We start from the raw sequence: 56,943 nt of genomic DNA on the forward strand, positions 1-56,943 counted from the left end.
ACCTGGTCAGCACCCGCCTGAAGAGCGCGGCGCAGCATGACGAGACCTTTTACGGCATGCTCGCGCGTCAGGCGCTGGGCATGAAGGAAGCGCCCGTGCGCGCCGAGAAATTCGTCGCCGCCGACTGGAAGGCGCTCGACCGCCGCCCCAATGTCCGCGTCGCTGCCGCACTGGCGGAGATCGGTGAGGATTCGCTGGCGAGCGACGTCATCAAGCATCAGTCGAAGATTGGTGACGCGCGCGAACATGGGTCGCTCACTCGCCTCGCCGGTCGACTCGGCCTGCCCGCCACCCAGCTCTGGCTGACCCACAATTGCCCGGTCGGCGCGCGCCCGGTCGAAGAAGCACGCTACCCCGCGCCCGACTGGACCCCCGATGGCGGCTGGCGCGTCGACAAGGCGCTGGTGTTCGCGCACACGCTGCAGGAATCGCGCTTCGACGCCAAGGTGCAGAGCCCGGCCGGTGCCTATGGCCTGATGCAGATCATGCCCGCCGCCGCCACCGACATCGCCCGCAAGCGCGGCGTCACCATCGGCCGCGCCGACCTTACCCGCCCCTCGACGAATATCGAGGTTGGCCAGTCCTATATCGAACAGCTGCGCGATCAGGCGTTCACCGGTGGCCTGCTGCCCAAGGTCATCGCCGCCTATAATGCCGGACCGACTCCCGTGACGAACTGGAACGTCCAGATCCGCGACAAGGGCGATCCGCTGCTGTACATCGAAAGCATCCCCTATTGGGAAACGCGCGGCTATGTGATGACCGTGCTGCGCAACTATTGGATGTATGAAAAACATGCCGGGCGCGAGAGCAGCAGCCGCGCGGCGATGAGCCAGGGGCTGTGGCCCAAGGTGCCGGGCAGCAACGGGGCGTCGGCAGTGCGGATGACCGCGTCGATCCCGCAGGACGACCGCGTCACCAGTGCCAATTGACGGCAGCATCGCGTTCCGCCCCGTCCGGATCGCAATCCTCACCGTCTCCGATACCCGGACCCACGCGGATGACCGCTCGGGCGATACGCTGGTCGAACGGCTGACCGGGGCGGGCCATGCTCTCGCCGACCGCGCCATCGTTGCCGACGACCCCGACCTGATCGTCGGTAAGCTGCATGCCTGGATCGACGACGAACAGGTCGACTGCATCATCACCACCGGCGGCACCGGCGTCACCGGTCGCGATGTCACGCCCGAAGCGCTGGAGCGGGTCGCCGACAAGATGATCCCCGGCTTTGGCGAACTGTTCCGTTGGCTCAGCTATGCCAAGATCGGCACGTCCACGATCCAGTCGCGCGCCACCGCCTGCGTCGCGCGCGGCACCTACATCTTCGCGCTTCCCGGATCGACCGGCGCGGTCAAGGACGGCTGGGACGGCATCTTGGCGAGCCAGCTCGACATCCGTCACCGCCCCTGCAATTTCGTCGAATTGATGCCGCGCCTGCGCGAGCGCTAGGCGTCGCCCTCAGCTTTTTGCCGTTGGCTTTGGCGGAATATTCTCGTCGAAAAACTTGCCCAGATCACCCAGCACCGCCTCCCACGTCGCCAGCACATCTGAAAAGTTCTTCTTGTTCAGGCCGCCGATCGTGGTCACGTCCCAGTTCACGATCAGTTGCCCCTCGTCGTTCACCCGCATCTGGGAAAAGCGCTTCACCGAATTCCACTTGTTCGCCAATTCGGCCGTGTTTTCCGGTTCCTTCACGAACGTCACACGAAACTGCAGCGAATCGCACGCCTTAGTCTCCGCACAGCCGTAGAACAGCGTGTCGAAATTATACCCTGCTGCGCCGCTCTCGATCAGCGGATCGCCTTGATTGTCGACCTGCAGCTTGGCCTTGTACCCCGCCTCCCGAAACGCCTCGACGACGGACTTCGGATTGCTCGCGCACACCATTTCAGCTGCGCAGGGCTCTTTGTCCTCGGCAGCTGCCGGAGCGGTAAACGCAGCAAGGCAAAACAAGCTGGCAGGCAGGTAAAGGCGGCGCATCGATTCCCCCACTTTAACGACCCGAACAGATCTGGTGCGGGTAAGGTGCACCGGTCAACCAATTTAAATCGGGCGCAAAACAGGTCCAGACACCGATATGTTCTTGTTTTGTTTCCACTGCGGGTGTAGTGCCGGGCGATGTCCGACCCCCGCCCCGCCCGCGGCGCGACGCACAATCGCGCGAGCAGCCGCTTCGCGCTTCCTGCGCGCGAAGCGGACGGCGACTGGCTGGACGCGCGCGACGATATCGACGGAGCAGCGCCCCCGCTGCGCACCACTGTCACCGTCGAGCATCCGCGTACGATTCTGTCGCGCAACCAGTCGCCGGATATCCCGTTCGACCGATCGGTGAACCCCTATCGCGGGTGCGAGCATGGCTGCATCTATTGCTTCGCGCGACCGACCCATGCCTGGCATGACCTGTCCCCGGGGCTGGACTTCGAGACGAAGCTGTTCGCCAAGCCCGATGCCCCCACGCTGCTCCGCGCCGCGCTCGCGAAGCGCGGCTATGTCTGTGAACCGATCGCATTCGGCACCAATACCGATCCTTACCAGCCGATTGAGGCGACCTGGCGGATCACGCGCGAGTGCATTACGGTTCTGGCCGAGTGCAACCACCCGATTACCATCACGACCAAGTCCGACCGGGTAACCCGCGACATCGACTTGCTCGGGCCGATGGCGGCAAGGGGACTCGCGGCGGTGATGCTGTCCGTCACCTCGCTCGATCCCAAGGTTGCGATGACGGTGGAGCCCCGCGCGCCGCACCCCGAACGCCGCCTCGCCGCCGTGGCAAGGCTGCGCGCAGCAGGCATCCCGACCTTCGTTTCGCTTTCCCCCGTCATTCCGGCGATCACCGACCACGAGATCGAACACATCATGGAGCGTGCTGCGGAAGCGGGAGCGCTCGGCTGTTTCTACCTCCCGGTCCGTCTGCCGCACGAAGTCGCACCGCTGTTCCGCGCCTGGCTGGACGAACATTTCCCCGACCGCGCGGCAAAGGTGATGGCAACGATCCAGTCCCTGCGCGGCGGGCGCGACAACGACCCCAATTTCCACACCCGCATGCGCGGTCAGGGACCCTGGGCGGAACTGCTGCGCACCCGGTTCAGAATCGCGGCCAAACGGTTCGGACTCGATCAGCCCTTCCCTCCGCTCCGCCGCGACCTGTTTCGCCCACCCGCCGGGGATCAGGGCGAGTTGTTCTAGGTCAGGATAACGCGAGCGCCGTCGCGGCGGACCGCGACATCATTGGCTTCCAGCAGCTCGGCGATGAACGCCGCCGGGTCGGGCACGCCCCTGTCGAGGAACGTCCGCACCTCCGCTGCGCCCACCCCGCCGACCGCTGTGAATGCGCCGATCCAGTCGTGGGCAGTCACCAGTCCCGCTTTCCGGTTCGGTTCGATCAGGGTTTGCAGCCACGTGAACAGGTCGCTCTTGGGATCACGCTTGCCCGCAGCCCCTTCGGCCGCCATCATCAGAACCGCGCCGCAGTCGTAATTCGCGCGATGTTCGCCGCGCTCCAGCGCACCCGATAGCGGCTTGCTACCATTGACCGTGATGCACCCGTCGATCGAACGCTGCAGCCGTGCGCGAACATCATAGGCCGGGTCGTAATGGGCCAAGGCGCGCACTGCCATCAGGTCGGCGGCGCCCTCGGTCATCCATGATTCGCTGCGCCGTTTGGCGCGCACGGTCTGGCCCATCCAGAAATGAGCGCCCTCATGCCCGATGAACCATCGCGTCTGGGCGATCAGGGCAGGCTTGGGATCGACCATCCCAGTGCCTTTCAGGTTCATCACCACCATGCCGTCGAGCACGCTGCCGCCCTGCGACACCCCTTTGAACGCGGTGCCACCCCATGCAGCAAGCAATGTCGGCCGCGCACCCGCCGGCTTACCCAGACGCTGGGTGTAGAAATCGAACAGACGCGGCGTGAACCGATCCAGTTCGTCACGCGTCCACTGCGGGAGACCGGGATCGATGATCCCGACAAAGGCGGGCGTCGCGACCGCGCGCGCGGACCCGGAATAGATATAGCTTTGCTGCTTTTCGAGCTTCAGCCTCACCTCGTCGCGGTATAGCTTGCCCTCCAATAACAGCGTCTTTCCCGGATCGCGTACGGTCAGTCGCGTCGGCACCTGATCGAACGGAAATCCGTTCAGGTCGAGTGGCAACTCCTTCGCGGCGGCGCTCGATGCCAGCGGCGCAAGCAGGTGATGATCGCTGTAAACCCCGACCCCACCGTCGGAGAAGGCGAGCACCGGTTGATAATCTGCAATGAGAGGGTCGATATAGGGCGTGACGCGAATGCGGACATAGCTCAGCGGGCGTCCGTCTCCGATCAGCACGTCGTAATGCCCGATGCGCTCAAGGCGAATGCCCGGCGTCTCGATCTGAAAGCTTCGCGCGCGCCACGGCTTGCCGTCTAGAGCATTCGACGAGCGGACGAAGAACCATGCCGGTGCCGCGCGAGAGAAGCGGTACTCAAGCAGCCAAGCCCCATTCCTATCGCGGCTGAGCACCGCATCGGTCCGCCCCTTGCCGGCGCGCGCTGCAGCCTCGCCCAACGGGGCCAGCGTCGCGAAGACCAAAGCCAGGAGCAGGAGGACCAATCGAACGTTTCGCATCCGATGTGTATTACATGATCAATACAGCCGCACAAGATGTCGATCGTGAGGTCGCGACGGGGCTGAACACGCTCCCGCTTGCCTTGCTCCGCGCGCGGAGTGATGCTGCACACATGCAGAAGCGACGCTGGCCCGACTTGCACTGGTGGCGACACGCCGCGCTTTACGGCGTGCTGCTCGCACTGGCGGCGGCGCTGTTGCAGTGGCTCGATTATCGTTGGCTGGCCCGGACGCTGTCGTTTGAATTCTATCTGTTGCTCGTCGCGATCGGCTTTCTCGCGGTCGGTCTCTATGTCGGTGCGCGGGTGATCGGGCGCCCGGCACCGGTGCGCGAGCCCGGCAACCCGGACGCACGCAAATCGCTCGGGGTCAGCGAGCGCGAAATGGCGGTGCTGGTCGAGCTGGCTGCGGGCTATTCGAACAAGGAAATCGCCCGGCGGCTCGACGTATCGCCCAACACGGTCAAGACCCATGTCGCGCGTCTGTTCGAAAAGCTGGGCGCGCGGCGACGCACCGACGCCATCGCGCGGGCGCGGGAGATCGGGTTGCTGTCCTGAACGAAATTGGGGTGATCGCCGCCAAATCACCCCTTTGGGCGATTGCTCCAAACGCGCTGCGGACCGCAACTGGCGCGACCTGAAGCAAAAGGAGGGACCACCATGCAACGCATCATCCTGACCTATGGCGTGATAGCCGGTTTCGTCGTCGCCATTCCCCTGTTCCTGATGGGCACGCTGATGGCCGACAATCCGCCGAGCGGCGCGGTCGGCATGGCGATCGGCTATCTCATCATGCTGATCGCCTTCACCGCCATCTTCGTCGCGGTGAAGCGGCATCGCGACGACCATAAGGGCGGCGTCATCCGCTTCCTGCCCGCGCTCGGCATGGGCGTGGCGATCGCGCTCATCGCAAGCCTGTTCTACGTCGTCGCGTGGGAGGCGGTGCTCGCGATCAATGGCGGTGATTTCATCGCGGAGATGAGCGCCAAGATGCTTGAGGAAGAACGCGCGGCGGGTGCCACACCAAGTGAGCTTGCCGCGCTTCAGGCAAAGATGGCGCAGATGCAGGGACTCTATGCCAACCCGCTGTTCCGCGTGCTGATCACACTGACCGAAATTCTCCCGATCGGGTTGCTCGTCGCACTGGTTGCCGCCGCCACGCTCGGGACCTTGCCCCGTCCGTTTCAGAAACGCCGAGCCTGAACCGCTACCGGCGGCGGGTCACTCCGCCGCCGCAAAGCGGAAGTCGCGATATTGCTCGCGCAACGCCGTCTTGAGCAGCTTGCCCGTCGCGGTGTGCGGCAGCGATTCGACGAAACGGATCTCGTCGGGCAGCCACCATTTCGCGACCTGGGTCGCCAGATGCTGCTGCACCTGCATCGCCGTGACATCGCTCCCCGGCTTGCGCACCACCAGCAGCAGCGGACGTTCGTCCCATTTGGGGTGATAGATGCCGATCGCCGCCGCTTCGGCAACGCCGGGACAGCCGACCGCGGCATTTTCCAGCTCGACCGAGCTGATCCACTCGCCGCCCGACTTGATCACATCCTTGGCGCGGTCGGTAATCTGCATGATCCCGTCGGGATGCAGGACCGCGACGTCGCCGGTATCGAACCACCCATCTTCGGTCAGACACGGGCCGTTCGTGTCCTGGAAATATTGCTTGATGATCCACGGCCCCCTGATCTGCAGCCGACCCGAGCTGACGCCATCGCGTGGCAGGATCGTGCCATCCTCATCGACCGTGCGCAGCTCGACACCGAAGGGCGCGCGCCCTTGAAACACCGTCTTTTCGACCTTCTGCTGAAAGCTCAGATCGTCCCAGTCGTGCGTCGGCGCGCCCATCGTCCCGATTGGCGAGGTTTCGGTCATGCCCCAGGCGTGGTTGACCCGTGCCCCCATCTTCATGATCCGCTCGATCATCGCCCGCGGCGCGGCCGATCCGCCGATCGTCACCACCTTCAGATGCTGCGGCGCTTCGCCTGTCGCATCCATGTGCTGGAACATCGCAAACCACACGGTCGGCACCCCCGCGGTATGCGTCACCCGCTCGCGGTTCATCAGATCGCACAGCGTCTTGCCGTCATTCACCGCCGACATGACCAGCTTCACCCCCGCCATCGGCGCGGCGAACGGCAGGCCCCAGCCGACCGCATGGAACATCGGCACCACCGGCAGCACGACCGACTGGGTCGACAGGTCAAAGACGGCTGGCTGCAGCTCCGCCATCGCATGGATCATCGATGAGCGGTGGGTGTAGAGCACGCCCTTGGGGTTACCCGTCGTGCCGCTGGTGTAGCAGAGCATGCACGGCTCGCGCTCGTCACCCTCGACCCAGCTGTAATTGCCGTCCTCCGCGCCGATCACCGCCTCGAAGCTGTCGGGGCCGTCGCCATCGAACACGATATAATGCTCGATCGTCTTCCATTGCGGCTTCAGCTTGTCGACGATCGGCTGGAACATGCGGTCATAGATCAGCACGCGATCCTCGGCATGGTTCCCGATATAGGCGAGCTGATCCTCGAACAGGCGCGGGTTGATCGTGTGGACGATGCCGCCCATGCCGATCGTGCCATGCCATGCGACCAAATGGCGGCTGTGGTTCATCGCCAGCGTCGCGACGCGATCGCCCGGCTTGATGCCGCGCCGCTCCAAAGCCTGCGCCAGCTTGCGCGAATCCCGCGCAATTCCGGCCCAGTTGGTCACGGTCTCGCTGCCATCGGCCCAGCGGCTGATGATTTCGCGCGATCCATATTCGCGCTCGGCATGCTCGATCACCCGAGGTACCCGAAGCTCGAAATCCTGCATCGCGCCCAGCATCACTCTCTCCTTATTTGTACGGCTTTCCGTATTCGTAAGGCCATCCTGTCCGTTCGAGCGCGGGGATGCAAGGGGAAGGCGCGTCAGCTCGCCAGCGCCAGTCTCGGCTGTTCGGTCGGCTTGAGTTCGGCGCGCTCGATCCCCGGCAGTCCCTCGATCCGCGTTGCTAGTTCGCCGTCGAGCCTGAAATTGCGCCCCAGCACCAATTCCGCTTCGCCACCATCGGGAAGCGGCGCGTCGATCACCACCTCGCACCGCCCGCCGCGCGCGTCCTCCAGCAATTTCGCGACCGCCGCCAGAGCGCCGGCCTCACGCACCGCCATCCGCAGCGTCAGCCGCACGTCCTTCGCCATGCCCTCGAACGGCTGGACCTTGCGCACCGTCACGCGCGCGCTGTCCTCGCCCGGCCGCCGGTCGAGCTCGACCGTCAGGATACCGCAGCCGCCAACGCGCGCCGCATCCTCCATCTCCTTGGCGGTAAACTCCTCGAAACAGGTGCACGGCACCGTCCCGCTCGCGTCGGACAGCGTCGCCATCATGTAACGCTTACCCCGCGCGGAGGTGCGCCAGCGCGCATCCTCGATCAGCGCGGCGATCGTCGCCCCGGCACGCCCGCCCTCGGCAATCTCGATCTCGTTGAGGCTGGCAATGCTGCGCGCCGAATGCAGCCGGGCGAGATGCTGGTAGCGATCGAGCGGATGCGCCGAGAAGAAGAAGCCGAACGCCTCTTTCTCCGCCTCGATCCGCTGGCCCAATGTCCAGTGCGCGCTCTTGGGCAGCTGGATTGCCGATCCGACCGGCTCGGCTTCGCCAAACAGGCCGCCCTGCCCGCTGGTGCGGTTCTCGTGCGTGCGCTGCGCCACCGCCATGATCGTCTCGGCGGCGGCATGCACCTTGGCGCGATCCGGCGCGACGCTGTCGAACGCCCCCGCCCCCGCCAGCGCCTCGACCTGACGCTTGTTCAGCAGCCGCGGATCGACCCGCCGCGCGAAATCGTCCAGGCTCTGGAACCGCCCCTTGGCCTGACGCTCCTCGACCACCAGCTCCATCGCCCGCTCACCGACGCCCTTCAGGCCGGCCAGCGCATAGCGCACGGCAAAGCCGTCGCCATGTTCGGCCACCGAAAACTCCGCCTCGCTGGCATTGATGTCGGGCGGCAGGCAGGGGGTGCCGAGCCGCTTCATATCCTCGACGAACACCGCCAATTTCTCGGTCTGGCCAAGTTCGAAGCACATCGACGCGGCATAGAATTCGTGCGGATAATGCGCTTTCAGCCAGGCCGTGTGATAGGCGAGCAGCGCATAGGCCGCCGCGTGCGACTTGTTGAATCCGTACCCGGCGAACTTGTCGATCAAGTCGAACAACTCGTTGGCCTTGGCTTCGGAGATGTTGTTGACCTTGGCACAGCCCTCGACGAACAGCGCGCGCTGCGCGTCCATCTCCGCCTTGATCTTCTTGCCCATCGCGCGGCGCAGCAAGTCCGCGCCGCCGAGCGAATAGCCGGCCAGGATCTGCGCGGCCTGCATCACCTGTTCCTGATAGACGAAGATCCCGTAGGTTTCCTTGAGGATCCCCTCCAGCAGCGGGTGCGGATATTCGATCGGCTCCAGCCCCTGCTTACGCCGCCCGAACATCGGGATATTGTCCATCGGACCCGGGCGGTAGAGCGAGACGAGCGCGATGATGTCGCCGAAATTGGTCGGCCGGACCGCCGTCAGCGTGCGCCGCATCCCTTCGGATTCGAGCTGGAACACGCCGACCGTCTCACCGCGCTGGAGCAGCTCGTACACCGCCGGATCGTCCCAGCCGAGCGCGGCCAGGTCGATGCTGATATTGCGCGCGGCGAGCAGGTCGACCGCCTTTTGCAGCACCGACAGCGTCTTCAGGCCGAGAAAGTCGAACTTCACCAGCCCGGCGCCCTCGACATATTTCATGTCGAACTGGGTCACCGGCATGTCCGAGCGCGGATCGCGGTAGAGCGGCACGAGCTCGGCCAGCGGGCGGTCGCCGATCACCACGCCCGCCGCGTGGGTGGACGAGTGACGCGGCAGCCCTTCCAGCCGCATGGCCAGGTCGATCAGGTGGCGGACGTCGGTCGCGCCGTCATATTCCGCCTTGAACTCGGCGACGCCGTTCAGCGATCGCGACAGCGTCCACGGATCGGTCGGGTGGTTCGGCACCAGCTTCGCGAGGCGATCGACCTGCCCATAGCTCATCTGCAGCACGCGCCCGGTGTCCTTGAGCACCGCGCGCGCCTTCATCGTTCCGAATGTGATGATCTGCGCGACCTGATTGCGCCCGTATTTCGCCTGGACGTAGCGGATCACCTCGCCACGCCGCGTTTCGCAGAAATCGATGTCGAAGTCGGGCATCGACACACGTTCCGGGTTCAGGAAGCGCTCGAACAGCAGCCCCAGCGCCAGCGGATCGAGATCGGTGATGGTCAGCGCCCAGGCGACCACGCTGCCCGCGCCCGAACCGCGCCCCGGCCCCACCGGAATCCCGTTCGCCTTGGCCCATTTGATGAAGTCCGCGACGATCAGGAAGTAACCGGGGAACCCCATCTGCACGATGATGTCGGTCTCGAACGCCAGCCGGTCGAAATATTCCTGGCGCTTGGCCGGCTCGGTGATCCCGGCAACTTCAAGTCGCGCCTCGAGCCCCGCACGCGCATCGGCGCGCAACTGCGCCGCCTCCCCCTCGATATCGCCGGCGAGGCTGGGCAGGATCGGCTTGCGCTTCGGCGCGGCAAAGGCGCAGCGCTGCGCGACGACCAGCGTGTTGTCGATCGCCTCGGGCAGATCGTCGAACAGCCGCTTCATCTCGGTCGCGGGCTTCATCCACGCATCAGGTGAGGAGCGCTGGCGATCGTCGCTCGCGACATAGGCTGAGCCGGCAATGCACAGCATTGCGTCATGCGCCTGATGGAAATCGGGCACGGCATAGCAGGCCGGGTTGGTCGCGACGATCGGAATGCCGCGGTCATAAGCCAGCTCAAGCAACCGCGGCTCGGCACGCGCCTCGATCTCATCCAGCCGCCGAATGATCTCGATATACAGCCGGTCGCCGAACAGCGCCTGCAGCCGGTCGGCATAGGCGAAAGCCGCTTCGTCCTGCTCCTCGGCGAACAGCCGCGTCAGCCCGCCCTCGCGCCCGGCCGTAAGCGCGATCAGCCCGTCGGTCCGCCCCTCCAGCGCTGCGAACGGGACGTGCGCGTCCTTCTCGATCGGCCGGTCGAGATGCGCCATCGACACGAGGTGGCAGAGATTTTCATACCCCGCCGCATCCTGCGCAAACAGCGCCAGCCAGTCGAGCGGCGGGGTCACGCCATCGGGCATGTCGGGCCGCTCGACGCAGAGCAGCGACCCGATGATCGGCTGAACCCCCGCCTTCTTGGCAGCATCGGAATAGGGCATCGCGGCATACAGCCCGTTGCGATCACACAGCCCCGCCGCCGGAAAACCCAGCTCCCGCGCCCGCGAAGCAATCGCCTTCGGCTCGATCGCGCCCTCCAGCATCGTGTAGGCGGAAAAGACGCGAAGGGGCACGAAACCGGAATGAGGCATAAGGGTGGTTATATGGACCCGATCGCGGGAGGGCAAAGCGAGCGAGCTGTTTGTCCACAGCTAATCGCGTTGAAACCCTATCGTCACCCCCGCGAAAGCGGGGGCCCATCTCCTGCGGTTGCCGCGCATCGCACCGGCGCGATTTTGAATGGTCCGGGAGATGGGCCCCCGCTTTCGCGGGGGTGACGCGGTATTCGCGTGAGAGAAGAAGGTGCCAAGAGCGCCTAAAGCAGCTTCTCGATATCCGCCGCGATATCCTCGGGCTTCGTCTGCGGGGCATAGCGCTCGACCACATTCCCCTCGCGGTCGATCAGGAACTTGGTGAAGTTCCACTTGATCCCCTCGGTCCCAAACAGCCCCGGCGCCTGGCTTTTGAGCCAGCGATACAGCGGCGCGGCATCCGCGCCATTGACGTCGACCTTGCCGAACACCGGGAAGGTCACATCATAGGTCAGCGAACAGAAATTCGCGATCTCCGCCGCGTCGCCCGGCTCCTGCGCGCCGAACTGGTTACACGGGAACCCCAGCACCTCGAACCCGCGCTCGCCATAGCGGCGGTGCAGTTCCTCCAACCCAGTATATTGCGGCGTGAACCCGCATTTCGACGCGACGTTGACAATCAGCAACACCTTGCCGGCGAATTCCGACAGGTCGGCCAGCGCGCCGCTTGCGGTCGTGACAGGGATTTCAGTGATCGTCGTCATGCCGTTTCCTCCAGCAATCCCTCATGCAACCGCACTACGCGGTCCATCCTGGCCGCCAGCCGTTCGTTATGCGTCGCGATCAGCGCTGCCGCCCCCTCGCCGCGCACAAGCCGCAGCAGTTCGGCGAACACCACATCGGCGGTCTTCTCGTCCAGATTGCCGGTCGGCTCATCCGCCAGCACCAGCGCCGGGCGGTTGGCGAGCGCGCGGGCGACTGCGACGCGCTGCTGCTCGCCGCCCGACAGCTGGCTCGGGCGATGCGTCAGCCGGTGGCCAAGGCCCAGCGCGGTCAGCAGCCCCTCCGCCCGTGCCCGCGCAGCGGCATGGGTCGCATTCTGGATCAACTGCGGCAGCACGACATTCTCGGTCGCGTCGAAATCGGGCAGCAAATGGTGAAACTGATAGACGAAACCGAGCTTGTCGCGCCGCGTCAGCGTGCGCTCATGGCTTTCGAGCTTCGCCACCTCGATCCCGGCAATCCGGATCGAACCCTCGAACCCGCCTTCAAGCAGGCCGACCGCCTGCAACAGCGTCGACTTGCCCGAGCCTGACGGCCCCAACAGCGCGACGATCTCGCCCGGTGCGACGGTCAGGTCGATGCCGCGCAGCACCTCGATCGTGGCCTCGCCCTGCACGAACGACCGGCGCAGGCCCTGCGTCTGGAGAACGAACTCACTCATAGCGCAATACCTGGACCGGATCGGTGCTCGCCGCCTTGAACGCGGGATAGAGCGTGGCGAGGAAGCTGAACCCCAGCGCCATCAGCGCGATGCTGGCGACCTCCACAGGATCGGTCTTGGCGGGCAATTCGGTGAGGTAACGCATTGAAGGATCCCAGATTTCCTGCCCGGTGATGAAGCCAACGAAGCTCAGCACCCCCTGCCGGAAATAAAGCAGGATAAACCCGAGGATCAGCCCGGCAACGATCCCCAAGCCGCCGATGGCGGTCCCCACCGTCACGAAAATCTTGATCAGCCCGCTCCGCGTCGCGCCCATCGTTCGCAGGATCGCGATGTCGCGGGTCTTGGCGCGCACCAGCATGATCAGCGACGACAGGATGTTGAACACCGCGACCAGGATGAGGATCGACAGCACTGTGAAGGTCACCAGCCGGTCGACCGCCAGCGCCTCGAACAACGTCGCGTTGAGCGTGCGCCAGTCGGACAGCTGCGCGCTCTGCACCACCTTCTGTTGCAGTGGCGCAAGGATTTCGCCGACGCGGTCGGGGTCCTCAGTGTCGATCTCGACCATGCTGACCGAATCGCCCATCAGCAGCAGTGTCTGCGCGGTCTCCATCGGCATGACAACGAACGCCTTGTCGTAATCATAGACCCCGACCTCAAAGATCGCGGCAACCCGGTACGACACGATTCGCGGGATGGTGCCGAACGGGGTCGATGGCCCCTGCGGGCTGATCAGCTGCACGCTACTGCCCAGCGACGCGCCGAGCGTCATGGCGAGGCGCGATCCGATCGCGACACATTCACAGTCGGGCGTCAGATCCGCCATGCGGCCCATCACCACATTGCGGTTGAGCGTCGGGTTCGCGCGCAGGTCGCTTACCGTCATGCCGCGAATCAGCACGCCTTCGACCCGGCCCTGGAAGCTCGCCATCAACGGCTGTTCGATCAGCGGTGTGGCTGTCGTCACGCCCGGCGTCTTGCGCGCCTCGGCCACCACTTCACGCCAATCGCGCAGCTGGCCGCCATAGCCCTGCACCACCGCATGACCGTTCAGGCCGGTGATCTTGTCGAACAGCTCAGCGCGAAAGCCGTTCATCACGCTCATCACGATGACCAAAGCGGCGACGCCCAGCATCACCGCGACCAGGCTGATCGACGCAACCAGCGCGATAAAGGCCTCGCCCCGGCCCGGCAGCAGGTACCGGCGCGCGATCATGCGTTCATATCGGGAAAGGAACATGGCGCGGTGTTAGGGGGTGGCGCGGGCGCGCGCAATCACGCTGTTGCCAAATAAACACAGCGTTGCCGCAATCCGCCGTCGTGACGTCAACGCCCCGTGACAACCGCCTGTCGCCATCCTAGCACGCTCCCACGAAGCAATGGCAACGGCCGTGGTTCGGGGAGGCTCTTCAGCCCCGTCTTGCAAAGGACGCGCGGGCAGAAGTGGCCACTTAAGGGGGCTGACGAGGCATCGTCACGCAGGGGCCCGGGTCGGAAACGGCCCGGGCCTTTGGCGTATTTGTGGCTCGGTGCCAGCCCGCTCCCCCACCCGGCCACCCATATCATGCTACCGCGGGGTGGCCGGGTGGGGGAATGGGCTGGCACCGCACCGGCAACGCCGAAGAAGCGAGTCGGGGAGGAAGCCTCAGGAGCCATCCCGGCCTCCCCCCCTGTCCGGTGCCGTCCCGCGCTCGCGTGCAAGAGCGCGGGCCGACGCCCGACATCCGATCAGAAGCTGAAGCTCAACGTCCCGCCCCATGTGCGCGGATCGCCGACATTGCCCGCGATCAGCCCGGTGTTCCCGGGCGTTGTGGCCAGCACGTCGAAATACTCAACGTCGAACGCGTTGCGGACCCAGGCGAAAACGTTGATCCCGTCATCGGTGCGAAAGCCGAGCCGCAAATTGGTCAGCGCATAGCCATCGATATCGGTGTAGATTGAGCGCGACGCATTGGACGAAAATTTGGACCGCGTGCTGGCGTCGACGCCCAGATAGACTTCACCCGTCTTGCCCAAAATCGACACCGGCTGGTTCGCCTCTCCACCGAAAGAAAATGCCCAGTTGGAAATGCCGGGGAGCCACTCGCCCGAAATGTCGCACGCGATGGGGCTGTTGGTCCCCGGCGTGCCCGGCGCGCCGATCACCGCGCCGCTGCCGCCACCCGCCAACTCGGGCGGGCATGGCGCGTTGGTGAACTCGACATATTCATGATCGGTGTAGGCACCATTGGCGTACAGGCTGAACCGCTCGCTCGGCCGGATCGAGAAGTCGACCTCGACGCCGCGTACCCGCACCTCGCCGGCATTGGCGAGATAGCCACGCAAGGTCGCGTTCGCGCCGTCATTCACCAGCGCCTGATAATCCTTGATCGCGGTCCAGAATCCGGTGACGTTGAGCGTCGCCGTGCGATCCCAGAATTGGGTCTTTGCGCCGATCTCGAAATGATCGACCTGCTCTGGCTTCACCTGAGCGAACTGGGTCTGCGCGACTCCGTTGACCACCGGCACGCCGTTCAGATTGAGCCCGCCCGATTTGAACGTATGCGCGTAGGTTGCATAGAGCAGCACGTCCGCGCTCGGCTTGTACGAAGCGGTCACGTCATAGGACACGTTCCACGCGCGATACGCCTCGTCCCGGAACGCCTGGGGAGTGAGTGCAGCGCGCTGCTCCACCTGACGCGGGGTGCCGCCGGTCGCAGGCACCAGATTGCCCTGCCCGTCCCGGACGATCGAAACATAGCTGCCGACCTTGTCGTCATAATTCAGCCGGACGCCAGGCGAGAGCGTGAGCTTGTCGGCCAGCTCCCAGTTCAGCTTGCCGAACAGCGCGCCGCTGAAGTTCTTGAGGCGGATGTCGTTCGACGCGGTCAGCCCGTCGAGCACCGTCGGATCGTTCGACAGCGCATTGCTCGGATTGATCAGCCAGCGACTCGCCGCGCTTCCCTGACGCTGGGTGCCGGTGGTGTGGATGTCCTGATAGAAAGCGAATGCGCCCAGCACATAGTCGAACCCCGCGCCGTCGCCTGCATAGCGGAATTCCTGGGTGAACTGGTCCTGCCGCGTCGGATTCTGCGACAGCGTGGTGATCGGCAGCCCGGTAAAATCACGGTCATTGGCGGGGAGCCAGTCCCAGAAGCGCCACGCGGTGACCGACGTCAACGTGCCGCGGCCAAGATCGAGTTCACCGCGCAGCGACACGCCACCCAGCGTGTTGGTCGCGTTGAGGTCGGCATCGACATCGGTCAGTCGATCGAACGGATTGGTGCTCGGCACGGCATAGCCGAATGCAGCGGTCAGCGCCGGATATTGTCGCGCCGCCGCGCGCTGGGTCGGACCATAGCGGACATAGATTTGCGCGCAGCATTCGGGATCCTGGCGGTTGTAATCGGCGCTCAGCGTCAGATCGAGCGTATCGCTCACCCGCCACAGGATCGCGCCGCGTAATCCGATGTTATCCTGCTCGTTCACATCATTGCCAGTGGCGACGTTATAGATCGTGCCGCGCCGCCCGGTGGCAGCAACACCAAATCGCGCCGCGACGGTTTCTCCAAGCGGTCCTGAGATCGACGCTTTTGCCTGTTTGAAGCCCAGGCTGCCCACGCTGACCTCGGCCCGCCCCTCGAAATTGAAGCTCGGCGCCTTGGACGTGATGCTGATCGCACCGGCTACGGTATTCTTCCCATACAGCGTCCCCTGCGGACCGCGCAGCGTTTCGACCTGTTGGACGTCGAGGAAATCGAGCGTCGCGACCGCGACCCGGCTGAAATAGACCTGGTCGATATAGACGCCCACGCCCTGGTCGATGCCGTCGTTGGTCAGGCCCAGCGGCGCGCCTAGGCCGCGGATATTGACCGACGAGTTGCGTGGATTGGTCGAGTAGAATTGCAGCGTTGGCTGAAGCTGGGCGAGCCGCGCGACGTTGAAGCTGCCTGTATTGTCCAACTCCTTGACCCCGACGACCGAGATCGGGATCGGCACGTCCTGCGCCTGTTCGCTCCTGCGGCGCGCGGTGACGACGATTTCCGACGCGGCCGTGCTCCGCTGCACATCTTCGGCATCGCGCCGCGGCTCTCCCGGCACGGTCGGCGGCGCAGCTTCCTGAACGGTTACGTCCGCCCCTTCCTGCGCAACCAACGGCGCGGTGGATGACAGCAGCAACAGCGATAGCGTGGTCAGGCTCATTAGAAACTCCCCTTGTGGATCTTGCGCCTTAAACTCCACTGATCGACTAGGGTTTAACCAGACAGGATTTCTATTCCTAGTACATTGATAGGCTTTATGCCGCGATATTCTCTCGCTTCGTCGTCTTGAAAGCCGGACCGCAGTTCCCAAATCTCAATCGTTCGGTGCCGTCAGGGCCGGACAGACTTGGCATCGCGGATGAACCGGATGCCGTAAGACGTTGAAATTGCTCATTGGAGGATTACGCCATGCGTCAGATTGATTTGACCCCCTTCCGCCGCTCGACGATCGGCTTCGACCGGCTCTTCGACATGCTCGAAGCGACCGCGCGCCAGTCCAGCAGCGAAAATTACCCGCCCTTCAACCTCGAGCGCGTGTCGGACGACCGCTATCGCATCACGATCGCCGTCGCCGGCTTCAAGGCTGACGAGATCGAGATCGTCGCCCAGCAGAATCTGCTGCAGGTGACCGGCAAGAAGGGCGAGACCCAGGACAACAACCCCGCGCAGATGCTGCATCTCGGAATCGCCAATCGCGGGTTCGAGCGCCGCTTCGAACTGGCCGACTTCGTGCGCGTCGAGAGCGCGGACCTCACCGACGGCCTGCTTGTGATCGAGCTGGTGCGGGAGGTTCCCGAGGCGATGAAGCCGAAGAAAATCGCCATCGGCGGCAGCACGGAAAAGACCGCGATCGAGCATCGCGACGTCGCCTGATGCGACACCCCCCGGCGCTGCGCTGACCCCTTGCGCATCGCCACAGAAGAGGGCGTCCGAACCGCGGTTCGGACGCCCTTTTTCTTGCCGGTATCAGTCGGTTGCGATCAAACCAGGCGCGACTGGCGCACTGCAGCCTCGATAAAGCTGGCGAACAGCGGGTGCGGATCGAACGGCTTGGACTTGAGCTCAGGGTGGAACTGCACACCAACGAACCAGGGATGGTCGGGGCGCTCGACGATTTCGGGCAACATCCCGTCCGGCGACATGCCCGAAAAGACCAGGCCGCCCGCCTCAAGCTGCTCGCGATAGCCGGTATTCACCTCGTACCGGTGGCGATGCCGCTCGCTGATCGCTTCGTCGCCATAAATGGACGCGACCACCGAATTGCCGTCGAGCTTGGCCGGATACGCACCAAGCCGCATCGTGCCGCCCAGGTCGCCGCCCTCTTCGCGCTTTTCGATCCCGTCCTTGCTCATCCATTCGGTGATGATGCCGACGACCGGCTCATCGGTCGCACCGAACTCAGTCGAGGACGCGCCTGCAATCCCGGCAAGGTTCCGCGCACCCTCAACGCATGCCATCTGCATGCCGAAACAGATGCCGAAATAGGGCACTTTGCGCTCACGCGCGAAGCGGACGCTGGCAATCTTGCCCTCCGCACCGCGCGATCCGAACGCGCCGGGCACCAGAATGGCGTGGCACGGCTCGAGATTCGCCGCGACCTCGGCATCGTCGCCCTTTTCGAACAGCTCGGCATCGATCCAGCGGATGTTGACCTTTACCTTGTTCGCGATGCCGCCATGGACCAACGCTTCGTTCAGCGACTTGTAGGCGTCCGGCAGACCGACATATTTGCCGACCACACCGACCGTCACCTCGCCCTCCGGGTTAAACAGCCGGTCGGTAATCTCGGTCCAGCGCGACAGGTCCGGCGCGGCACCCGGCTCAATCCCGAATGCGCGCAACACTTCGCTATCCAGCCCCTCGGCATGATATTGCAGCGGCACGGCATAGATGCTGGGTGCGTCGAGCGCGGGGATGACCGCACTCGCGGGAACGTTGCAGAATTGCGCAATCTTGGCGCGGTCGCTGGCCGGTAGCGGCTTTTCCGCACGGCACACCAGCACGTCGGGCTGCACCCCCAGCGACGCCAGTTCGCGCACGCTATGCTGCGTCGGCTTGGTCTTCAGCTCGCCGGCAGCGGCGATATAGGGCACCAGCGTCACATGGATGCTGATCGAGCGCCCCCGGCCTAGCTCGTTCTTGAGCTGGCGGATCGCTTCGATGAACGGCAGCGATTCGATGTCGCCGACCGTGCCGCCGATCTCGCACAGTACGAAATCGAGATCTTCGGTCTCCGCCTGGGCGAAATCCTTGATCGCGTCGGTGACGTGCGGGATCACCTGGACGGTCGCGCCCAGATAATCGCCGCGCCGCTCGCGTTCGATGATCGTCTTGTAGATCCGGCCCGAGGTGACGTTATCCGACTGGCGGCTCGCGACACCCGTAAACCGCTCATAATGGCCAAGATCCAGGTCCGTCTCGGCCCCGTCGTCGGTCACATAGACTTCGCCATGCTGATAGGGCGACATCGTGCCGGGATCGACGTTCAGATAGGGATCGAACTTGCGGATGCGGACCTTGTACCCGCGCGCTTGCAGCAGCGCGGCAAGGCTCGCGGCCATCAGGCCCTTTCCAAGCGAGGAGACCACGCCGCCGGTGATGAAAATATACCGCGTCATGGGAGTCACCGCTTATCCTTCAAGCACGAGTGGGGGCAAGCGCCCGACTCCGGACGCCGCCAAATAAAGTTTCGAAAATGCCGTTTAGTTGGCGAGCGGGACCGCGCTGTTGTCCGCCGGCGCCGCAGGTGCCGGCTGGGCCGCCGGAGCGGTCTGCGCGGCTGGAGCGGTCGCACGGCTGGTGTCGATCGCACTGTCGCCGCGGGTTGCCGCCAGCACCGCCAGCGTGATGCTCATCACCACGAAGGCGCCTGCCAGAATCGCGGTCGATCGCGTCAGGAAATTGGCCGCACCGCGCGCCGACATCAGGCCCGACGGGCTGCCGCCGGTCGTCAGGCCGCCGCCTTCGGACTTCTGCATCAGGATCACCGTCACCAGCAAAAAGGCGATGACGGCGTGAACGACGAGGAGGAAGGTGAACAGCATGGCGGTCTTTCTCGGGAAAGCGGCCACATAGGCAACCCGGGGGCGCGGATCAACCGCCGATCGTCAACCGGCGGCGCGACGGGATTGTCACCGAAACGGAACATTTCGTCATCGTGCTGAAACCCGTTGGCCATCGGGGCGTTAATATGCCCGAAAGAACGGTTTCTTGCGGGCCTGTAACGATAATGACGAGTAGTGCGATGAACGCCATGACCGACCATTCGCTAGACCAGTGGAAATCGACATTGATCGATTATGTGCGGTCAGGCGAACCTGATCTGACCAACCGCCAAATGGCATTGATGCTGTTGGTCTATCTTGATCCCGGCCCGCATACCGTACGCGGACTGGCGCGCGCGCTCAACGTGTCGAAGCCTGTAGTCACACGCGCCTTGAACAGGCTGGGCGCTCTAAGCTATCTGCGCCGCCAGCGCGACGAAACCGACAAGCGAAACATCTTCGTCGCGCGGACACCTGAAGGGGCGGAGTTTCTTGCAGAATTCGGACAATTCGTTACCGGCGACGCCCTCGGCACCAACGGCAGACAATCCGCCTCGGCGTAACCGATTCGCGCTAACGGGCCGCTCGGTTCAGATCGACCCTCGTCGTGAGGCGGCGCGCCGCGATCTGGCCGATGTGCGCCTCGCCGACCGGGTATTTGCTCCGCATTATGCCGCCCCGATGATGCGGATTGCCGCGCGCCCGACCGCATTGCGCACGACTCGTGACGCCGATGCTGAGGTGCTGGCAACGCTTGCGATCGGCGACCGGTTTGAGGCGCTTGAGCTGTCCGGCGGTCTTGCGTGGGGTAGCGCGCCGGATCACGGCTTGGTCGGTTATGTCGCCGCTGCTGATCTGGGCATCGTGGCATGACGGTCTCGGTCTTCATCGACGGGGCGGCAGGAACGACCGGCCTTGAAATCCGCGAACGCCTGGCCGACCGCAGCGAAATCGCGCTGATCGCCCTCACAGATGCCGATCGCAAGGATGCGACCAAGCGCGCTGAAGCGCTGAACGGCGCGGATTTCGTGATCCTGTGCCTGCCCGACGACGCTGCGCGTGAGGCAGTCGCCCTGATCGACAATCCGCATACCCGCGTGATCGATGCCTCCACCGCCCATCGTGTCGCCAATGGCTGGACCTATGGCTTTGCCGAGCTGGAACCCTCCCAGGCACAGGCAATTGCGGATGCGCCACGCGTATCAAACCCCGGGTGCTGGCCGACCGGCTATCTCGCGCTCGTCCGCCCGTTGGTCCGCGCCGGCCTGATTCCCGCCGATTGGCAGCTCAGCGCCGGCGGTGCTTCGGGATATTCCGGCGGCGGCAAGGCCATGATCGCACAGTTCGAGGATGGATCGGAACCCACCGGCTTTCGCGCCTACGGCCTCGACCTCGACCACAAGCATTTGCCCGAGATGCAGAAGCATGCCCGGATGGAGCATGCACCGATCTTCATGCCGGCGGTCGCCCATGCGTATCGCGGCATGCTGGTTGAAGTCCCGCTGGCGCTCGCTGCCCTGCCCCGCAAGCCCTCGCCCGCCCAGATTCTGCAGACGCTCGCCGACGCCTATCGCGACTCGCCGGTCGTGCGCGTGGTCGACGACGCTGAAACGACACTGGTGCGGCTTGAGGATGACGCCGGGACCGACCGGTTGACCATCCGCGTGTTCGCTAATGCCGAGCGCGGTCAGGCCCGCCTCATCGCGACGCTCGACAATCTGGGCAAGGGGGCGGCTGGTGCGGCGGTTCAGAACCTCAACATCATGGCGGGGTTCGATCCAGGCGCCGGGCTGTTGCTTTAGCGCCGAATAGGTATGCGCGGGTTCGCAATCCGCGCTCGCGCTGCTAGGGCAGCAAAACGATGACATTGGGAGGATCGATGCGACAGCCTTTCGGCAAGCTGCTGCTGTTTGGAGCCACGGGCGACCTGGCTCAGCGCATGCTGATTCCCTCGCTCTACGGCCTCCATGCGGATCATTTGCTGCCCGCCGGGCTGACCATCACGGGTACCGCGCGGTCAACGCTGTCAGACGCCGAATATCGCGACTTCTGTGCTAAGGCGCTGGAGACGTTCCTGCCCGAGGATCGCAAAGACGCCGACGCCATCGCCAGCTTCCTCGACCGCGTCCAGTATCAGCCGCTCGATGCCTCGACGCTGGAGGGCTATGACGACCTCGCAAAGAAGCTGGGCGACATTTCCGGCGGTCTCGCGATCTTCCTGTCGACCGCGCCCAAGCTGTTCGAACCGACGATCAAGGGTCTCGCGTCGGCGGGTTTGGCGGGAGATAATGTCCGCATCGGTCTCGAAAAGCCGCTCGGCACCGACCTGCCGTCGAGCCGCGAGATCAACGACGCGGTCGCATCGGTCTTCCCGGAGGAGCGGACGTTCCGCATCGACCATTATCTGGGCAAGGAAACCGTCCAGAACATCCTCGCGCTACGCTTCGGCAATTCGCTGTTCGAACCGGTGTGGAACGCCGCTGGCATCGACCATGTCCAGATCACGGTCAGCGAGACCGTCGGCCTTGAGGGGCGCGCAGGCTATTATGACGATGTCGGCGCGCTGCGCGACATGGTCCAGAACCATATCCTCCAGCTGCTCGCGCTGATCGCGATGGAACCGCCGGCCCGCTTCAACGGCACCGCCATCCGCGACGAGAAGGTGAAGGTGCTGCGCTCGCTCCGCCCGATCGTGGGGCAGGATGCTGCAAACCTGACCGTCACCGGCCAGTACACTGGTGGCGCATCGACCGGAAAGATCGTCGGCGGCTATGCCGAGGAGCTCGAAAAGCCGTCGAAGACCGAGACGTTCGTCGCGATCAAGGCGCATGTCGACAACTGGCGCTGGCAGGGTGTGCCCTTCTACCTGCGCACCGGCAAGCGGATGACCGAGCGGCGCAGCGAGATCGTCGTCCAGTTCAAGCCGGTCCCGCATTCGATCTTCGCCGAGCGCGGTGGCGTGCTGCAGTCGAACACGCTGATCATCCGCATCCAGCCGGAGGAATATGTCCGCCTGCTGGTGATGGCGAAGGAACCCGGCCTCGACCGCGACGGCGTGCGCCTGCGCGAAGTGCCACTGAACCTCAGCCTCGATACCGAATTCGCCGGCACCCGCCGCCGCATCGCTTATGAACGGCTGTTGCTTGACCTGATCGAGGGCGACCCCACCTTGTTCGTGCGCCGTGACGAGGTTGAGGCGCAGTGGACGTGGATCGATGCCATCCGCGCCGGATGGGACATGGCCGACGTCAAGCCAAAGCCCTATGCTTCGGGCACCTGGGGCCCGTCCGCCGCCATCGCGCTCACCGAACGCGACGGGGTGACGTGGAACGAGTAAGTTCCCCTCCCGCTTGCGGGAGGGGTTAGGGGAGGGCCTGTCCCGACCCGCGCGCAACATGACATGCCCTCCCCCAGCCCCTCCCGCGAGCGGGAGGGGAGCAGAAGATACGGAGTAGTTGAAAATGGCCGAAGAAATCGAATGGTGGGAGTATGAGGAAGCCAGCGAGTGGAGCGACGCACTCGCCGGCGACATCGCCTTCATCATCGAAAGCGCGATCGACGCGCGCGGCGGCGCGGTGATCGCGCTGGCGGGCGGCAAGACCCCCGCCCCGGTCTATGAAAAGCTCGCCGCAGCAAAGCTCGACTGGAAGCGCGTGACGATCGTCCCGACCGACGACCGCATCGTCCCGCTCGGCGATCCGCTGTCCAACGTCACCGGCCTCGGCAAGGTGTTCATTCCCAAGGGCGCGCGCGTCGTTCCCTTGGTGAGCGAAAAGGCCGACGACTACAAGGCCGCCGGCCGCGCCGCCGATGCGCGTCTCGCCGATCATCACTTCCCGCTCGACCTCGTCCTGCTCGGCATGGGCGCGGATGGCCACACCGCCTCGATCTTCCCCGGCCCCGATTTCGACGAAGCGCTGAACGGCCCGAAGGAGCGCCGCGCGCTCGGCGTGATGCCCGATCCGCTGCCGCCCGAAGCGCCGGTCGCCCGCGTCACGCTGTCCGCCGCCGCCATCGCCAATGCCAAATCGCTGATGATCGCGATTACCGGCGCTGAAAAGCGCAAGGTGCTGGAACAGGCAATCAAGCAGGGCGCGTCCAGCAGCTACCCCATTGGTCGTGTGCTTGCCGAGACCGAATTGCCCGTCGACGTCCACTGGTTGGAGTAAGCGCTGTGCCGACGCTCCACCCCGAAATCGCCGCCGTCACCGACCGCGTCATCGAACGCTCCCGCGAGCGCCGCGCCGCCTATCGCGCGCTGATGACGCAGCAGCGCGAAGGCGGCGTCAGTCGCCGTGGCCTGGGCTGCGCCAACCTCGCTCATGCCTATGCCGGCACGGATGAGCAGCGCGACGCGATGAAGCCCGCGAACCGGATGAATATCGGGATCGTCACGGCCTATAACGACATGCTGTCGGCGCACGCGCCCTATTACCGCTATCCAGAACAGATGAAGATCTGGGCGCTGGAAGCGGGCGCTACGGCGCAGGTCGCGGGCGGCGTGCCCGCCATGTGCGACGGCGTGACCCAGGGCTATGCCGGCATGGAGCTGTCGCTGTTCAGCCGCGACACGATCGCGCTGTCGACCGCGGTCGCGCTCAGCCACAATACGTTCGAAGGCGCCGCCCTGCTCGGCATTTGCGACAAGATCGTCCCGGGCCTGCTGATGGGCGCGCTGCGCTTTGGCCACCTCCCGATGATCATGATCCCGGCCGGCCCGATGCGCACCGGCATCGCCAACAAGGAAAAGGCGCGGGTCCGCGAACTCTATGCCGAGGGTAAGGCGAGCCGCGAGGAGCTGCTCGAATCCGAAATCGCCGCCTATCATGGCAAGGGCACCTGCACCTTCTACGGCACCGCCAATTCCAACCAGATGATGATGGAGGCGATGGGCCTGCACGTACCCGGCGCGTCGTTCATCAATCCGGGCACGAAACTGCGTCAGGAACTGACCAAGGCCGCGGTCCAGCGCCTGCCCCAGATCGGCTGGGACGGCGACGATTACCGCCCGATCGGTGAGGTCGTCGACGAGCGCGCCATCGTCAACGCGGCGATCGTGCTGCTCGCCACCGGCGGATCGACCAACCATCTGATCCACCTGCCCGCCATCGCGCGCAGCGCTGGGATCCTGATCGACTGGGAGGATTTCGACCGCCTCTCGCGGAGCGTGCCCCTCCTCGCCCGCGTCTATCCCAATGGCTCGGCCGACGTGAACGGGTTCGAGGATGCGGGCGGCCCGACCTTCGTGATCCGCGAACTGCTCAAGGCTGGCATCCTCCACGGCGACACGCTCACCACCTTCGGCGACGGCCTCGACGCCTATGGCAAGAAGCCGGTGCTCGAAGGTGAAGCACTCGCCTGGACCGACCACGAAGCGGTCAGCGGCGATGACAGCATCGTCCGTACGATCGAGGCTCCCTTCTCGGAAGAAGGCGGTTTCCGCATCCTTTCCGGCAATCTCGGCCGCGCTTGTATCAAAGTCAGCGCTGTCGAACGCGATCGCTGGACGATCGAGGCACCGTGCCGCGTGTTCGAGACGCAACAGGCGGTGCAGGACGCGTTCAAGGCTGGCGAACTCGACCGCGATGTGGTCGTCGTCGTCCGCTTTCAAGGGCCACGTGCCAACGGCATGCCCGAACTGCACAAGCTCACCCCGCCGCTCGGCGTCCTGCAGAACCGCGGTTTCCGCGTCGCGCTGGTCACCGATGGGCGCATGTCGGGTGCGTCGGGCAAGGTGCCCGCCGCGATCCACCTCTCGCCCGAAGCGCTGGGTGGCGGCCCGATTGGCAAGCTACGCGACGGCGACGTCGTCCGTCTCTGTGCAGAGGAAGGCATTCTGCAGGCGCTGGTTGATTCTGCTGAGTGGGACGTGCGCGACCTCGCCGCCGCACCCCCGCCCGACCTCGGCAGCGGTCGCGAGCTGTTCGCGATGATGCGCCAGGGCGCCAGCGAAGCCGAAGCCGGCGGATCGGCGATGCTGGCCGCGGCCGGCCTCTAAGAAAAGAACAGGGAGAAGACGTTTGGAAGTCGTAGCGGTCGATATCGGCGGGACTCATGCCCGCTTCGCCATTGCCGAGGTTGAGAATGGCCGCGTCGTCTCGCTGGGCGAGCCGGTCACGCAAAAGACCGCCGATCATGCCAGCTTCCAGCTTGCCTGGCAGGCATCGGCCCGCGAGTTCGATCGCCCGATGCCCCGCGCCGCCGCAATCGCCATCGCCTCGCCGATCAATGACGAGCTGATCAAGCTGACCAACAACCCCTGGATCATCCGGCCGCGCCTGATCCACGAACGGCTCGACGTCGACAGCTACAGCCTGATCAACGATTTCGGCGCGGTCGGCCATGCCGTCGCCCAGCTGCCCGATGAACATTTTGTCCATCTGTGCGGCCCGGTGACAGCGTTGCCGGACAAGGGATCGATCACCGTCTGTGGCCCCGGCACCGGCCTTGGCGTCGCGCAGGTCTTCCGTCCCGCGAGCGGCGGTTACCATGTCATCGCGACGGAAGGGGGGCATATGGACTTCGCCCCGCTCGACAGCATTGAGGACGGCTATGTCCGTCGCCTGCGCTCAACCTATACCCGCGTTTCAGCGGAGCGGATCGTGTCCGGCCCGGGCATCGTCCCGATCTATGAGACGCTGGCGCAGATTGAGGGCAAGGCGGTGCACAGCCTGTCCGACAAGGAAATCTGGACGTTGGCACTGGAGGGCAAGGACAGCCTTGCCGTCGCTGCGCTTGACCGTTTCTGCCTCAGCCTCGGCGCGGTCGCCGGCGATCTCGCGCTCGCGCACGGCCCGACCGGCGTCGTCATCGCAGGCGGTCTCGGCTTCCGGCTCAAGGATCACCTGCTCGGCTCTGGATTTGCACAGCGTTTCGTCGCAAAGGGGCGCTTCCAGGGATTGATGTCTTCGATCCCCGTCAAGCTGATCACCCACCCCCAGCCCGGCCTCTACGGCGCGGCGGCGGCCTATGCGCAGGAGCATACGCAATGAGCCCAGTTGCGAACATCGAAACCATCATGCGGACCAGCGCGGTCATCCCCGTCCTCGTCATCGACGACGCGGCGACCGCCCGCCCGCTGGCCGAGGCGCTGGTCGCCGGCGGCCTCAAGGTGCTCGAAGTGACGATGCGCACCCCCGCCGCACTCGACGCCATCCGCGAGATGAAGCAGGTCGAGGGCGCGATCGTCGGCGCGGGCACCGTCGTCAACACTGACCAGTTCGCGCAGGTGATGAACGCTGGCGCCGAATTCATCGTCTCTCCCGGCCTGACCGAGCGTCTTGGGAGCGTCATCGTCGAAAGCGGAGTTCCGTTCCTGCCCGGGGTCGCCAATGCCGGCGACATCATGCGCGGCTATGACCTCGGCCTGCGCCACTTCAAATTCTTCCCGGCCGAAACCAGTGGCGGGCTGAAAGCGCTCAAGGCGCTCGCCGCCCCCTTCTACGAAGCGAAATTTTGCCCCACCGGCGGCATCACCCCGGCGACCGCCCCCGACTGGCTCGGCTTCAACCCCGTCTTGTGCGTCGGCGGCAGCTGGGTGACCCCCAAGGGCGCGAGCATGGCCGAAGTCGAAGCGCTCGCGCGTGAGGCGGCGGGGATGCGGGGATGAGGAGCCTTTTAAGTTAGTCGGCACCGGCCCGCTCCCCACCCGGCCACCAACGACAGTGTATTCTATGGGTGGCCGGGTGGGGGAGCGGGCCGGTGCCGGTTCAGCGAAGCTGAACACAAACTAAAGCAGCGCTGGCACGGCGGCAAACGTCGGCCAGCATATAGGAGGGGGACAGCATGGACGATGCGGTTTCGCCGCAGGCGACGCTTGCCAAGATCAGCCGGCGGCTGATGCCGTTGCTCTGCACCATGTACCTCCTCGCTTACATCGACCGGCAGAACGTTTCCTACGCCAAGCTCGAAATGGTCGACGCGCTCGGCATGTCAGAAGCCGCTTACGGCCTCGGTGCCAGCCTGTTCTTCCTCGGCTATTTCCTGTTCGAGGCACCCGCGAACATGATCCTCGCCCGTGTCGGCGCGCGGGTGTGGTTCACCCGGATCATGCTCACCTGGGGCCTCATCACCATCGCGCTCGGCTACACCCAGAGCCCGACGATGTTCTACGTCCTGCGCTTCCTGCTCGGCGTCGCGGAGGCAGGCTTCTTCCCCGGCGTGCTCTACCTCCTCACCCTCTGGTACCCCCAGGCGCATCGCGCGCGGATGGTCGGCCTGTTCATGATCGCCAGCGCGTTCGCCAACGCGGTTGGATCTCTGATCGGGGGCGCACTGCTCGAACTGGACGGGTTGGCAGGCCTCGCCGGGTGGCAATGGGTGTTCGTCGCCACCGGCCTGCCCCCGGTGCTGCTCGCCCCGGTGGTGCTATGGAAGCTGCCCAGCACGCCGGGGGAAGCGAAATGGCTGAGCGCTGGCGAGAAGAAATGGCTCGCCGACACCTTGACCGCCGAGACCCCGGCAGGCGACCCGGGCTCGGCGTGGCGCGCGCTGACCGATCCGCGCGTGCTGCTGCTCTCGCTGCTATATTTCGCGATGCCGCTCGGCGCCTATGGCCTCAGCTACTGGCTCCCGACCATCGTCAAGAGCTTCGGCGCGTCGAACATCCAGAATGGCATCATCAACGTGATCCCATGGATCCTCGTCGCGGTCGCGCTCTGGGCTGTCCCCCGCCATGCGGCGAAGCACGGCACCAGCCGCTGGCACGTCGCCGGCCCGATGCTCGTCGCCGCCACCTTCTTCCTCGCCAGCGTCATCCTGCCCGGCGCAGCGATCAAATTCGCCTGCCTGTGCATCGCCGCCGCCGCAATCTTCTCCGCCCAGCCGGTGTTCTGGAGCATCCCCCAGGGCCTGCTGCGCGGCGCCCACGCCGCCGCCGGCCTCGCGGTGATCAACTCGGTCGGCAATCTCGGCGGCTTCGCCGCGCAGAACGCGGTCCCGATGGTACGCGACTATACCGACAGCACGCTCGCGCCGATGGCGATGCTGGCGGGGGTATTGGCAGTCGGAGGGCTGGCGTTCCTGATCGTGCTGCCACGACTTGGGATCGAACGTCGCTAACTGGTTCGATCAGATCCCGTTGAATCCCGCTGCGCGGGGCTCACCCGCGCCCGAACTTAGCAATTTTGCGCCAGATGATCCGCGGCAGCCATTCGAGGATCATGCTGGCCTCGGTCCGCTTCACGCTGTAGGCGACAAAGCTGTACCACGGCGGCTTCCGATCAATGAAGATTTCGCGGGCGACGTACAGGCCGGCGGCATCGAACAGGCCCGCTGAAACCGCAAGTTCCGGCCCGTCTTTAGGGCGATGGAAGATATGCGCGCCACAGACGCTGCAAAAGCCCCGTTCCGCAAATGCGGTCGCTGCATAGACTCGCAGCGCTTTCCCTTCGATGCGCCCCCCGGGAACCTGCAGCGCCATCCACGGCCCGCTGGTCCACCGCCGACACATCCGGCAATGGCATACGCCCACATCGTCGCGCGCCGGATCGACAGTCACCGTAACGCCCCCGCACAGACACCGCCCGATCAGGGCAGGCGCAGGGGCTGTCTCGGCCATCGCTACATTTCCCCCCGCGCGCGCCGCAGCGCATACCATTTCTGGACGTTCGCGTTATGCTGCTCCAGCGTGTCGGCAAAGATGTGCCCGCCGGTGCCATCCGCGACGAAATACAGCGCGTTGGTCGTCTCAGGGTCCAGCACTGCGTCGATGCTCGCGCGGCCCGGATTGGCGATCGGCCCCTCGGGCAGGCCCGCCATCGCATAGGTGTTATACCCGTTCTTCGCCTGCAGTTCGGAGCGCAGGATGCGGCGGCCGAGCGGCTTGCCCTTGGTCACCGGGTAGATCACCGTCGGGTCGGCCTGCAGCGGCATTCCGCGCTTCAGCCGGTTGGAGTAAACCCCCGCGACCATCCGCCGCTCTTCAGACTTCCCGGTTTCCTTCTCGACGATCGAGGCGAGGATCAGCGCCTCTTGCGGCGTGCTGACCGCGATATTCGGCTTGCGGCGCTCCCACGCCTCGGCAAGATACTTGTCCATCGCGCTCTGCATGCGGTCCAGCACCTGCTGCCGCGTGTCGCCCCGATTATAGGCATAGCTGTCGGGCAGAATGCTGCCCTCGATCGGCACTTCGACCTCGCCCTGCAACTGCTCGGCCGCCATCAGCCGCTCATGGACCAGGATCGATGGCATCCCTTCCGGGATCATCACGAAGCGCTGGAGCGTGCGCCCGCCCTGCAGCATCTTGAGCAGGTCGGACTGGCTGATCTTCGCCGGCACGCGATATTCGCCCGCCTGGATCGGCGTATCATCGCCGAACACCCGCGCCATCCACAGGAACAGGTCGGCGTCGCGGATCGCACCCTGCTTTTCCAGCTCGCGCGCGGCAGTGGTCAGGGTCGACCCTTGCGCAACCATCAAGGTCGTGTTTTGAGCGCCCGATCCGGGTCCACCCCATAGCTGCGCCGCCCAGAAGGCAGCACCAACCAGCGCAAGGATCAGGAGAACGCCGAAACAGCCGAACTTGCGCAACGCCAATCTCCGTCTCTCAAAATCTCCCCTCCCGCAAGCGGGAGGGGAACGAAGAAGGCTTAAACCGCCTTCATCACCAGCGACGCGTTGGTGCCACCAAAGCCGAACGAGTTGTTCAGCACCGCGCGCACCTTGCGCTCCTTGGCTTTGTGCGGGACCAGGTCGACGCCGGCGCAATTCTCGCTGGGGTCGTCCAGGTTCAGCGTGGGCGGCACGATGCCGTCGCGCATCGCGAGGATGCAGAAAATGCTCTCCACCGCGCCCGCGCCGCCCAGCAAATGGCCGATCGCGGACTTGGTCGAGCTCATCGACAGGTCGCCGATCGCGTCGCCAAACAGGCGGCGCACACCGCCCAGCTCAAGCTCGTCGCCCAGCGGGGTCGAGGTGCCGTGCGCGTTGATGTAATCGATGTCCGACAGCGCCAGGCCCGACTTCTTCATCGCCATCTGCATCGAGCGGAACGCGCCCGACCCTTCGGGATGCGGCGCGGTCACGTGATAGGCGTCGCCCGACAGGCCATAGCCGATGACTTCGGCATAAATTTTCGCGCCGCGCGCCTTTGCCCGCTCATATTCCTCGAGCACGACGACGCCTGCGCCCTCGCCCATGACGAAGCCGTCGCGACCCTGATCCCACGGACGGCTCGCCCGCCACGGCTCGTCGCGGAAGCCGGTCGACAGCGCGCGCGCCTGACCGAAACCGGCAATACCGATCGGACAGATCGTGCTTTCCGCACCGCCCGCCAGCATGACATCGGCATCGTCCATCGCGATCATCCGCGCAGCATCGCCGATCGAATGCGCGCCAGTCGAACAGGCGGTAACGACCGCATGGTTCGGCCCCATCAGGCCATATTTGATCGACACCTGTCCCGAGATCAGGTTGATCAGGCGGCCATGGACGAAGTGCGGCGACACCCGCTTCGGCCCCTTTTCGGCAAGCACCAGCGATTCGCTTTCGATGCCCGGCAGGCCACCGATACCCGACCCGATTGAACAGCCCGCGCGGAACCGCTCTTCCTCGCTCATATCGAGCAGGCCGGCATCCTCGATCGCCTGCCCGGCGGCGTCGATGCCATAGACGATGAACGGATCGACCTGACGCTGGATCTTGTGATCGACGCGCTTGCCCGGGTCGAAGCCATATTCATGGTCGGCGGGCTTTACCTCGCAGGCATAGTTGCTGTGGAAATCGGTCGCGTCGAACCGCGTGATCGTCCCCGCGCCGGACTTGGCGGCAAGAATGTTCTTCCAGCTGGTTTCGACATCCCCGCCCAGCGGGGTGACAAGGCCGAGGCCGGTGACGACGACGCGGCGCATAGTTACTCTCCGGTGTTGATCGCTACAAAACAAAACGGCTCCCCACCCCTTTCCGGGACCGGGAGCCGTTCGTCAAATCCTGCCCGATTGGGCGGCCATCCGGGAAACCCGAATTAGCCCTGATTCTCGTCGATATAGGTGATCGCGTCCTTGACGGTCGTGATCTTCTCGGCGGCATCGTCGGGGATTTCGACACCGAATTCTTCCTCGAACGCCATCACCAGCTCGACGATGTCGAGGCTGTCCGCGCCCAGGTCGTCGATGAAGCTCGCGTCTTCGGTGACCTTCTCAGCTTCGACGCCGAGATGCTCGACGACGATCTTCTTCACGCGATCGGCGGTCTCGCTCATGTACCCTGTTCCTTCTTGATGAGGTCGTTGAAACTCGAATCCTGAACGCACGTAGAACGCCGCCCGCGCCCGCGCAAGGGGGGGCGGACGGCGTTCCCGCAGGTTCAGCGTGCCCGAAATGCGGCTTCGGCTTCGCCCATGATCGAAACGCCAGCCAATCCCTGCAGAATCAGTCCCGCCAGCGGGCCGCGTTGGTCGGCGGGTACTGCGTCGATCTTGGCCCCGCCGGCCACCAGCGCATTCCACGCGATCGTCATGTCGGAACTCGCGATCGATCCGCGCGCAACATTCTGCTTCGCCTCTGCCGACAGAGCGGCATGCGCCGCTTCGATCTGCGCCGTTGTCACTTCATGGCTGCGCAGTTGATAACGCGCGTTCGACAGCAGCACCCGACCGATCAGATGGCGATAGGCCGCCTGGCGGCTGCGCTCGCCCCAGCCGTTGCTCGCTTGGCACGCGGCGAGTCGTTCCCCCACCATTTGCGAGGCCCGCTTTTCCGCAGCAGTCTTTGGCTCGAACCCCGACCGTGCGAGGTTGGCCAGCGCGTCACGATCGATCGTGCGCGGCAGCGTGCGGTACGGACATGCGATCGGCGTCTGGTCGCGCGGCCGACGCGCTTCTTCTTCCTGCACGCCACCTGCAAACAGGGCGGCGCTGATCAACAATAGCGACATGCTTACTTCCCTTCCCCCGTGATTGCGGCGCTTACAGCATCGCCATCCCGCCATTCACATGCAGTGTCTGGCCAGTGACATATCCAGCTTCCTTCGACGCGAGATAGACGACCGCCGCGCCAATATCTTCGCCGCTGCCCAGATCGCCGGCAGGGATCTTGGTGAGCAAAGCGGTCTTCTGCGCCTCGGGCAGCACATCGGTCATTGCCGAGCGGATGAAGCCCGGTGCGACGCAGTTCACGGTGATGTTGCGGCTCGCCAGTTCCTGCGCCAGCGCCTTCGACATGCCGACCAGCCCTGCCTTTGATGCGGCATAATTGGCCTGTCCCGGATTGCCGGTCGCGCCTACGACCGAGGTGATCGAGATCATCCGGCCATAGCGCGCCTTCATCATCGGCTTGGCTGCAGCACGCATCAGGCGGAACGCGGCCTCAAGGTTGACGCGGATCACCTGATCCCATTCCTCGTCCTTCATCCGCATGGCGAGATTGTCGCGCGTGACGCCGGCATTGTTGACGAGGATATCCAGCTTGCCGAGCGCCTCGACCGCTTGCGGCACCAGCGCGTCGACGGCCGCGGCGTCGGACAGGTTGCAGGGGATCGCCACATGATCCCCGCCCAACTCAGCACGAAACGCCTCCAGCTTCTCGGCATTGGACCCCGAAACCGCCAACCGCGCCCCCTGCGCAGCCAGTGCCTTGGCGATCGCAGACCCGATCCCACCCGAAGCGCCGGTCACCAGCGCGGTCATGCCTGTAAGGTCGAACATTATTCTGATCCTCGATTTTTGTTCACGCAGAGGCGCGGAGACGCGGAGGGGCGATAGTCGTTGACGATCCGTCGCAGTCCCTCCTTGAGCGTCTCCCCGCCGAAGTTGATCAGCAGCCCTACGGGCTGATTAGTAAGTCTCAAATATGTGAGTAGCTGCTTGCCATGAACGGGCGCCAGCCGTTCGACGGACTTCACTTCGACGAGAAGGCGTTCATCGACAAGAATATCGATGCGAAACGCGGCGGGAAAATGGATACCGTCGAACTGGACATCGATCGCGCGCTGACGCGCGATCAAATACCCCATTTGCTCCAGCCGCGCCGCGAGCAGCATCTCGTAGACGCTCTCCAGCAATCCCGGACCAAGCTCCCGGTGCAATCGCAGGGCAACGTCAACGACGTCCCCGGAAATTGCCTCAAGCTCCTTCATTCCTCCGCGTCTCCGCGCCTCCGCGTGAATCAAAACGTCTTGAGCTTCTACCGCATCAAAGCGCCTTCTCCAGCGCTTCGATATCGTCCATCGTCATCACACTGGTCACCGTCGCATCCGGCGCGATCCGTTTGACCATTGCGCCCAGTACCTTGCCGCCCAGCTCGACATACTCATGCACGCCTGCCTCGAACATCGCCGCAACCGATTCGCGCCAGCGCACCATTCCGGTCACCTGCTCGACCAGCAAAGCGCGGATCGTGTCCGGATCGCTGACCTGTGCGGCAGTCACATTGGCATAAACCGGCACCAGCGGCGCGCGGATCGCGACATCCGCCAGCGCCGCAGCCATGGCATCGGCGGCGGGCTGCATCATCGGGCAATGAAATGGTGCGGAGACGGGCAGCAGCACCGCACGCTTGGCGCCGTGATCCTTGGCGATCGCGACCGCGCGGTCGATCGCGCCCTTGGCACCCGAAATAACGACCTGCGAGGGATCATTGTCATTGGCGACGGTGCACACCTCACCCTCGGCCGCCGCATCGGCGATCGCCTGCGCCTTGACCAGATCGGCACCCAGCAGCGCGGCCATCGCGCCCTCGCCCACCGGCACCGCCGCCTGCATCGCCTGCCCGCGCAGCTTGAGCAGTTTGGCAGTGGTCGACAAATCCAGCGCACCCGCCGCGCACAAGGCGGTATATTCGCCCAGCGAGTGGCCAGCGACGAAATCCGCCTTGTCGGCCAGGCGAACACCGCCTTCCTTCTCCAGCACCCGCAGCACCGCGATGGCGTGCGCCATGATCGCCGGCTGAGCATTTTCGGTGAGCAACAGGTCGCCCTCGGGGCCTTCGGTCATCAGCTTGAACAGCTTCTGCCCGAGCGCCTCGTCCACTTCCTGAAACACTTCGCGCGCCACCGCGCTGGCCTGGCTCAACGCCAGCCCCATGCCGACGGATTGGCTTCCCTGCCCCGGAAAGATGAAGGCTCGCATAGTCTGGGCTCCTCGAAATCAGGCCCGCCGCCCTATGCGCGTCGGCCCGATCCCGCAAGATGAACGAAGCTGAACGGGTTGCGACACAAGGCGACCATTTTGCAGGGCTCCCGCGAAACCCCTGCGACACGCGCGTCCCAAATTGCACTTGTCGCCCGATACCGGGCTTGAACGCAGGAGACACATGATGAAGAAGTTTGTTCTCGCCGCCGTTGCCGCATCGGTCGCGGTCAGCCCGATCCTCGCCGCCGCGCCCGCCGCTGCAGCCCCCGCACAGCAGACCCGCACGGTCGTCAAGCACAAGCCGAACGGCAATGTCGTGGTCCGCCAGAAGACGGTGAAGAAGGCGACCCCGCAGCGCTATCGCAAGTGGCAGCGCGGCCAGCGGTTCGACCACCGCTACGCCCAGAATTACCGCCAGATCGACTATCGCCAGTATAACCGCCAGTATCGCGGCCATCTGAACGCCCCGCCGCGCGGCTATCGCTACGTCCAGTCGGGCAACGATATCGTGCTGGTGAGCATCGCCAGCGGCATCATCGGCGCCATCTTCGGCAACATGATCCGCTAAGGTTCCTCCAGGCGGCGGGGTGCTCATCACCTCGCCGCTTGCCTTTTGAGAAACGCGCGCGTAAGGGCGCATCGTTGAGCGGCGGCTTCGGCTAGCCGCTTTTCGTATTTTGGAACGACAGCCGGAGGGGCGACCGCATGGGGCGGCGTCAGCGATCGGCCAACAGTGAGAAGAAACGCATGGCTCTGTACGAGCATGTGTTCCTTGCGCGCCAGGATCTGGCACAGGCGCAAGTGGACGCACTGGCGGAAACCGCCACCAAGATCGTCGAGGATAATCAGGGCAAGGTCGTCAAGACCGAGACCTGGGGTCTTCGTTCGCTCGCCTACAAGATCGCGAAGAACCGCAAGGCGCATTACGTGATGCTCGAAATCGACGCCCCTGCCGGTGTCGTTGCCGAGCTCGAGCGCCAGACGCAGATCAACGAAGACGTGATCCGCTACATGACCGTCCGCGTGGACGAGCTGGAGCAGGGTCCGACCGTGATGATGCGCAAGGGTGACCGCGAGCGCCGCGGCCGTCGCGACCGCGATGGTGACGAAGGCCGGGGAGAATAAGACATGGCACGACCCTTTTTCCGCCGCCGCAAGAGCTGCCCCTTCTCCGCGAAGGACGCGCCCCGGATCGACTATAAGGACGTCCGCCTGCTGCAGGGCTTCGTTTCGGAGCGTGGCAAGATCGTCCCCTCGCGCATCACCTCGGTGAGCGCGAAGAAGCAGCGCGAGCTGGCGATCGCCATCAAGCGTGCGCGCCACCTGGGCCTTCTGCCCTTCATCGTGAAGTAAGGAGCGCAGCTCATGGAAATCATTCTGCTCGAGCGCGTGGAAAAGCTCGGCCATATCGGCGACGTGGTGAAGGTAAAGGACGGCTTTGCCCGTAACTACCTGCTCCCGAACAAGAAGGCGCTGCGCGCCAACGAAGCCAACCGCAAGGTGTTCGAGGCGAATCGCGAGCGCATCGTCGCCGAGAACGCCGCCAAGCGCACCGAAGCCGAGAAGGAATCGAAGGGCCTTGAGGGCGTTTCGGTCACCCTGATCCGCCAGGCGTCGAACACCGGCCAGCTTTATGGTTCGGTCGCGGTGCGCGACATCGTCGATTCGCTCAACGCCGATGGCCACAAGGTCAACAAGGCGCAGGTCGTCCTCGACAAGCCGATCAAGGCGATCGGCCTGTACGAAGTGCGCGTCGCGCTCCACGCCGAGGTTGCGGTGACCGTCAAGGTCAACGTCGCCCGCTCGCCGGAAGAGGCCGAGATGCAGGCACAGGGCGTCAACGTGATGGAGGCGATGTTCGAAAAGGACGAAGCCGGCTTCACCGAGGATTACGACCCCAACGCCGAACCCGGCGAAATCGCCGTCGAGGCGACCGAGGAGCAGGCCGAGGGCTAACCCCCTTGCCACTTCCGGCTCAGACAAAGAGAAGGCCGCCCGGTGACACGACCGGGCGGCCTCTTTTTTTCGCTTGGGAGCGAAACCTTTGGGTTACGGCGCGACGACCATCGCGCCCAGCACCGCAACCAGCGGAATGGCGGCCAAGGCCACCGACATCAACTTACCCATTTCTTTTCTACCTGAAGCGTCGTTCAGGGTTAACAATGCGTAGTCGCGGGGAAGGTTGCATCGGTCGGAACCTGACCGGATCATTCATTGAGTTTGGTTTTGCACCACGCATAATGCGCACATGCACCCATTTCCCGATCTACCGCAGCTCCAGTTTCTCATCGGGAGCGATCTGGAACAAATCTGTCTCGGGATTTGGCAGATCGACCTGTCATTCAGCAAGGGCGCGATTAGCGTTCAAGGCGACCTGGAGCATCTCGCTCAAAATGGCAGCGTTCGGCGGCACAACACGGACGAAGATCGCCTTGTGCCTATCTGCCTCCACCATCTGCTGGGTCAGAAGGTGCGCACAGTCGAGCGTGCACCGTTCCTGCTAACCCTGGGGTTTGAAGGCGGAGACACGATCCGCATCTTCAGTGAGGATGGCCCGTATGAAAGCGGCCACCTCTACAACGAAGCCGGAATCATGACGGTCTTTTAGATCTGACGACGCATCACTTCCGCCCGAACAGCTTCTCGATGTCACTGTGTGCCAGCTTCACCCAAGAGGAAGCATTAGCGAAGTGGAGTCTGATACGCTGGCCCACGACCAACTAAATAGGATTATGAGATACCGCGAGATTGTCGAGGCAACCACCGCCGACAAGGCCCAAAAAGTCGCACAGAAACGCGCCACAGCGCGCCAAAAGTTCGCCGACGTAGAGCGTAAGGAATCGGGCGCCGTGCAGGTGTATAAGGGCCAGCTTCGCAAAGCGAACGACACTCAGCACGACGCACAGGCGGCGATGCTCGACATGACGCAATGGAATATCGCGGCGACGGCCACAGGGGTGGTATAAGATGGACATGCCATCAAACCTGCCCGTCACCACTGACACGATCAGCCAGCGCCGCTGGAAGACCGACATGATCGACTGGCTTCACCACTTCGGCTTCACGCATGCGATCACGCTGTCATGGAACAGGTCGGTTGGGATACCTCGCGCTCGCACCGATCTCTCCAACCTTTTGCGTCGTTGCGACCGCGCGCTCATCGGGCCCTACTTCCATAAGACACCGAGCACGGAGCGAACACAGGCGGTCTTTGCATTCGAAGGGGTGAAGCACGGTCACTGCCATGTTCACTCGCTCTGGCGCGCGCCACGCCGCAAATGGTTCGAGATGGGCAAGCTGTTCGGCGTGGAGCGCGGCGGCGTATGGAACGAGATCGTGGAGAGCGGGTCATGCGCCGTCGATGCGATACAGAATGGGCGAAACGACGAGTTCTTCAGCTACATTCTGAAGGAGCAGCATCGCTTCTCCGACGAAAACCTTCTGGTCTGGGCGGACGAGTTCCACCCTGCCCGCTGACCCGACCTCCGCCACCCGTTTGTTGCGACCAGCAGCGGGAGTCATGAAGTCGTATTGCTATCGCACGCCGCGCGGGAGGAGTGATCCAGCCGCAAAGCGAAGCTTTGTCCAAGCTCCTCCGAGACTCATAATCGTCTATGTCCTAACCAAAATTCTCCTGAAGAACCTTTCGAAGCCCGGAAAGGTAAGATAGGCCGGGATTTGGAACTTTCTCTTCTTGAGGCTTCGGCTCTTCACCACACCCGAAGTTGAACCCAGCGCGCGTTCTGCGGCGGGACTTCGCCAACCTCTCAAAACGTGTTTTTCGAACACTTAGAAACGACGGCTATCCGGGGAGGTCTTCACACAAGGTCCGGTGAACAGAAAGGTCATGGTAACGCCACTCCCAACGGTTCGCACCGTTTCGGATATGGTTCCGGCAACGCGGTCGAAGGTGGTAACGGTGTTGATCGTCGTCCCGCTCTCGCTAACAGAGGATGCTCTGCTGACAATCTGGGCATCAGTATAAACTAACTCGCAGCGCGTAGACCGGCAGACCGGCTGACGCGCCCCGTCAATAAGCGTCTCGATGCTCTTGGCGCGATCATTCAAATAGTAGTAGCGGCTCACCGGGGCCGGAGGGTCAATCTTAATCGGAAGTGAAGTTTCGACTCGCCCCGTGATATCGCAGCGAATGAACGTTTCGTTGCGGGTTGGCGAAGGCGTTTGCGCCAATAGAACCGACAACAATAATGCGCTTTGCCCGATTGACATAAGAGACGGCTTTCCTTCGCTGATTATGACCATCTATACGCCGGCGAGCGCCCCTAACAACATCGTGGCGCGAGGCGGTTCATTCTACCTCGAACGCCCAACCGGGGCGGTAAAACTTCGCCGATCAGCTTCCTTGGGACGGCATGAACCTCTGCCACCAATCGCTGACTCGCGCAGCGAGGAAATCCGCATTGTTTTCGAGCGGCTTGATGTTCATGCGGACGCCTTCCATCGGCACAACCGCGTTATTCGCCTCGAACTGCTCAGGATCGAGACCTGATCGCCGCGCGCCCTCCTTGGCGTTCTTTGTGAAGGTCACGAGAACGTCCTTGGTTGGATGGCGGCGCGCAGCCCAATGAGCGAACATATGCCGGAGGAAAGCGAACTTCTCGAACATCGTGATGGCAGTTTTCAGAGCGCTTCGCTCGTCATCGCTGAGCGGCAATACCGCAGACCGTTCGAGCAGCTTAGGAAGAACCTCAGTGTCTCGCAGCGTCTTGTTGAGCGGCGTTGGCTCCTTCCCCTCGAAATGATCGATAATCTCAAGCGCTCGACGCGCGTTTAGATCGACGTATGCGAACGTTTGAACGATTAGGCCGATGACCGCACAGTCGTTGACGGTAAGGGGGAGCAGGTCGCGTAACGCTTCCTCCCCCCTCGCGTCGAGGTCAGCTTGGACGGCCTCGATTTCCCGCTTCAACTCGTCAGGCGTCCGATTGCCAGATTTTGCGGCCATGGCTCATTATCCCCGCTTGAGCTTCGCCACCTGCTCTTGAAGCGCCCACAGGCGGTCGAAGTTCAGGCGCGCGTTGAGATCGACAATCGCCTTCGCGATCTCGCTCGCCTCGTCATCGGTCAGCTTCTCGCAGGTTGTCGCGACGTAACCCTTATGCTCGTCCGATTTGTCAGCCGTCAGGCGCGCGTTGATTGCCATGAACTCGCCCTCATGCTCAGGGTCCGTGAAGCCATGGCCGATGAGCGTATGCATGGCCGTCCAAGCGTATTCGAGGCGCTTTTGGATAGGCGCTGCGCTCGATGCCAGCACGGAGACTGCGTTACCGAGTTTCTCGCGTTCGTAAGCTTCTGCCATCTCGATTCCTCAGTCGTTTTCGCAAATATCTCGGAGCGCCTCGAACGAGAGCGGCGCAGCCTGACCGGCTTGGACGTAGCCGTAGAACTTCTCATACATCGCCTGATATCGCGGCAGCGACATTTGCGAATGACTGTTCAGGTTGACGCCTTTGCGACTGTCAGCGAACTCGCCAAGCTCCTGTATCATGGTTCGGGCAACTCTGTAATGGTCATCGTTGTTGCCGTCGAAGCCGCGCCACTGATTGTAGTGCCAACCGGCTGCTTCCGCCGCTTCGTCACCTGTCAGCTTCGCAATCGAGCTTTCGATAATGCTGAACATCCAAAGGATATCCCCGGTCTCCTTGACCACATCGTCAGAAGGAGCCTCGCTACCAAAAATCCCGCTATACTTGAGGCGCAGCGCCCATCCATCGTTGTCGATGACGAGGGTTTTGATGAGCGCGGGATCGAGTTCCCCCTTCATCTTGAGCGCTTGCATTAGGTCAGCCAGCATCACCGCGATGAGGCGCTCTCCGTCAGTCAGTTTCATTGCTAACTCCCTGTTAAGCGCCATAAGTTGGAAGCGAGGTCTTGTTATTCAAGCGAAATGACGATTTTGGTCCATTTTGGACAAGGCGTATCGCCAATCAGCCCCGCAGCCTTCGCAGCAGCGCCGCATATTCGCGCTGACTCTGAGGTCCGAACTTAGGGGAGTTCAGCTTTCCGAAGACCGGCCCAACCGCGATGGGACGACGTTTGCTGCGACTGTAATGCAGAAGTCAGCAAAGCGTCGAACGCTCTACGCTGCCGTTGTCACAAGTGCACAATACCGTTTGACGGTCGGCTCCGAGATGTTGAACTGCCGAGCGGTCGCGCTGATGCTGGCGGAGTTGGCCCGCCGCCACGCGACCACCTCATCGCTCGACGCGGCCTTCGGACGTCCCAGCGATGCCTTGCCTCGATGCGTTTTGCCGGTGATGCGCAACGCCTCGCGTGCTGCGGCACGACCGCTGTTACACCGCTCCTTGATCCGCTGGCGCTCCATGTCGGCCACCTGCGCCAGCACGGCGAGGATCAGTTCACCCGCGCCGCGCCCGATCTGGCCCAGTCCGCGCACCTCGACCACCACCCCCTTGTCCAGCAGCGCACGCACGGTCGATTGAACATCAAGAGCGTCGCGGCCCAGCCGGTCAACGGCGTAGACGCAGACCACATCGCCGTCACGGACGAAGCCGAGCAGTTGAGCGAAGCCCGGTCGATCCGCCGCCAGCACCGCACCCGATACGCCCTCGTCGATGAACTCTCTTGCGAACCCGCCGCCAAGGGCCGCGCGCTGCGCCTCAACGGACTGGTCCGCGGTTGACGAACGATAGTAGGCGATGCGGTTCATGTGATACCCCGAGACAGATCATAAGATATAGCTCATTTATGATACAGGATCAGATACCCATCAAGGTATCTTTTGATCTATATGAACGACGTCGATTGAGGGCGGCTCTAAAGCTACAAGTTTCGAGCTATGCGGTTTTGGGGTAGTAAGCGATTTTCAAACCGCCAATCTGGTGAGCCCTATGGAGGGGCCGACTTTAGATAGATTGGCACTTCAAGAGTCCTCTGGCACCTTATCGGCATGAAGACCGATATAGACCGGATGCTTTCCGCCACGAGCATTTGGATGAGAAAGCTCGACGATGTCCCGGGCTGGCAGGAATGGAACCGCCTGAAGTTACAAAAGACGCTTGCTGTAGACGATCCGTGGCCGGGTGATGAGAAGATCGAGCTAAATCATTTCCCCCTCCCCGATCCCATCGACCGGGAGCACGCTGTGGTGATGTCCTACTATGGCTTGGTAACGTCGCTATCGAGCCTCCGCGACTGCGAATACTATTTCCGCCGCTATCCCTTCCGGGGCTTGCCGGTCAGTCACCACGATCATCTCCGCTACACGTGCGAGATGTATTTCGGACGCTTTTACGAGTTTAGCGAACGAATGAAGGTCGCGTCCGATGCCGTGCAAGCCGCCCTACCGGATACTAAACTGCCATTCGGCGACCTGATCAAACACTTCGGAAAGCGGTTCAAACCGGAGTTAAAGGAACGGAACTCCATCCACCACAATGACCGCTTCGAGGATATCCGTCTCGACAACATCGGTATCATCTTCACGGCGGCAATGGGCAAGGATGAGCGTCCGCATCTGAAGCGCCGGATGCGTAACTCATATCGCGAAGCTACCCGTGAGTGGGCTGAGCGCGTGCGTCGGCGCAGCAAGCATGTGGAAGAATATCTGGAGGCAGTCGCAACGATTATGCTCGACCACTGCGCCTTCCTTGGCGATCTGGCACCCCCAGCCAGCGAAGTGGCCTCTGAAGTTGCAGAATAGCCCGGTGCCCCGCGAGGAAGCCGTGCAGACCTGTGCAATCCTGATTGGAGCACGGTAATACAGGTTCGGAAAGGATCGCCGCCTATGTCCCGCCCCGCTGCGCTCACCGAAGCTCACTATCAGGTCTTTGGAGTAATCACTACACTCTACGCGAGGGCAGAAGAGAGCTTTCGCACCGCTCTGGCAATGCTCCTACAGACATCCGTCGAGGCTGTCGCGCTGCTGAGCGCTCCTTACACTACCGCCCAACTCCGGAACGTTCTCAAGTCAGCCGCCAAGGCTACGTTGGTCGAGGGACCAGCGCTCGATAAGCTGGTGCGCTTGATAGGCGATCACGGCACGGTAGCAACGCTCCGCAATCATATTGCTCATGCGCAATGGGAAGAGGGGTCGGAGCCGCTATCGATCCGCCCGGTCTTCGGTGACGTGAGGCAAGGCCGATTTCAGATGTTCGGCTCGGGCGGAAAGATTATCGAATACACCACCGACGAACTGACACGCATCCACAATCTCGCCATCGACATAAACGCCAAGCTGTATGATTTCCTGATCAGTGAAGAGTTCGAGCAAGCGCTTGTAGGCAAGCGCTCGCTCCACGATCTACGATTTTGGATGGATCAGCCCGAATGAGCTTTCGCTGACTTTTCCAAGCGCTGGATGATCTGAGTCTTGACCGGGCTGAAGGGCTCGCCACCCCGGCGCGGAAGCGGAATGACGCCTGAGCGGATTGCATTCAGCATATCGTTGATCGGCTCGATTTTCTTGCCAGCGATACGGAAGGCCACCAGCCCGCCGTCGAACACCACCGTCACCGAACGATCCGCGTCCAACTTGATGGAGTGAATGACGTTGCGCAGCGCTTGGCGGACCTTCCGCCGCAGCGCCACGCGCTCCTGAAGATCATCATGATACATGTTGGCGCGGATATCGGCCACGCGAGCAAGATGCTCTTGGCTGCTCACCTTACCTTTGGCATCCTCGCGTTGCTGGCGCAGCGCCGCCACCTTCGTGGTCAATTCGGCTGCGGCATCTTCGGCTTCATCCATCATCTTCTCGCGAAGTTCGCTTGGGCGCTTCGCCCATGCCTCTGCCATATTGCGCGCGGTGGTAAGCGCCACGTCGAGTTCCCGCTCTATCTCCGCGATGGTGATGTTCAGCCGTCCGACTTCATCCTTCCGCGCCCACGCGGTGTCATCCATTGCCAGATGGAGGCACGCACCGAGCAAGGCGCTTTCGAACGTGAGATACGCAAGATAGTTGTCATTCGGGCAAGCCGAGCCTTTCATGATGCCGGTAGGGCACACCAGCGAGCCGTTGTCGCGATGATAGGTGTAGCTCTTCCCCGCCCTCGTCGTAATCACCGAGCCCGCTGACCGACCCTTGCGATATTCGAGATTAGCGCCGCAGCACCTGCATTTCGCCAAGCCCCCCACAAGATTGCTGATCTTCTCATCACGGCGCTGATTGCTATTTTTGCGCACGGTAGCGTTGCGATTGATCCGCTCGAACACATCGGCGGCAACCACAGCGGGGAAATGGCCAAGCCACGGTTCGCCGTTCTCTTTTCCGTCGCGAGTCGGTTGAAACTCGCCAACCGCCACCCGGCTGCGCAGCACCTTGTCGATGACGGTGCGACTCCAGACACCGCGATGTCCCTTCCGGGTGCTCCACGTCTTCACGCCTTCGGCGGTCAGCCGCTTGGCGATTTGCCAAGCCCCCATCCCCTCCGCGTCGGCGAGACGAAAGATGTAACGCGCGGTTTCTGCATGGAGGGCATGGAGGCGCATTTTGCGCGTCTTCTTATCGACGATGATCCACGGCATGACGTTGCTGGTGACGGCGAGCTTCAGGTTCCGGCACCGTTCGTGCCTGACATCATACGAAGCCCGGAGCCTATCCGCCTTCTTCGCCTGTTCTTCGTGAGCGACTTCGATCTTCAGGAGAGCCTTTATGCCCTGATCCAATCGTTTCGGAACGCCGGCCTGATAGACCTCCTTGTCGTCTGCAGTCGCGATTGTGACGCCGTGCCGCGACAGCGTTCGCATAAGGTCGCTTGCATCATCGCTATTTTCGCGAGTGAGACGGTCGAGTTTTGAGAGAATCAGAAGTGAGCCGTGGTGCAATCCCGCGATCACATCTCGCTCGTAAGCGTGGAAGACGCCGCCTTCAGCGCGGTGTTTCGCATGGAAGCCGCTCTTGCCGCCTTCGACAAGCTCAACGTCAATCACGACGCCAAGATGCTTCGCCAGCACTTCGCAATCGAGGCGCTGTCCATCGAGCCCCGTGCCTTTGACCTGCTCCGTGCTCGAAACGCGAAGGTAGGATGTGACGTGAGTGTATGCGGGCGTGATCATTATGCTGCTTCCGTATCGCACCCCGGAAGCAGCCCGCATTATTCAAATGAGCTACCGCCCGAAGAGCTTCTTCAGCGATAATGCGTCAAGTTTCACCCAGGTCGGGCGGCCGTGGTTGCACTGGCCCGAGTGCGGCGTGACCTCCATCTCGCGGAGCAGCGCGTTCATCTCGGCGACCGACAGCACCCGCCCTGCACGCACCGATCCGTGGCACGCCATCGTCGCGGCGACATGGTCGAGCTTTTCCTTGAGGCTCAGCGCAGAATCGAATGCCGCCAGTTCATCGGCGATATCAGTGACCAGCCCGATCACATCGCCCTTGCCCAGCAGCGCTGGGGTCGCGCGGACCAGCATCGCGCGTGGGCCGAAGCGTTCCAGCTCCAGCCCGAACTCCGCCAGCTCGCCCGCCCGCGCCTCGAGCCGGTCGCAGGCCGGTTCGTCGAGTTCGACCACCTCGGGCAGCAGCAACGCCTGGCTGGCCACCCCTCCACTGCTCACCGCACGACGCATGCGTTCAAGGACAAGGCGTTCGTGCGCGGCGTGCTGGTCGACCAGCACCAGCCCGTCCTCTGCCTCAGCGACGATATAAGTGCGCGCCACCTGCCCCCGCGCGACGCCGAGCGGGTAGCTGATCGCCGCAGGCACCGGCTCGGCGGCGAGTTCTGCGCGGGCTTGCGGGGGGGCGATGAACGAGGGGCGGCGGTCCTGAACACTACCCGTCGCCCCCGCGAAAGCGGGGGCCCAGCTCCTTTGCGCGTCAAGCAGTGAGGCGGGTGCGGGAGATGGGCCCCCGCGTTGGCTGACGCCGCCCTCCGGGTCGCGGGGGTGACGGTCGATATCCGAAGTCCATAACCCCATCACCGCCGCATCGGGCCGTTGCACGCTGCGATGCCCTGCCCCGTCGAGCGCACGGCGCAGCCCGCTGACGATCAGTCCGCGCGCCAGCTGTGGATCGCGGAACCGCACCTCGGTCTTGGCCGGATGGACGTTCACATCGACCTGATCGGGCGGCACGTCCAAAAACAGCGCCACCACCGGATGCCGGTCGCGCGCCAGCATCTCGGCATAGGCGCCGCGCACCGCGCCGGTCAGCAGGCGATCCTTCACCGGGCGCCCGTTGACGAACAGATATTGGTGATCCGCCACGCCGCGGTTGAACGTCGGCAACCCCGCGACCCCGCCGAGCACGATCCCCTCGCGCTCGAAATCGATCCCGACGCTGTTCGCCGCCAGATCGCGGTCGGTCAGCGCCGCGACGCGCGCGATCCGGTCCATGCCTTCCTGAACGCTCAGCACCCGCCGCCCATCATGCTCGACCGAAAAGCCGATCTCGGGCCGCGCCATCGCCAGCCGCTTCACCACGTCGAGGCAGGCAGCATATTCCGAGCGGGTCGAGCGCAGGAACTTGCGCCGCGCCGGTACCTTTTCGAACAACCCCTCGACCCGCACCCGCGTGCCGGGGGGCAAAGCCGCCGGCCCCTCCGCCGCCAATGCACCATTATCCACCGTGCGCGCCCAGCCATCGCTTCCGCGCGGGCGGCTCTCGACAGTGAAGCGCGACACGCTGGCGATCGACGGCAGCGCCTCGCCGCGAAAGCCCAAGGTCGTGACGGCATCGATTGCGTCGTCGGGCAGTTTCGACGTCGCGTGCCGCTCCAGCGCCAGCGCCATTTCGGCCGGCGTCATCCCGCATCCGTCGTCGGTAACCTCGATCAACTCGATCCCGCCGCCGCCCAGCCGGACGGCGATCCGGGTCGCGCCCGAATCGACAGCGTTTTCCACCAGTTCCTTGAGCGCGCTGGCAGGGCGTTCTACCACCTCACCCGCTGCAATCCGGTTGACAAGATGCTCCGGCAAGCGGCGTATTGACATGCAGGATCGTGTAGCCCAAGCGACGGCATCCTGCGAGCAGTAACCGCCAGATTTCCCAACCCGGAGCTGACCTGCTCCGGACGGGTCAATACTAACTCAAATGCGTATCGCGCCGCCCGTCAAGCGCGAAGGACGGAACAATAAATGGCGTTTTTTTCCCGCTTTTTCAAATTCATGTCCCATGACCTTGCGATCGATCTGGGGACCGCGAATACGGTCGTCTATCTGCGCGGGCGCGGTGTCGTGCTGAACGAGCCGTCGGTCGTGGCGGTCGAAACGTTGAACGGCATCAAGCGGGTCAAGGCGGTCGGCGACGACGCCAAGCTGATGATGGGCAAAACGCCCGGCACGATCGAGGCGATTCGCCCGCTGCGCGACGGCGTGATCGCCGATATCGACGTGGCCGAGCAGATGATTTCGCACTTCATCCGCAAGGTCACCGGACAGCGCAAGTTCATGCGCTGGCCTCAGATCGTGATCTGCGTCCCCTCCGGCTCGACCAGCGTCGAGCGCCGCGCGATCCGCGACGCCGCGCAAAATGCCGGCGCGTCGCAGGTGTGGCTGATCGAGGAGCCCATGGCCGCCGCGATCGGCGCCGATATGCCGGTGACCGAACCGATCGGGTCGATGGTCGTCGATATCGGCGGCGGCACCACCGAAGTCGCGGTCCTGTCGCTGCGCGGCCTCGCCTATTCGACCTCGGTCCGCGTCGGCGGCGACAAGATGGACGAGGCGATCGTCTCTTATGTCCGCCGCAACCATAACCTGCTGATCGGTGAAGCCACGGCCGAGCGGATCAAGCAGGAGGTCGGCGTCGCCAAGCCGCCGGCAGACGGCATCGGTCTGACGATCCACATCAAGGGCCGTGACCTGGTCAATGGCGTTCCCAAGGAAATCCAGATCAACCAGGGCCAGATTGCCGAAGCGCTGAGCGAGCCGGTCGGCACGATCGTCGAAGGCGTGCGCATCGCGCTGGAAAATACGGCCCCCGAACTGGCCGCCGACATTGTCGATCAGGGCATCGTGCTGACCGGGGGCGGCGCGCTGCTCGAGGGGATCGACGAAGTGCTTCGCGATGAGACGGGTTTGCCCGTTACCGTCGCTGAAGATCCGCTCACCTGTGTGGCGCTGGGCACTGGACGTGCGCTAGAAGATCCGGTGTTTCGTGGTGTTCTGATTCAGGTCTGAGGAAGCGGGGGGTATGGCGCCGCCACATAACCGGCGCCCCGGATTTTCGCGGCGGGCGCAATATGGACTGTTCATCGGTTATGTGGTCGCGGTCGGCGGTGCGCTGATCGCGGTTGCCTTGCTGTTGCTGTCGACCCTCAACCCGCCGGCCTATGCCGTGGTTCGCGGCGCGTTTTCGGAACTGGTCACACCGATCGCCTCCGGCGCGGATTGGACGCGGCGCGGGATTTCCGGCGCGCCCTCCTGGGTCGGCAGCTTCTGGGGCGTGCGGGAGGAAAACGCCCGGCTGAAGGCAGAGCTTGAGGCGAACAAGACGCTGATCGAACATGCCCGCGTCGTCACGCGCGACAACCGCCGCTTACGCGCGCTGCTCAAGCTGCGCGACCGCGTCGCCGACCCGGTGGTCGCGGCACGTATCGTCTATGCCAGCGGGTCGAGCACGCGGCGCTTCGCCACGCTCAACGCCGGCAGCTGGCAGGGCGTCCGCGCGGGCCAGCCCGTCCGCGGCCCCGACGGGCTGATCGGCCGGGTGGTCGAGGTGAGCCCCAACACCGCGCGCATCCTGCTGGTCCTCGATCCCGAAAGCGTCGTCCCGGTACGCCGCATCCGCGACGGACTTCCCGCCATCGCCGCAGGGCGCGGTGACGGTCTGCTCGAAATCCGCTCGGCCAGCGCGGCACAGGTGCTGTTCGAGCCCGGGGACGCCTTTGTCACATCGGGCACTGGCGGTCTGTTTCCACCCAACATCGCGGTTGCGGTGACGCTCGAACGCGCGCGCGACACGGCCAAGGCGCGACCGACGGCGAGCCCCGACATGCTCGACTATGCGCTGGTTCAGCGCGCCTTCTTCCCCGAGGCCGCCGATGTTTCGGCACCGGACAAGGCACCGCGGTGACCGGAACGCGCTTTGCGGGCCTCGGCCAGCCCAATATGTCACAGCGCGCGCGCTGGCTTGCCCCGCTGTCGATCGTCCTGGCCTCGCTGATCACGCTGATCCCGTTCAAGGCGACAGTTCCATTGCTACCGCCCTTCGGGCTGATGATGTTGCTGGCGTGGCGGCTGCATCGGCCGGATCTGCTCAAGCCCTGGGCACCGCTGCTGCTCGGCTTTGTCGATGACATGGTCAGCGGCCAACCGCTCGGCAATGCGATGTTCTTTTGGACCGTCTCGTTCATCGCGATCGACGTGCTCGACACGCGGATCGTGTGGCGGGATTTTCTTCAGGACTGGCTGCTGGCGGCCGGCGCGATCGGCTTTTGCCTGATCGGCGGGCGACTGGTCGCCACGCCGCTTGATGCCCATGTCGATACGGTGTTGCTGATCCAGATCCTGATTTCGATCGCGCTGTTCCCGGTGCTGTCGCGCCTTGTCTCCCGCCTCGATCAGCGCCGGAAATGGCAATGAAGGGCCCCGTCCGCATGATCAGCGAGGGGCAACAGAACTACAGCTTTTCGCGTCGCGCGATGCTGCTCGGGGGCATTCAGGCGGGTCTTGGGCTCGTGCTCGCCGGGCGGATGACCTGGCTGTCGGTCTATGAAAATGACAAATATAAGCTGCTGTCGGAGAGCAACCGCGTCAATCTGACGCTCACGCCGCCGCGGCGCGGGTGGATCGTCGACCGGCGCGGCGTGCCGATCGCCAATAATCGCACCGATTTTCGCGTCGACATCATCCCCGACCGGCTCGAAAACAAGGGGCAGGTGCTGACTGCGCTGCAGCAGATCCTGCGCCTGACCGCCGAAGACATTTCGCGGATCGAGGATGACCTCAAGGGCGCGGCGGGGTTTCAGCCAGTTCAGGTGGCGGAGAATCTCGACTGGGAACGCTATGCCGCGGTCAGCGTGCGCCTGCCCGAACTTCCCGGTGTTGCCCCCACGCGCGGCTTTGCGCGCAATTATCCCGCCGGCGCGGCGGTCGGGCATCTGATCGGCTATGTCGGCACCGCGTCGGCCGAGCAGTTCAAGGAGACCAAAGACCCGCTGCTGCTGACCCCCGGCTTCAAGCTCGGCAAGGACGGGCTGGAAAAGATGCTGGAGAGCAACTTGCGCGGCGCGCCCGGTGCCAAGCGGTCGGAAGTGACGGCGCGGGGCAAGCTGGTCCGCGAGCTCGAAACCCGCCCCGATACGCCGGGCAAGACCGTCCGGCTAACGATCGACGCGGGGCTTCAGGAATATACCGCGCGCCGGTTGGGCAATGAATCCGGCTCGGTCACGGTGTTCGATCTCACCAATGGCGACATCCTCGCGATGGTGTCGATGCCATCTTACGATCCCAATGCCTTTTCGGACGGGATCAGCCGCACCGAGTGGAAGATGCTGTCCGACGACGACCATCTGCCGCTGATGAACAAGACGCTGCAGGGCCTGTATCCGCCCGGATCGACGTTCAAGCCCGCGACCGCACTCGCAATCCTGGGCGCTGGGATCGATCCCAAGCGCGTCGTTTTTTGCAATGGCGGCTATCAGCTCGGCAATCGCCGCTTCGGGTGCCTCGGCCGCCATGGGCCGATGACGATGCACACCGCGATCGCGCGCAGCTGCAACACCTATTTCTATACATTGGGGCGCGAGGTCGGGATCGATCCGATCGCGGCTGCGGCCCGCAAGCTGGGCTTTGGCGCGGAGTTCGACCTGCCCCTCCCTTCGCAGCGCTACGGCACCGTCCCCGATACGGCGTGGAAGATGCGCCGATACAAACAGGAATGGACCCAGGCCGACACGCTCAACGCGTCGATTGGCCAGGGCTATGTGCTGGTCAGCCCGTTCCAGCTCGCAGTCGCCACCGCGCGCCTTGCGTCTAGCCGCGCGCTGCTGCCCCAGCTGATCATCGACCAGCCCAAGCCGCCGCTGCGGCTCGATTTTCCGGAAGAACATCTCGCCATCGTCCGCGCGGGAATGGACGAAGTGGTCAATGGTGCCGGCACCGCGGTCGCGTCGCGGCTGCCGCTCGACGGCATTCGCATGGGCGGCAAGACCGGCACGGCGCAGGTCCGCCGCATCATGGACCGCAATCGCGGCCAGGGCGGCGAGTGGAAATATCGCGACCATGGCCTGTTCATCTGCTTCGCCCCGGTGGACAATCCGCGCTATGCCGCGTCGGTGGTGATCGAACATGGCATGGGTGGCGCTCGCGCGGCTGCACCGGTGGCCAAGGACGTGCTGACATGGCTGTTCGACCGACAAAAGGCGATCGACACGCTGGCGGTGCTCGAGGCGGGCTGGGGCGGCGACATTCGCACGCGCATGGCGGCGAAGGAAGCGGCGTTCCGGGCGGCACAGGGGCTCCCCCCGCGTGCCGATCGGGCGCCGGTTGCGGTACCCAATCCGGCCGCGTCCCCCACCCCGGCGGCAACACCGGTCGCGGCGCCCGCATCGACGGCGGCCCCTGCGCCCGCCCCCGCCCCGTCCGCTACCCCGCCCCCTGCTCCAGGCGCGAGCGCGACCCCAACCGCCGAGGCGCCGCAATGACCACCATCGGATCCGGCTTCGTCCCAGCTCCGGTGCTGCGCCTTCCCTGGGGCGCGCTGCTGCTGGTCACCGCCATCGGTCTGTTCGGAACGGCCATGCTCTATTCCGCAGCTGGCGGGAGCATGACCCCATGGGCGCTTAGCCACGGCATCCGCTTCTCGACCTTCCTCGCCGTTGCGCTCGCCATGTCGCGCGTGCCGGTCGACTGGTATCGCCAGCTCGCGTTCCCGATCTATGGCATCTGCATCGTTCTGATCATCCTGACCGAACTGATCGGCCATGTGGCGGGCGGCGCGCAGAGCTGGCTTGACCTTGGCTTCATGCGCCTGCAGCCATCGGAGCTGACCAAGCTGGCGCTCGTGCTGGCGCTGGCGCGCTTTTACGAAATGCTGCCCGCAGGGGAAACGCGCAAGTTTGGCGCGATCTGGCCGGCGGTGGTCATCACCATGATCCCGGCCGCGCTGGTGCTGATCCAGCCCGACCTTGGCACCGCAATGATGATCGTTGCCGGCGGCGGCGCGATGATGTTCCTCGCCGGCGTGCCGCTGCGCCTGTTCATCGCAGGGGGCATGGCGGCGGCCGTCGCGATCCCGCTGATGATCAACTATGGCATGCAGGAATATCAGCAAAAGCGCGTGCTGATCTTCCTCAACCCCGAACAGGATCCGCTGGGCGCAGGCTATCACATCACCCAGTCGAAGATCGCGATCGGATCGGGCGGCCTGTTCGGCAAGGGGTTCGGCAACGGTACGCAGGTGCATCTGAACTATCTGCCCGAGGGGCATACCGATTTCGTGTTCGCGCTGATCGCCGAGGAGCTGGGGCTGGTCGGCGGGGTCGCACTGATCGCCGCCTTCGTTGCCCTGTGCCTGTGGGCGATCGGCGTTGCCACGCGCGCCAGCAGCAAGTTCGAACGGCTCACCGCTGCCGCGATCTCCGCCACCATTTTCTTCTACGTCGCAATCAATCTGCTGATGGTGATGGGCATGGCACCGGTGACCGGCATCCCGCTCCCGCTGGTCAGCCATGGCGGGTCGTCGATGATGACCGTGATGCTGGCGATCGGCATCCTGTTCGCGATCGACCGCCAGAGCCGCCAAAGCGCCAGAACCGCGCACTGGTAACCGCAATTTTCGCAAAAAGCCTGTTGCATTCTGCAAAGGCCCCCGCTATCCGCGCCACTCCCGAACGCGGCAAGCGGCTGTTCAGCCCTTCCCACCGCCCGGAATGGACGCATAGCTCAGTTGGTAGAGCAGCTGACTCTTAATCAGCGGGTCCTTGGTTCGAGCCCAAGTGCGTCCACCATTTCCTTCCTGGATTGCGACACCCTACGCAGGCGCGTAACGCGAACGCGGCCCGTTCCACGCTGGGGATAGCGGGCGTGGCTTCTCATCGCGCTGCTCTGCCAGCGCCCGCCTTATGGTGGCATCCGCGCGTCCGACATGCGCACGGGCCGCACAATCGGGGATCGGCCGTTCGGCACGGCGCGGCGCCATGGCCGGAGGCCATCACTTCTTGGAAACGCCGATCGGCGACGCCCTGATTGCCTATGCCCTACCCGATCGCCGGGTTAAGGCATTTCAGGGGTCGGGGGACCGCTATCCAACCAGATGCCAATGCCGAGGCTAAAGCGATCAAGGGGCGACCACCGGCCCAAGTCGCCGTGGCCGCCCATATCGGCCAAGATTCAAAACTGCGCGAAATCGACGAACAATCGCGGGTTGTAAAAGTCGTGCAGCATCCCCGCGACCAGTTCCTGCCCTTCGCCGACACGTTCTTCGACAAGCCTGGACTGCTGCTGCGCCGATGCTGCAAAGATGAAATCGCGTTCGGACAGGCTGGCGCGGGTGACGCCGTTGAGGACGATCATGTCGCCATTGTGCAGCAACGGGTCGCCGCCACCCAGGTCGATCGCGGTCGTTCCGCCATTTTCATGCATAGAGTTCAGCACATCCTGCCAGGTCAGCCCAAAGGCGCGGAGATCGATGCGATCCACGCCCACCTGGAAATCGCCGATCACATCGGCGCTGGTCCCGCGTTCGAACACGAAAATATCCGCTCCCGCCTCGCCGAACAGGACGTCGCGACCGCCCCCGCCATTAAGGATGTCGTCGCCAGCGCCACCCAGCAACCAATTGTCATACTGGCTGCCGGTGATGCGGTTGTTCAGCTCATTGCCCACCCCGAACGGGGTGTAGTCGAGCAGCACCAGATTCTCGACATTGGCGTAGAGGTAGTAACCGGCGCTGTTCATTCGCGCGTAAACCGTGTCGATGCCGCCATCTACAGCCTCGAAGGTCAGGTCGGCCGGCGTATCGACATAATAGATGTCGTCGCCCGCGCCGCCATCCATCAGATCGTGATCACCCGCACCGCTATTGCCATAAAGGATGTCGTTGCCGGCACCGCCGACGAGGATGTCGGTGGCAAAGTCGGAGCCACCAATCAGGATATCGTCACCGTCCTCGCCATATAGGGCGTCGGCATCGTCCCCGCCGTCGATGACGTCGTCACCCGCCCCGCCGGCCAGATAGTCGATACCCGCGTCCCCAAAGAGCCGATCGTCGCCGTCCTGGCCAAATAGCGAATCCACTCCGCCGCCGCCGCGTACCAGATCGTCACCGGCCCCCGCGATCAGCAGGTTCGAACCGCTATTGCCGATGATCGTATTTGCCAGTTCGTTGCCGACGCCGAACAGGTCACCGGCGCCTTCGGCCAGCGTCAGATGCTCGACATGCTGCCACAGATAGTGGCTACCGGTCGCAATGACGCTGTCGACGCCGCCACCGGCAAATTCGAACACCAGATCGTCCTGACGATCGACATAATAGAGATCGTCGCCCGTGCCGCCATAGAGCCGGTCGGCACCGGCACCGCCATCGATCAAATCGGGGCCAGCGCCGCCAACCAACTCATCGGATCCCGCAGTGCCGTAATATTCGAACCGCGCACCGGCACCGGCGAGCCCCGGATAGACCGGCGCAGTGCCCGCTGCTGGCGGCGGGGGCGGTGCCGACGGTGCGACGTCCGTTGGCAGGTCGAACGCGTTGAACCGGAAATTGTCCGCCGTGATTGCAGACAGCTGCACACCGCGCAGCAGGATCGTGTCCCCGGTTGAGAATGTCACCAGCACGTCCGCCCCGCGCTGCTCGATCGCGGAATAGGCCGAATAACCGACGGCATAGATGATGTCGCCATTCGCGCCGGCCGCAAAATCGGTAATCACGTCATGGCCCGACCCAATGCCGATGTAGAAGCGGTCGCGCCCGGTTCCGCCGGTCAGCACGTCATCGCCGCCCGCTCCGATCAGCCAGTCTTCGCCAAAGCCGCCGAGCAGCGTGTCGCTATGGGCACCGCCGTAGAGCCGGTCGTCGCCATCCCCGCCCGAGACGCTGGCAAGCGCGCGGCCCAGCCGGCCGTCATAGATGTCGTCACCGCCCATCAGATCGACCGGTCCGGTGACCACACCGCTATTCTGCAGCAGTTCGTTGCCGCCGCCCAGGCGCACGATCCCTTCTAGCCGTCCGCTATTATAGATGGTGAAGCTGCTGCCTGCATTGGCCCCGCCGTCGATGGCGTAATCGCCGGTCACGGTGCCGCTGTTCCAGAAAAACCCGCGTCCATTGACTTCAATGTGCACCGCCGCGCTGTCGAGCGCGCTGGTGGAATCGCTGACGGCGATGGTGCCGCTATTGACTGCATTGCCGGCTTGGCTGGAAGCGCCATTATTGAAGAAGACGTCGACACCGATGCTCGCCTCGCCGCCGCGTGCGGTGATGGTGCCGCTGTTCTGGAACCCGTCCTGATTGTAATAGATTCCCGTCGCGCTGCCGCCCGCCTCCGCAATGATGCTTCCGCTGTTATGGACCATTCCCGAGGGCCAATAGACGGCCACCGCATCGGCACCGGGATCGGCGGCAACCGCCCGGATCGTCCCCATGTTCCAAGGCGCGCCCATGACGCCCCACGCGTCGCCGCGATGGGCGATGACTTCAAACGTTCCGCCTGCCTCGATGACGAACGCTCCTTCGCCAGAAACGTAGCCATTCGGTCCTGAAACATCGTTTCCGGCGATCATTCCGGCGAGCGGAGCCTCGCTCGCATCGGCTTCGATCCGGACGGTGCCGGCGATAAAGGTTTGTATCCCGCCTTCGACTCCCTCCAGCCACAAGGGCGACTGGTGCAGCCCGATCCGGAAATGCGCCTGATAATCCGGGTTTGTCAGGTGCAGCGTCGTGCCAGCCTCGACCAGGAAGACCGGCTCGTTGACCATCACGAAATCGGGCACCTGCCCCGACGGCTCCGGCGCGAGTTCGTTGGCGCGGAACAGCAGATTGGAGGCGTTGATCGCCGAGAGCTGGACATTCTCGACAATGATCGCGTCACTGCCCGACAGGGTGATGCGGACGTTGCTGCCGTCCTGAACGATCGACTGATAGCCGGTGTATCCGAACACCTCGATCCGGTCTCCCGCCGAAAAGTCGGTGATCCGGTCGATCCCGTCCCCATCGGAGAAGAGGAATCGGTCATTTCCAGCGCCGCCAGTCAGGCGATCGGCACCGGAATCGCCAACGAGGATATCGTCCCCGTCGCCCCCAACCAGCACATCGTCGCCCGCCGCACCCTCAAGGAAATCCGCCGCGGCCGAGCCCCGGATCGTGTCGGCATAGACCGATCCGACCACTGCCTCGAACCCGCGGACGTAAGAGGTCCCGCGATTGATCGCAGTGCCGAGCGCCAGATCGACCTCAACCCCCTGCCACGCGTCGAGGAAGCTGAGCGTGTCATAGCCCGCACCACCGTCCAGTGCATCGCGACCGCTACCGCCCTGAACCAGGTCGTCGCCAGCGCCCGCCAGGATCAGGTCGTCGCCCCGCCCGCCGATCAGCCAGTCACCATGGTCGCCGCCGAGCAACCGGTCATCGCCGGTGCCGCCGTCGACCACCCCCCGATGCTCGCCACCCCGCCCGTCGTACAGATCGTCGCCGGATTCGAGCATCGTCGCGCCCGTCATCAGGCCCGTATTGATTATCTGATCATCGCCATAGGCCAGATAGACGTCGCCCAGAATGCTTCCGCTATTTTCGATGCGCTCGGCGGCGATGTAATGGGTGCCGCTGTGGGTCGAGCTCACTAGGATCGCGATGTCGGCAGCGATCACACCGCTGTTGACAAACAGTGCAGGGGCGCCGGTTACCCGCGAGTTCTGCTCGAGAAGCACACCGATGCTGGCATAGGGCGAATTGGGCCCAGTCGTCACGACGATTTCGCCCGAATTGACGAACCCGCCATTCACGTAATCCTGGATATTGACCCCGATCGCGATCCTGCCGCCCGTGACCTCGATCAGACCGGTATTCGTGACCGCGCTGTAACGGTTGTTACGATCGATGCCGATGGCATCATATTCGCTGGTGACGCGGAACGTGCCATTGTTGACGATCGATACATCGGAGTACGTCATGATCCCGGTCGCGTGCATGTAGCTGCCATGGACTTCGAAGATCCCGTCGTTCAGAAAATCGACGGTGCCCAAAGACGGCTGAAAATAACCATAGGTCCGGCTGGTAACGAACGGCGATGGCCCGTCGTCAGGAATTCCGCGCGTTTCGACGATGAATGTCCCGGTCGCTGTGTTGTGAAACAACGCGTCCGAGGCCCCATTTACAAATGGCACATAGATGCCGGCCAGGATGCCATGCGCGCCGCCATAGCCGTCCTGACTGACCTCGATAGTACCGGAGTTAACGAACGACTGGGCACCGGAGCTGAAGACGAGGCCGGGCCGGCGCTCCTCGAGATATGCCGGGTTGTTGATGCTGAGCGTGGTGCCTTCCGGGTTGGTATGCTGGCCCGTCACCCG

General features: G+C 63.9%; 55 protein-coding genes and 1 tRNA gene (2 of these 56 running past the window's edge). 30 read left to right on the forward strand and 26 right to left on the reverse strand.

Translation table 11 applies throughout. From position 1 onward, the window contains the following. Both ACRYLO_RS06810 and moaB read left to right on the forward strand, forming a co-directional pair. Positions 1-932 carry the 3' portion of a lytic transglycosylase domain-containing protein gene (locus ACRYLO_RS06810; protein WP_482659465.1) on the forward strand. The gene continues 841 nt to the left of window position 1, outside the view, so only the last 932 of its 1,773 coding nucleotides appear in the window; its start codon lies beyond the left edge, outside the window; the stop codon is at positions 930-932. After that, positions 922-1,449 carry a molybdenum cofactor biosynthesis protein B gene (moaB, locus tag ACRYLO_RS06815; RefSeq protein ID WP_482659466.1) on the forward strand — a complete coding sequence of 176 codons (528 nt, stop codon included), beginning with the start codon at positions 922-924 and terminating at the stop codon, positions 1,447-1,449. The genes ACRYLO_RS06810 and moaB overlap by 11 nt, the downstream gene beginning before the upstream one ends. 9 nt (positions 1,450-1,458) lie before the next feature. On the opposite strand, the gene ACRYLO_RS06820 is transcribed toward moaB, so the two are convergent. Then, complete coding sequence (locus ACRYLO_RS06820) at positions 1,459-1,980, reverse strand: YbjN domain-containing protein (protein WP_482659467.1); 522 nt, start codon at positions 1,978-1,980, stop codon at positions 1,459-1,461. A gap of 138 nt (positions 1,981-2,118) precedes the next feature. Here ACRYLO_RS06820 and ACRYLO_RS06825 point away from each other — a divergent pair, with 138 nt between their 5' ends. Beyond that, complete coding sequence (locus tag ACRYLO_RS06825) at positions 2,119-3,189, forward strand: PA0069 family radical SAM protein (RefSeq protein WP_482659468.1); 1,071 nt, start codon at positions 2,119-2,121, stop codon at positions 3,187-3,189. Here ACRYLO_RS06825 and ACRYLO_RS06830 read toward each other — a convergent pair. After that, complete coding sequence (locus tag ACRYLO_RS06830; RefSeq protein WP_482659469.1) at positions 3,186-4,595, reverse strand: hypothetical protein; 1,410 nt, start codon at positions 4,593-4,595, stop codon at positions 3,186-3,188. The genes ACRYLO_RS06825 and ACRYLO_RS06830 overlap by 4 nt on opposite strands. Before the next feature lie 128 nt (positions 4,596-4,723). Between ACRYLO_RS06830 and ACRYLO_RS06835 the strand changes: the two genes are divergently transcribed. Together ACRYLO_RS06835 and ACRYLO_RS06840 are read left to right on the forward strand one after the other, a co-directional pair. Then, on the forward strand, positions 4,724-5,167 hold the full coding sequence (locus ACRYLO_RS06835) for a helix-turn-helix transcriptional regulator (RefSeq protein WP_482659470.1): 444 nt from the start codon (positions 4,724-4,726) through the stop codon (positions 5,165-5,167). 102 nt (positions 5,168-5,269) lie between these two features. Then, the gene (locus ACRYLO_RS06840; RefSeq protein WP_482659471.1) at positions 5,270-5,812 is read left to right on the forward strand and encodes a DUF4199 domain-containing protein; all 543 of its coding nucleotides are present in this window, start codon (positions 5,270-5,272) and stop codon (positions 5,810-5,812) included. 18 nt (positions 5,813-5,830) lie between these two features. Here the strand turns inward: ACRYLO_RS06840 and ACRYLO_RS06845 are convergent, their stop codons facing one another. The 6 genes from ACRYLO_RS06845 to ACRYLO_RS06870 form a co-directional block, all read right to left on the reverse strand. Beyond that, on the reverse strand, positions 5,831-7,429 hold the full coding sequence (locus ACRYLO_RS06845; RefSeq protein ID WP_482659472.1) for a long-chain fatty acid--CoA ligase: 1,599 nt from the start codon (positions 7,427-7,429) through the stop codon (positions 5,831-5,833). A gap of 83 nt (positions 7,430-7,512) precedes the next feature. After that, positions 7,513-10,995 carry a DNA polymerase III subunit alpha gene (dnaE, locus tag ACRYLO_RS06850; protein WP_482659473.1) on the reverse strand — a complete coding sequence of 1,161 codons (3,483 nt, stop codon included), beginning with the start codon at positions 10,993-10,995 and terminating at the stop codon, positions 7,513-7,515. A gap of 224 nt (positions 10,996-11,219) precedes the next feature. Next, the gene (locus tag ACRYLO_RS06855) at positions 11,220-11,699 is read right to left on the reverse strand and encodes a glutathione peroxidase (RefSeq protein ID WP_482659474.1); all 480 of its coding nucleotides are present in this window, start codon (positions 11,697-11,699) and stop codon (positions 11,220-11,222) included. Further along, entirely contained in the window at positions 11,696-12,379 is a 684-nt protein-coding gene (locus tag ACRYLO_RS06860; RefSeq protein WP_482659475.1) for an ABC transporter ATP-binding protein, read from the reverse strand. Before ACRYLO_RS06860 ends, ACRYLO_RS06855 begins: the two co-directional genes overlap by 4 nt. Then, positions 12,372-13,622, reverse strand: a complete 1,251-nt coding sequence (locus tag ACRYLO_RS06865) for a lipoprotein-releasing ABC transporter permease subunit (RefSeq protein WP_482659476.1) — start codon at positions 13,620-13,622, stop codon at positions 12,372-12,374. Before ACRYLO_RS06865 ends, ACRYLO_RS06860 begins: the two co-directional genes overlap by 8 nt. A gap of 488 nt (positions 13,623-14,110) precedes the next feature. Continuing rightward, positions 14,111-16,564: a TonB-dependent receptor gene (locus ACRYLO_RS06870; protein WP_482659477.1), complete on the reverse strand. Its 2,454-nt coding sequence runs from the start codon at positions 16,562-16,564 to the stop codon at positions 14,111-14,113. A 248-nt stretch (positions 16,565-16,812) separates the two neighbouring features. On the opposite strand from ACRYLO_RS06870, the gene ACRYLO_RS06875 reads away from it, so the two are divergent. Continuing rightward, a complete protein-coding gene (locus ACRYLO_RS06875) occupies positions 16,813-17,277 on the forward strand; it encodes an Hsp20 family protein (RefSeq protein WP_294019091.1) in 465 nt (154 codons plus the stop codon). Positions 17,278-17,384: 107 nt separating this feature from the next. On the opposite strand, the gene ACRYLO_RS06880 is transcribed toward ACRYLO_RS06875, so the two are convergent. Continuing rightward, positions 17,385-19,022 (reverse strand): CTP synthase, encoded by a 1,638-nt coding sequence (locus ACRYLO_RS06880; RefSeq protein WP_482659478.1) that lies wholly within the window; start codon positions 19,020-19,022, stop codon positions 17,385-17,387. A gap of 84 nt (positions 19,023-19,106) precedes the next feature. Continuing rightward, positions 19,107-19,445: a preprotein translocase subunit SecG gene (gene secG / locus ACRYLO_RS06885; protein ID WP_482661693.1), complete on the reverse strand. Its 339-nt coding sequence runs from the start codon at positions 19,443-19,445 to the stop codon at positions 19,107-19,109. 203 nt (positions 19,446-19,648) lie between these two features. Between secG and ACRYLO_RS06890 the strand changes: the two genes are divergently transcribed. From ACRYLO_RS06890 to ACRYLO_RS06930, 9 genes are all read left to right on the forward strand, one after another. Then, positions 19,649-20,011: a MarR family transcriptional regulator gene (locus tag ACRYLO_RS06890; protein WP_482659479.1), complete on the forward strand. Its 363-nt coding sequence runs from the start codon at positions 19,649-19,651 to the stop codon at positions 20,009-20,011. 73 nt (positions 20,012-20,084) lie between these two features. Next, positions 20,085-20,321 (forward strand): SH3 domain-containing protein, encoded by a 237-nt coding sequence (locus ACRYLO_RS06895; RefSeq protein ID WP_482659480.1) that lies wholly within the window; start codon positions 20,085-20,087, stop codon positions 20,319-20,321. Then, on the forward strand, positions 20,318-21,250 hold the full coding sequence (gene argC, locus ACRYLO_RS06900; protein ID WP_482659481.1) for an N-acetyl-gamma-glutamyl-phosphate reductase: 933 nt from the start codon (positions 20,318-20,320) through the stop codon (positions 21,248-21,250). The genes ACRYLO_RS06895 and argC overlap by 4 nt, the downstream gene beginning before the upstream one ends. A gap of 77 nt (positions 21,251-21,327) precedes the next feature. Then, a complete protein-coding gene (gene zwf, locus ACRYLO_RS06905) occupies positions 21,328-22,785 on the forward strand; it encodes a glucose-6-phosphate dehydrogenase (RefSeq protein ID WP_482659482.1) in 1,458 nt (485 codons plus the stop codon). A 124-nt stretch (positions 22,786-22,909) separates the two neighbouring features. Continuing rightward, positions 22,910-23,617 (forward strand): 6-phosphogluconolactonase, encoded by a 708-nt coding sequence (gene pgl, locus ACRYLO_RS06910; protein WP_482659483.1) that lies wholly within the window; start codon positions 22,910-22,912, stop codon positions 23,615-23,617. Between the two features lie 5 nt (positions 23,618-23,622). Next, positions 23,623-25,446: a phosphogluconate dehydratase gene (edd, locus tag ACRYLO_RS06915; protein WP_482659484.1), complete on the forward strand. Its 1,824-nt coding sequence runs from the start codon at positions 23,623-23,625 to the stop codon at positions 25,444-25,446. 22 nt (positions 25,447-25,468) lie between these two features. After that, on the forward strand, positions 25,469-26,440 hold the full coding sequence (gene glk / locus ACRYLO_RS06920; RefSeq protein WP_482659485.1) for a glucokinase: 972 nt from the start codon (positions 25,469-25,471) through the stop codon (positions 26,438-26,440). Continuing rightward, the gene (gene eda, locus ACRYLO_RS06925; RefSeq protein ID WP_482659486.1) at positions 26,437-27,057 is read left to right on the forward strand and encodes a bifunctional 4-hydroxy-2-oxoglutarate aldolase/2-dehydro-3-deoxy-phosphogluconate aldolase; all 621 of its coding nucleotides are present in this window, start codon (positions 26,437-26,439) and stop codon (positions 27,055-27,057) included. Before glk ends, eda begins: the two co-directional genes overlap by 4 nt. A gap of 176 nt (positions 27,058-27,233) precedes the next feature. Continuing rightward, positions 27,234-28,508, forward strand: coding sequence for an MFS transporter (locus ACRYLO_RS06930; RefSeq protein ID WP_482659487.1), 1,275 nt, complete (start codon positions 27,234-27,236; stop codon positions 28,506-28,508). A gap of 40 nt (positions 28,509-28,548) precedes the next feature. On the opposite strand, the gene ACRYLO_RS06935 is transcribed toward ACRYLO_RS06930, so the two are convergent. From ACRYLO_RS06935 to fabD, 8 genes are all read right to left on the reverse strand, one after another. Continuing rightward, positions 28,549-29,046, reverse strand: a complete 498-nt coding sequence (locus ACRYLO_RS06935; RefSeq protein WP_482659488.1) for a GFA family protein — start codon at positions 29,044-29,046, stop codon at positions 28,549-28,551. Further along, positions 29,010-29,978, reverse strand: a complete 969-nt coding sequence (mltG, locus tag ACRYLO_RS06940) for an endolytic transglycosylase MltG (protein ID WP_482659489.1) — start codon at positions 29,976-29,978, stop codon at positions 29,010-29,012. The genes ACRYLO_RS06935 and mltG overlap by 37 nt, the downstream gene beginning before the upstream one ends. Before the next feature lie 59 nt (positions 29,979-30,037). After that, complete coding sequence (fabF, locus tag ACRYLO_RS06945) at positions 30,038-31,297, reverse strand: beta-ketoacyl-ACP synthase II (RefSeq protein WP_482659490.1); 1,260 nt, start codon at positions 31,295-31,297, stop codon at positions 30,038-30,040. A gap of 113 nt (positions 31,298-31,410) precedes the next feature. Further along, positions 31,411-31,647: an acyl carrier protein gene (locus ACRYLO_RS06950; protein WP_066575645.1), complete on the reverse strand. Its 237-nt coding sequence runs from the start codon at positions 31,645-31,647 to the stop codon at positions 31,411-31,413. Positions 31,648-31,751: 104 nt separating this feature from the next. Then, positions 31,752-32,321, reverse strand: a complete 570-nt coding sequence (locus ACRYLO_RS06955) for a hypothetical protein (protein ID WP_482659491.1) — start codon at positions 32,319-32,321, stop codon at positions 31,752-31,754. A 31-nt stretch (positions 32,322-32,352) separates the two neighbouring features. Continuing rightward, positions 32,353-33,090 carry a 3-oxoacyl-[acyl-carrier-protein] reductase gene (gene fabG / locus ACRYLO_RS06960; protein WP_482659492.1) on the reverse strand — a complete coding sequence of 246 codons (738 nt, stop codon included), beginning with the start codon at positions 33,088-33,090 and terminating at the stop codon, positions 32,353-32,355. Then, positions 33,090-33,521 (reverse strand): GxxExxY protein, encoded by a 432-nt coding sequence (locus ACRYLO_RS06965; RefSeq protein WP_482659493.1) that lies wholly within the window; start codon positions 33,519-33,521, stop codon positions 33,090-33,092. The genes fabG and ACRYLO_RS06965 overlap by 1 nt, the downstream gene beginning before the upstream one ends. A gap of 55 nt (positions 33,522-33,576) precedes the next feature. After that, positions 33,577-34,512 carry an ACP S-malonyltransferase gene (gene fabD / locus ACRYLO_RS06970; protein ID WP_482659494.1) on the reverse strand — a complete coding sequence of 312 codons (936 nt, stop codon included), beginning with the start codon at positions 34,510-34,512 and terminating at the stop codon, positions 33,577-33,579. A gap of 187 nt (positions 34,513-34,699) precedes the next feature. Here fabD and ACRYLO_RS06975 point away from each other — a divergent pair, with 187 nt between their 5' ends. From ACRYLO_RS06975 to ACRYLO_RS07005, 7 genes are all read left to right on the forward strand, one after another. Then, positions 34,700-35,083, forward strand: coding sequence for an RcnB family protein (locus tag ACRYLO_RS06975; protein WP_482659495.1), 384 nt, complete (start codon positions 34,700-34,702; stop codon positions 35,081-35,083). Between the two features lie 179 nt (positions 35,084-35,262). Further along, complete coding sequence (gene rpsF / locus ACRYLO_RS06980) at positions 35,263-35,640, forward strand: 30S ribosomal protein S6 (protein ID WP_257845385.1); 378 nt, start codon at positions 35,263-35,265, stop codon at positions 35,638-35,640. Between the two features lie 3 nt (positions 35,641-35,643). Next, the gene (gene rpsR / locus ACRYLO_RS06985) at positions 35,644-35,868 is read left to right on the forward strand and encodes a 30S ribosomal protein S18 (protein WP_066575653.1); all 225 of its coding nucleotides are present in this window, start codon (positions 35,644-35,646) and stop codon (positions 35,866-35,868) included. A 12-nt stretch (positions 35,869-35,880) separates the two neighbouring features. Continuing rightward, positions 35,881-36,471 (forward strand): 50S ribosomal protein L9, encoded by a 591-nt coding sequence (gene rplI / locus ACRYLO_RS06990; protein WP_482659496.1) that lies wholly within the window; start codon positions 35,881-35,883, stop codon positions 36,469-36,471. 292 nt (positions 36,472-36,763) lie between these two features. Beyond that, positions 36,764-37,123: a hypothetical protein gene (locus tag ACRYLO_RS06995; RefSeq protein ID WP_482659497.1), complete on the forward strand. Its 360-nt coding sequence runs from the start codon at positions 36,764-36,766 to the stop codon at positions 37,121-37,123. Between the two features lie 82 nt (positions 37,124-37,205). Continuing rightward, a complete protein-coding gene (locus ACRYLO_RS07000) occupies positions 37,206-37,481 on the forward strand; it encodes a hypothetical protein (protein WP_482659498.1) in 276 nt (91 codons plus the stop codon). A 1-nt stretch (position 37,482) separates the two neighbouring features. Next, the gene (locus tag ACRYLO_RS07005) at positions 37,483-37,992 is read left to right on the forward strand and encodes a hypothetical protein (RefSeq protein WP_482659499.1); all 510 of its coding nucleotides are present in this window, start codon (positions 37,483-37,485) and stop codon (positions 37,990-37,992) included. Positions 37,993-38,304: 312 nt separating this feature from the next. Here ACRYLO_RS07005 and ACRYLO_RS07010 read toward each other — a convergent pair whose 3' ends face one another. The 5 genes from ACRYLO_RS07010 to ACRYLO_RS07030 all read right to left on the reverse strand — a co-directional run bounded on the left by ACRYLO_RS07010 (position 38,305) and on the right by ACRYLO_RS07030 (position 41,206). Continuing rightward, a complete protein-coding gene (locus tag ACRYLO_RS07010) occupies positions 38,305-38,601 on the reverse strand; it encodes a hypothetical protein (RefSeq protein WP_482659500.1) in 297 nt (98 codons plus the stop codon). A gap of 268 nt (positions 38,602-38,869) precedes the next feature. Continuing rightward, positions 38,870-39,481, reverse strand: coding sequence for a hypothetical protein (locus ACRYLO_RS07015; RefSeq protein ID WP_482659501.1), 612 nt, complete (start codon positions 39,479-39,481; stop codon positions 38,870-38,872). Positions 39,482-39,487: 6 nt separating this feature from the next. Beyond that, positions 39,488-39,835 (reverse strand): hypothetical protein, encoded by a 348-nt coding sequence (locus tag ACRYLO_RS07020; RefSeq protein ID WP_482659502.1) that lies wholly within the window; start codon positions 39,833-39,835, stop codon positions 39,488-39,490. Positions 39,836-39,844: 9 nt separating this feature from the next. After that, entirely contained in the window at positions 39,845-40,366 is a 522-nt protein-coding gene (locus ACRYLO_RS07025; RefSeq protein ID WP_482659503.1) for a YfbU family protein, read from the reverse strand. Positions 40,367-40,615: 249 nt separating this feature from the next. Next, positions 40,616-41,206, reverse strand: a complete 591-nt coding sequence (locus ACRYLO_RS07030) for a recombinase family protein (RefSeq protein WP_482659504.1) — start codon at positions 41,204-41,206, stop codon at positions 40,616-40,618. Positions 41,207-41,446: 240 nt separating this feature from the next. On the opposite strand from ACRYLO_RS07030, the gene ACRYLO_RS07035 reads away from it, so the two are divergent. After that, complete coding sequence (locus ACRYLO_RS07035) at positions 41,447-42,199, forward strand: hypothetical protein (RefSeq protein ID WP_482659505.1); 753 nt, start codon at positions 41,447-41,449, stop codon at positions 42,197-42,199. A gap of 84 nt (positions 42,200-42,283) precedes the next feature. Further along, entirely contained in the window at positions 42,284-42,829 is a 546-nt protein-coding gene (locus tag ACRYLO_RS07040; protein ID WP_482659506.1) for a hypothetical protein, read from the forward strand. Here the strand turns inward: ACRYLO_RS07040 and ACRYLO_RS07045 are convergent. After that, positions 42,817-44,553 (reverse strand): recombinase family protein, encoded by a 1,737-nt coding sequence (locus ACRYLO_RS07045; RefSeq protein WP_482659507.1) that lies wholly within the window; start codon positions 44,551-44,553, stop codon positions 42,817-42,819. The genes ACRYLO_RS07040 and ACRYLO_RS07045 overlap by 13 nt on opposite strands. Positions 44,554-44,604: 51 nt before the next feature. Continuing rightward, positions 44,605-46,425, reverse strand: coding sequence for a DNA mismatch repair endonuclease MutL (gene mutL, locus ACRYLO_RS07050; RefSeq protein ID WP_482659508.1), 1,821 nt, complete (start codon positions 46,423-46,425; stop codon positions 44,605-44,607). A 144-nt stretch (positions 46,426-46,569) separates the two neighbouring features. Here mutL and ACRYLO_RS07055 point away from each other — a divergent pair, with 144 nt between their 5' ends. From ACRYLO_RS07055 to ACRYLO_RS07080, 6 genes are all read left to right on the forward strand, one after another. Then, positions 46,570-47,613: a rod shape-determining protein gene (locus ACRYLO_RS07055; protein ID WP_294019635.1), complete on the forward strand. Its 1,044-nt coding sequence runs from the start codon at positions 46,570-46,572 to the stop codon at positions 47,611-47,613. Positions 47,614-47,626: 13 nt separating this feature from the next. After that, a complete protein-coding gene (locus ACRYLO_RS07060) occupies positions 47,627-48,508 on the forward strand; it encodes a rod shape-determining protein MreC (RefSeq protein ID WP_482659509.1) in 882 nt (293 codons plus the stop codon). Next, positions 48,505-49,017, forward strand: coding sequence for a rod shape-determining protein MreD (mreD, locus tag ACRYLO_RS07065; protein ID WP_482659510.1), 513 nt, complete (start codon positions 48,505-48,507; stop codon positions 49,015-49,017). The genes ACRYLO_RS07060 and mreD overlap by 4 nt, the downstream gene beginning before the upstream one ends. Then, positions 49,014-51,080, forward strand: a complete 2,067-nt coding sequence (gene mrdA / locus ACRYLO_RS07070) for a penicillin-binding protein 2 (RefSeq protein ID WP_482661694.1) — start codon at positions 49,014-49,016, stop codon at positions 51,078-51,080. Before mreD ends, mrdA begins: the two co-directional genes overlap by 4 nt. Then, a complete protein-coding gene (gene rodA / locus ACRYLO_RS07075; RefSeq protein ID WP_482659511.1) occupies positions 51,077-52,204 on the forward strand; it encodes a rod shape-determining protein RodA in 1,128 nt (375 codons plus the stop codon). Before mrdA ends, rodA begins: the two co-directional genes overlap by 4 nt. A gap of 105 nt (positions 52,205-52,309) precedes the next feature. Then, a tRNA-Lys gene (locus ACRYLO_RS07080) sits at positions 52,310-52,385 on the forward strand. A gap of 382 nt (positions 52,386-52,767) precedes the next feature. Here ACRYLO_RS07080 and ACRYLO_RS07085 read toward each other — a convergent pair. Further along, positions 52,768-56,943, reverse strand: the 3' portion of a protein-coding gene (locus ACRYLO_RS07085) for a hypothetical protein (RefSeq protein WP_482659512.1). The gene runs 2,637 nt beyond the window's last position; 4,176 of the gene's 6,813 nt are visible here — the last part of the coding sequence; its start codon lies off the right edge, out of view; it ends in the stop codon at positions 52,768-52,770.

Source organism: Sphingomonas sp. SDUR79 (genome assembly GCF_056821745.1).

Excerpts from the sequence above, each read along its gene's own strand:
- ACRYLO_RS06820 (WP_482659467.1), bottom strand. The coding sequence starts at position 1,980 with ATGCGCCGCCTTTACCTGCCTGCCAGCTTGTTTTGCCTTGCTGCGTTT.
- ACRYLO_RS06825 (WP_482659468.1), top strand. The coding sequence starts at position 2,119 with ATGTCCGACCCCCGCCCCGCCCGCGGCGCGACGCACAATCGCGCGAGC.
- ACRYLO_RS06835 (WP_482659470.1), top strand. The coding sequence starts at position 4,724 with ATGCAGAAGCGACGCTGGCCCGACTTGCACTGGTGGCGACACGCCGCG.
- ACRYLO_RS06840 (WP_482659471.1), top strand. The coding sequence starts at position 5,270 with ATGCAACGCATCATCCTGACCTATGGCGTGATAGCCGGTTTCGTCGTC.
- ACRYLO_RS06845 (WP_482659472.1), bottom strand. The coding sequence starts at position 7,429 with ATGCTGGGCGCGATGCAGGATTTCGAGCTTCGGGTACCTCGGGTGATC.
- dnaE (WP_482659473.1), bottom strand. The coding sequence starts at position 10,995 with ATGCCTCATTCCGGTTTCGTGCCCCTTCGCGTCTTTTCCGCCTACACG.
- ACRYLO_RS06855 (WP_482659474.1), bottom strand. The coding sequence starts at position 11,699 with ATGACGACGATCACTGAAATCCCTGTCACGACCGCAAGCGGCGCGCTG.
- ACRYLO_RS06860 (WP_482659475.1), bottom strand. The coding sequence starts at position 12,379 with ATGAGTGAGTTCGTTCTCCAGACGCAGGGCCTGCGCCGGTCGTTCGTG.
- ACRYLO_RS06865 (WP_482659476.1), bottom strand. The coding sequence starts at position 13,622 with ATGTTCCTTTCCCGATATGAACGCATGATCGCGCGCCGGTACCTGCTG.
- ACRYLO_RS06870 (WP_482659477.1), bottom strand. The coding sequence starts at position 16,564 with ATGAGCCTGACCACGCTATCGCTGTTGCTGCTGTCATCCACCGCGCCG.
- ACRYLO_RS06875 (WP_294019091.1), top strand. The coding sequence starts at position 16,813 with ATGCGTCAGATTGATTTGACCCCCTTCCGCCGCTCGACGATCGGCTTC.
- ACRYLO_RS06880 (WP_482659478.1), bottom strand. The coding sequence starts at position 19,022 with ATGACGCGGTATATTTTCATCACCGGCGGCGTGGTCTCCTCGCTTGGA.
- ACRYLO_RS06890 (WP_482659479.1), top strand. The coding sequence starts at position 19,649 with ATGAACGCCATGACCGACCATTCGCTAGACCAGTGGAAATCGACATTG.
- argC (WP_482659481.1), top strand. The coding sequence starts at position 20,318 with ATGACGGTCTCGGTCTTCATCGACGGGGCGGCAGGAACGACCGGCCTT.
- zwf (WP_482659482.1), top strand. The coding sequence starts at position 21,328 with ATGCGACAGCCTTTCGGCAAGCTGCTGCTGTTTGGAGCCACGGGCGAC.
- pgl (WP_482659483.1), top strand. The coding sequence starts at position 22,910 with ATGGCCGAAGAAATCGAATGGTGGGAGTATGAGGAAGCCAGCGAGTGG.
- eda (WP_482659486.1), top strand. The coding sequence starts at position 26,437 with ATGAGCCCAGTTGCGAACATCGAAACCATCATGCGGACCAGCGCGGTC.
- ACRYLO_RS06930 (WP_482659487.1), top strand. The coding sequence starts at position 27,234 with ATGGACGATGCGGTTTCGCCGCAGGCGACGCTTGCCAAGATCAGCCGG.
- ACRYLO_RS06935 (WP_482659488.1), bottom strand. The coding sequence starts at position 29,046 with ATGGTATGCGCTGCGGCGCGCGCGGGGGGAAATGTAGCGATGGCCGAG.
- fabF (WP_482659490.1), bottom strand. The coding sequence starts at position 31,297 with ATGCGCCGCGTCGTCGTCACCGGCCTCGGCCTTGTCACCCCGCTGGGC.
- ACRYLO_RS06950 (WP_066575645.1), bottom strand. The coding sequence starts at position 31,647 with ATGAGCGAGACCGCCGATCGCGTGAAGAAGATCGTCGTCGAGCATCTC.
- ACRYLO_RS06955 (WP_482659491.1), bottom strand. The coding sequence starts at position 32,321 with ATGTCGCTATTGTTGATCAGCGCCGCCCTGTTTGCAGGTGGCGTGCAG.
- fabG (WP_482659492.1), bottom strand. The coding sequence starts at position 33,090 with ATGTTCGACCTTACAGGCATGACCGCGCTGGTGACCGGCGCTTCGGGT.
- ACRYLO_RS06965 (WP_482659493.1), bottom strand. The coding sequence starts at position 33,521 with ATGAAGGAGCTTGAGGCAATTTCCGGGGACGTCGTTGACGTTGCCCTG.
- fabD (WP_482659494.1), bottom strand. The coding sequence starts at position 34,512 with ATGCGAGCCTTCATCTTTCCGGGGCAGGGAAGCCAATCCGTCGGCATG.
- ACRYLO_RS06975 (WP_482659495.1), top strand. The coding sequence starts at position 34,700 with ATGAAGAAGTTTGTTCTCGCCGCCGTTGCCGCATCGGTCGCGGTCAGC.
- rpsF (WP_257845385.1), top strand. The coding sequence starts at position 35,263 with ATGGCTCTGTACGAGCATGTGTTCCTTGCGCGCCAGGATCTGGCACAG.
- rpsR (WP_066575653.1), top strand. The coding sequence starts at position 35,644 with ATGGCACGACCCTTTTTCCGCCGCCGCAAGAGCTGCCCCTTCTCCGCG.
- rplI (WP_482659496.1), top strand. The coding sequence starts at position 35,881 with ATGGAAATCATTCTGCTCGAGCGCGTGGAAAAGCTCGGCCATATCGGC.
- ACRYLO_RS06995 (WP_482659497.1), top strand. The coding sequence starts at position 36,764 with ATGCACCCATTTCCCGATCTACCGCAGCTCCAGTTTCTCATCGGGAGC.
- ACRYLO_RS07005 (WP_482659499.1), top strand. The coding sequence starts at position 37,483 with ATGGACATGCCATCAAACCTGCCCGTCACCACTGACACGATCAGCCAG.
- ACRYLO_RS07015 (WP_482659501.1), bottom strand. The coding sequence starts at position 39,481 with ATGGCCGCAAAATCTGGCAATCGGACGCCTGACGAGTTGAAGCGGGAA.
- ACRYLO_RS07020 (WP_482659502.1), bottom strand. The coding sequence starts at position 39,835 with ATGGCAGAAGCTTACGAACGCGAGAAACTCGGTAACGCAGTCTCCGTG.
- ACRYLO_RS07025 (WP_482659503.1), bottom strand. The coding sequence starts at position 40,366 with ATGAAACTGACTGACGGAGAGCGCCTCATCGCGGTGATGCTGGCTGAC.
- ACRYLO_RS07030 (WP_482659504.1), bottom strand. The coding sequence starts at position 41,206 with ATGAACCGCATCGCCTACTATCGTTCGTCAACCGCGGACCAGTCCGTT.
- ACRYLO_RS07035 (WP_482659505.1), top strand. The coding sequence starts at position 41,447 with ATGAAGACCGATATAGACCGGATGCTTTCCGCCACGAGCATTTGGATG.
- ACRYLO_RS07040 (WP_482659506.1), top strand. The coding sequence starts at position 42,284 with ATGTCCCGCCCCGCTGCGCTCACCGAAGCTCACTATCAGGTCTTTGGA.
- ACRYLO_RS07045 (WP_482659507.1), bottom strand. The coding sequence starts at position 44,553 with ATGATCACGCCCGCATACACTCACGTCACATCCTACCTTCGCGTTTCG.
- mutL (WP_482659508.1), bottom strand. The coding sequence starts at position 46,425 with ATGTCAATACGCCGCTTGCCGGAGCATCTTGTCAACCGGATTGCAGCG.
- ACRYLO_RS07055 (WP_294019635.1), top strand. The coding sequence starts at position 46,570 with ATGGCGTTTTTTTCCCGCTTTTTCAAATTCATGTCCCATGACCTTGCG.
- ACRYLO_RS07060 (WP_482659509.1), top strand. The coding sequence starts at position 47,627 with ATGGCGCCGCCACATAACCGGCGCCCCGGATTTTCGCGGCGGGCGCAA.
- mrdA (WP_482661694.1), top strand. The coding sequence starts at position 49,014 with ATGAAGGGCCCCGTCCGCATGATCAGCGAGGGGCAACAGAACTACAGC.
- rodA (WP_482659511.1), top strand. The coding sequence starts at position 51,077 with ATGACCACCATCGGATCCGGCTTCGTCCCAGCTCCGGTGCTGCGCCTT.